The sequence below is a fragment of the Dactylosporangium sp. CA-233914 genome (assembly GCF_050942935.1).
Classification (GTDB): Bacteria; Actinomycetota; Actinomycetes; order Mycobacteriales; family Micromonosporaceae; genus Dactylosporangium.
Genome location: NZ_CP192030.1, coordinates 11,753,700 through 11,810,626, shown reverse-complemented (window position 1 = coordinate 11,810,626; position 56,927 = coordinate 11,753,700). Strand labels below are relative to the sequence as shown.

Sequence of the window (56,927 nt, the reverse complement as noted above, 5' to 3'; positions counted from 1 at the left end):
CGAGGTTGGACGTGAACGCGAAGCCCGCCAGGTAGGCGGCGCGGGCCGCGGCGACCGCGGACTCCTCGTGCGTGCGGCGCGAGCCCATCTCGATCACGGCGCGCCCGCGGGCGGCGGTGACCATCCGGGCCGCGGCGGCGGCGATCGCGCTGTCGTGGTTGAGGACGGAGAGGATCAGCGTCTCCAGCACCACGCACTCGGCGAACGTCCCGCTCACGGTCAGGATCGGCGAGCCGGGGAAGAACAGTTCGCCCTCGGCGTAACCGTCGATGTCGCCACTGAACTTGTACCGCGAGAGCCACTCGGCCGTCGCCGAGTCCACGATCCCGCGGCCGCTGAGGAACTCGATCTCCTGCGGGCCGAACCGGAACGCCGCGACGAGGTCGAGCAGCCGGCCGGTGCCCGCGACCACCCCGTATCGGCGGCCCGTCGGCAGCCGGCGCGCGAACACCTCGAACACGCAGCGCCGGTCGGCCGTGCCGTCGCGGAGGGCCGCGGACAGCATCGTCAGCTCGTAGTGGTCCGTCAGCAGGGCGCTACTCGTCACCTGAACAACATATTCCAAGCCGCATAGGACGACGATCACTCCACGGCGGGCGGGCCCGATGCACCGTGCGCGGCCGGCGGCCCCGCACGGTGCATCGGGCCGGCGATCACTCCTCGGGCGGCAGCGAGCGCAGGGCGGCGGCGAGCTCCGCGCGGCCCGTGACGCCCAGCTTGGCGTACACGCGCATGAGGTGGTTGTCGACCGTGCGCGAGGAGAGGTACAGCTGGTCGGCGATCTCCTTCGACGGCACCCCGGCCGCCGCCAGCCGGGCGATCTGCCGCTCCCGCCCGGTCAGCATCGGCTGCGGGACGACCAGCGCGGGCGTGACCGCGTGCGGGCACTCGGTGCGCAGCTCGGCCAGGCGCTGGGCCGCCCGCGGGGTCTGCGGGGAGCGGATGCCGCGCAGGAGCGTCACCGCGCCGGCGGCTGCCTCGGCGGCGAAGAGGTACAGCTGCATCTCCGCGAGCTCCTCGGCGACGGCCAGCAGGGCGCCGCCGTCCTCCTCGGCCATCGCGCGCACGTGCCAGGCCATCGCCGGGGCGAGCCGGCCCTCGACGGTCTGCGCCAGCGCCCCGATGCGCTCGTTGACCTCGGCGGCGAAGCCCAGCCGACCCAGGTCGTAGAGCGCGAACATCTCGTGCGCGGCGAAGCCGTCGCTGCGGTTGCGTGCGGCGAGGCGGCGCAGCACCTCGGCGGCGGTGGCCACGTCCCCGGAGGCGACGGCGACCCAGGCGCGGGCCTCCTCCAGCCAGGGGTACAGGACCTCCATCGAGCGGTAGTGCGTCTCCTCGGCGAGCGCGAACGCGGCCGCGGCCCCGGTGGGGTCGCCGAGCAGCGCCGCGACGTGGGCACGCTCGGCGTGGGCGAGGGCGACGAAGATCCGTCCGGTGGCGAGCATGGCGCTGGCCTGGCTGGCGGCGCGGCCGGCCTCCTGCAGGTGCCCGCGCAGCCGGGCTGCCTGGGCCCGGACGATCTGCAGGTATCCGGAGCCGAGCAGGAAGTTGCCGGCGTCGGCCATGCCGGCGAACTCGGTGGCCACGATCGCGTCGACGGCCTCCAGGTCGGCGGCGAGGATCATGGCGGTGCCGCGGGCGAGCTCGATACCGAGCTGGATGTAGGGGACCTCGGCCCGCCACTGCGCGGCGTCGCTGTCGAGCATCGCCATGGCCTTGACGGTCTGCACCGGGGTGCCGCGCATCGCCTGCAGGTGGCCCATGATGCTGCGGGCCAGGGCGCGCGGCCCGGGCGCGCTGGCCGGGCTGTCCAGGACGGTGCGGGCCAGGGTGAGCGCCTGGCCGTAGTCGCCGCGGTGCAGCCGCATGGTCGACTCGACCGACAGCGTGAGCGAGCGCTCGCGCAGGTCGCTGATCTTGTGTGCCTCGCGGTTCATCTCGTCCGCGGTGGAGGAGTCGCCCAGGCCCCACTGCGAGGTGATGTGCCGGATGGACAGCCACCGGCTGCGCTGGCTCTCGTCGGCGATCTGGCCCTCGTTCTGGTCGAGGATCAGGGCGCCCTCGTCGGGGCAGGCGGCGAACATCAGGATCGTGGCGAGCGTCTCGGCGGCGTCGAACCCGCCGCCCGCCGCGACGGCGGCCTTGCCCAGCCGCATCGCCAGGGCCATGTCGTAGGTGGCGAAGGCCAGCCGGCAGGCGTTGAGCAGCAGGACCGGGTCGCGGGCGGTGTCGCTGTCCAACCGCCACACCGCGACCCGCAGCAGGTCGTCGCGGCGGCGGGCGCCGCAGTTCTCCACCAGCGTGGCCAGGTCCGCCAGCAGGCGGCGGAACCTGGTGACGGGGCAGCGGCGGCGCACGACCTCGCCGTAGAGCGGATGGGCCAGGTGCACCGTGGTCCGCCGGTCCTCGACCACCACCCGGACCAGCTGGCGCTCCTCGGCCGTCTCGACCGTGGCCAGGTCGGTCGCCTTGACCAGCAGCGGCAGGCCGATCGGCTCGCCGAACGCGACCAGCTCCAGCACCGCCCGTTCCTGCGGGGTCAGCTTGCCGATGCGCGCGTCGACCACCTCGGTCAGCGTCGGGGCCAGGTCGACCTTGCCGGTCCAGCGCTGCATGCCGTAGCTCTCGATGACCTCGCCGGCCGCGTGGGCGGCGATCACCAGCTCGCGCAGCAGCAGCGCGTTGCCCTGTGACAACTGCCACAGCCGGTCCACCGAGGCCGAGTCGACCGGGCCGCCGAGCACCTGTTGCAGGAGGTCGGAGGTCTCCTGCAAGGTGAGCGGGCCGAGCTCGATCCGCTCGACGAGGTCGTCCTTCCACAGCGCGCTGATCGGGTCGTGAACCGACTCGCCGGTGCGCACGGTGCCGAGGACGGTGGCGTTCTCGGAGCGTGCCACGTAGTACACGAGCGCGGCCGAGAGCGGGTCGAGCAGGTGGGCGTCGTCGATCGCGACCACGATCGGCCGGCCGGCGGCCTGCCGGTGCAGGGCATCGACGGCCCAGCGCAGCAGCCCGGCGGGTGAGCCCCCGGCGGGCTGGTCGGGCGGGAGGACCTGGGCCAGCCCGCCGAGCGGGAGACCCGCCGTGGCGGCGTTGGCCGTCGCGGTCCATACCGCTAGTCTGTCCTGGTCAAGAGTGTTGACCGCCTCGCGCAGCAATCGGCTCTTGCCGATGCCGGGCGGGCCGCCGAGAATCAGACCGCGACCGGTGGAACCGGAGGCCGCCTCGGCGACACGGACGAGTTCTGCGCTTCTGCCGACAAAGCTCCAGGGAGGCACTGTCGCAGCATATCGATACGTTGATTACGGGGCGTACCCGCGGAAGCACGAACTTGAGTAGTGCGTTCGGTTCCAGTTGAGTAGCTGCGACCCTGCTGCTGTAAGTGTCCGTTCACGTAGCGTTCCGATGCCCCGCCCCGCAGCGCCGACGAGCTGCGCGGACGGGCTTCTCCCGGGCATTCTCGACCCGGCGTGCACAAGGAGGTCGCACATGGGCTTCGGGGTCATGCAGGCGCCGCTGATCGATCTGACGCTCACGTCAGCGCCGGTCTTCGGCGCCCCGACGAGCGGGAGTTCAGTGTCCGCCATGCCGATCCGCGGCAGCCGCAACCAACGGCAGTCCACGGCCCCGTCGCAGTCTCCGCGCCGCACGAGCGCGGTCGTCGCCGGCACCGCCGGGTCCGGCAAGACGGCCCTGGTCGACGCCCTGATCCGCCGTGACGGCGAGCCGATCGAGGCGGGCGACGCCTGGGTGGTCTTCCGCCACGGCGAGCGCCCCGACGCGTGGGCCTTCGTGCCCGGCCACCGCGACCCCCGGCCGTTCCCCGAGCGCAGCACGGTCAAGGGTCCGGCCCGCCCGGCCCGCCGGATCGAGATCGCCCACCCGTCCGCGCTGCTCAAGCGGGTTACCTTGATCGACACGCCCGGCCGCGGGGGCAACGATCCGGCCACCGCCGAGATCGCCCTCGACGCCGCCGCCGGCGGGCTCGGCCTGCTCTTCGTCGTCGACGCCGCGGCCCCGCTCGGCCGCGCCGACCTCGACCTGCTCGGCGCCGCGGCCGGCCGGGTCGAGCGGATCGCGTTCGTCCTCACCCGCATCGACCAGCACGACGAGTGGCCCGAGATGCTCACCGCCAACCGGGCGCTGCTCGCCTCGCGCGGACCGCGCCTGGCCACCGCGCCCTGGTTCCCGGTCTCGCTGGACCCGGCGAGCGTCTTCGGCGTCGCCGAACTGCGCCACCAGCTGGAGAGCTGGGCCGACGAGCAGGCCGCGGCCGGCCCCCGCGCGGCCGATGTCACCGCCGCCACCGTCTCGGCGACCGGCGACGGCTGGCAGGAGCAGCTGGACCGCGAGATCCGCACCCGCCGCCTGGCCGCCGTCGAGCGCGTCTCGATCGACCTGGCCACCATCCACGTGCGCTGTGTGCAGGAGCTCGGATCCGGCAAGGGCTGCCCCGAGCTGCCCCGCGTGCTCGACCGGGAGCTGCACGCGCTGTCGGTGCGCAGCACCCGGCTGCTGCACGCCGACACCCGTGAGCTGATCGGGCTGGTCTTCGGCGCGCTGCTGGACGCCCCGCCCGGCGAGGCGGTGCTCGGCCGCATCGCGGCAGCCGCCCGGCAGGCCGTGGACAGCGCCCGCGACGACGGCCGCGAGCGCGACCGGGCGCTGCTGGTGACCACCACCTCGGGCGTCGCCGCGCTCACCGGGACCGGCGCGCTGGACAGCCTCTCCGCGGCCGGCGCGGCGGGGGAGGATGAGGGGCAGGTGCTCTCGCCGCTCGGCATCGGGCTCAACGCCGGGTCATACGCGATGTGGCAGCCGCGGCACGCGCCGGGCGGACCGCCGAAGCTGCCGGACAAGAAGGACTGCCGGCGGTGGCTGCAGCACGCCCTGCGCGAGGTCGAGGTCGAGCTGGGTCACGAGCTGGGCGAGCGCTACGCGGAGCTGCGCCAGGCGCTGTCCGCCATCGCCGGGGACGCGGTCGACCATGGCGTGCTGCTCGCTTGATGGCACCATGTTGGTATGGCGGCGCCGCAGGTCCTACCGATCGAAGAGACCCACGTCGAGGTTGACGAGGTGCCCCAGACCGACCGTCCGTGGGTGACCGTCGTCTGGAACGATCCCGTCAACCTCATGAGCTACGTGACCTGGGTCCTGCAGAAGCTGTTCGGATACAGCAAGGAGAAGGCCGAGCGGCTGATGCTCGACGTGCATCAGAAGGGCAAGGCGATCGTGACCAGCGGGGCGCGGGAGCGGATGGAGTACGACGCCTCCCGGCTGCAGGCGCACGGGCTCTGGGCCACGGTGGAGCAGTCGTGAACATGTTCGTGCGTGCCGGCACGGCGTGCGTCGCCCGGTTCGGCCCGGCCGAGGCGGCCGTGCTCAACGAGGTCATGCTCGAGGTGATCACCTTGCTGTCCGAGGGGTTCGACCGCACCGATCCGGTGATCGAGCGGCTTTTCCCGGATGTGTACCGCGACGACGCCGCCCTCTCCGCCGAGCTGCGCCGCTACACGGAGGACGACCTGCGCTCGGCGAAGCTGGAGCAGGCCGCGATGCTGCTCGACGCGCTGCCGGTCGAGGGCGGCGAGGTGGCCCTCGACGAGGAGCAGGCAGAGGCCTGGCTGCGGGCGCTCACCGACGTCCGGCTCACCCTCGGCATGCGCCTGGGCATCGCCGACGACGACGTGGACATCGAGGCGGAGCTCGACGAGGCGATCCTCAAGGACCCGATGTCGGCCCGGGTGGCGCAGCTTTCCGTCTACCAGTACCTGACCTATCTGCAGGAGTCCCTGGTCGGCGCCCTCATGGGCTGAGCGTGAGACCCCCGTCACGGGCGAGTGCCGCTCAGCTTTCGGTAGGCTGTTCCCCGTGCTGACCATCGACGCCGTGATCCTCGACGCGATCGTCGCGCACGCCCGCCGCGACCACCCCGACGAGGCGTGCGGGATCGTCGCGGGTCCGGTCGGCTCCGATCGGCCGGAGCGGCACGTGCCGATGGAGAACGCGGCCCGGTCCATGACCTTCTACGAGTTCGACTCGCAGGAGCAGCTGCGGCTGTGGCGGGAGATGGACGACGCCGACGAGGAGCCGGTCATCGTCTACCACTCGCACACCGCGACCGAGGCCTACCCGTCCCGCACGGACGTCGCCTTCGCCGGCGAGCCCGGCGCGCATTACTTGCTCGTCTCCACCCGCCACCCGGAGCAGACGGAGATCCGCTCGTTCCGCATCGTGGACGGGGCCGTCACCGAGGAGCCGGTTCAGGTAGTTAATGCAGTCGTGGATCCGAACGCCGTCCAGACGTATCTCTTCGGGCAGAGCCCGGCGACCGTCGACTACGAGTGTCAGACCGGCAGCTGAACAGCCGCCAGGTCAGCATCGTCCGTCCCGTCGTCGTCCACGCTCATGCCGTACAAGAGGAGAAAAGAACATGGCTATCGAGGTCCGCATCCCGACCATCCTGCGCAGCTACACCGGCGGTGCCAAGACCGTCGAGGGCACCGGGGACACCATCGCCGACCTGCTCACCGACCTCGACTCGCGCCACGCGGGTCTCAAGGACCGGCTGATCACCGGTGAGGGTGGCCTGCACCGGTTCGTCAACGTCTACATCAACGACGAGGACGTGCGCTTCCTCGGCGCGCTCGACGCGAAGCTCAACGACGGCGACTCCGTGACGATCCTGCCCGCCGTCGCGGGTGGTGCGTTCGCGTTCGCCGCCGCTCACGCCCTGCGCGGCTGATCCCCGTGCCGCGCTACGAGTCCCTGCTCGACGCGTGCGGTAACACGCCGCTCGTCGGCCTGCCCCGGCTCTCGCCGAGCGCCGAGGTGCGGTTGTGGGCCAAGCTCGAGGACCGCAACCCGACGGGGAGCGTCAAGGACCGCGTGGCGCTGTGGATGGTGAAGGCGGCCGAGGAGTCCGGCCGCCTCCGCCCCGGCGACACGATCATCGAGCCCACCAGCGGCAACACCGGCATCGCGCTCGCGATGGTGGCGAAGCTGCGCGGCTACCGGCTGGTCTGTGTCATGCCGGAGAACGTCTCGTCGGAGCGCACCGCGCTTCTGCGGATGTATGGCGCGGAGATCATCTTCTCGCCGGCGGCGGGCGGCTCCAACCGGGCCGTCGCCGCGGCGAAGGAGATCGCGGCCGAGCACCCCGACTGGGTGATGCTGTATCAGTACGGCAACGAGGCCAACGCCCGCGCCCACTACGAGTCGACCGGCCCGGAGATCCTGCGCGACCTGCCGACGATCACGCACTTCGTGGCCGGCCTCGGCACCACCGGCACCCTGATGGGCGTCGGGCGCTACCTGCGCGAGAAGGTCGAGGAGATCGAGGTCATCGCCGCCGAGCCGCGCTACGGCGAGCTGGTCTACGGCCTGCGCAACCTCGACGAGGGCTACGTGCCGGAGCTCTACGACGCCACGGTGCTCACCCGCCGCTTCTCGGTCGGCACCCAGGACGCCGTGCTGCGCACCCGGCAGCTGGTCGAGGTCGAGGGCATGTTCGTTGGCTTCTCGACCGGCGCGGTGCTGCACGCGGCCCTGGCCGTGGCGCACCAGGCGCTCAAGGCCGGCAAGCGGGCCGACGTGGTGTTCCTGGTCGCTGACGGCGGCTGGAAGTACCTCTCCACGGGCGCCTACGGCGGCACGCTCGCCGAGGCCGAAACCGCCCTCGAAGGGCAGCTCTGGGCTTAGAGCCCGGTCACGACCCAGCCGACGAGCAGGCTCACGGACGCGGCGGCCAGCAGCGCGAACGGGAGCCTGCGCCGGTGGACGCTCGCGAACGCGGCGATCGTGCACGCCAGGCCCAGCAGGCCGATGGTGATGACCGTGGGGCCGTACCACACGCGGTACTGCGCGATGAGCCCCACGAACGCCCGCAGCGCCACCGCCATGCCCCCGAGCCCCAGCGCGGCCGCCCACGCGCACACCGCGGCGATCCGGCGGTTGCCCGGCCGCGGGTCGGCCTCCGTCGGCAGGCGGAACGCCTCCGGCAGCTGCCGGCGCAGCCGCCTCGCCCGGGACACGTCAACCGACACGGTCGCCTCCTCTTTTGCGCCTCACTGGCTGCAACGAGCGAGGTAGTTGAGCGTGACGTGACCCTGTCACGTTGGCGACATCTGGCGTCCGATCATTCAGCCTCGGCGGCCCGTCCGGCGTAGGCTGCGCAGCGTGAACGGGCCCTACGACGGCCGGGCCGCGAATTGGATCTATCCTCACCTGACCGGTGCGATCCACAGATTCGTTCGAAGACGGGAGACGGCGGGTTGAGGGCAGCATCATGAGGCTCACGGTTCTCGGCTGCGCCGGCAGCTTCCCGGGGCCGGAGGCGCCCTGCTCCGCCTACCTCGTCGAGGCGGAGGGCTTCCGCCTGCTCATCGACTTCGGCCCGGGCTCGATGTCGGCGCTGCAGCGCTACGCGAGCCTGTACTCCGTCGACGCCATCCTGCTGTCACACCTGCACTGCGACCACATGCTCGACGCCTGCTCGTACATCGTGGCCCGTCGTTACGCCCCGGCCGGCCCGTTGCCGCCCCTGCCCGTCTACGCGCCGGTGGCCGCGCCCGAGCGCATCGCGGCGGCCTACGGCGGCGAGAACGAGCCCATGTCGATCAGCGACGTCTACACCTTCTACGCCCTGCAGCCCGGCAGCTTCCCGATCGGCCCCATGCAGGTGACCGTCGATCGGGTGAACCACCCCATCGAGACGTACGGGGTGCGCCTGGAGCACCAGGGGAAGGTTCTCACGTACTCCGCCGACACCGCCCCCTGCGAGGCCCTGATCCGCCTGGCCCAGGGCGCCGACGTGTTCCTGTGCGAGGCGAGCTACCTCGACGACGTGGAGAACCCGCCCGACCTGCACCTCACCGGCCGCGAGGCCGCCGAGCACGCCACCAAGGCGGGCGCCGCCCGGCTGCTGCTCACGCACCTCGTCCCGGCCTGGGGGAGCGAGGCGCTGACGCTGGAGGCGGCATCGAACGCCTTCGCTGGACCGATCGACATCGTCAGGCCCGGCGCCAGGTACGACATTTAGGAACCCGTTCGCCGTCTGGCCAACAAATCGTGGCCACATGCATGGACGCCGCCCTCATGGTCATGGCATGCGGATCGCGATCGTCACCGAATCGTTCCCGCCCGATGTGAACGGTGTGGCCCACTCCGTCGTCCGGGTCGCCGAACACCTTGTCGCGCGTGGCCACGAGCCGCTCGTGATCGCCCCTCAGCCGTCGTCCGGGGCGCGCTCGGTCACCGGCTCGTTCCCGTACCAGATCATCCGGGTCCCCTCCGTGGCCACGCCCGGCTACGGAAGCTTCCGGCTCGGTCTGCCCAGCCCACGCCTGGCCGCCGCCTTACGGGCCCACGGCACCGACCTGGTCCACCTGGCCAGCCCCTTCGTACTCGGGGCGCGGGGCATGACCGTCGCCGCCTCGCTGGACCTGCCCACGGTGGCCGTGTACCAGACGGACGTCCCCGCCTACGCCCGCCTGTACTACCGCTCGAACCTCGGCGAGTCGGCCGCCTGGCGCTGGCTGCGGCGCATCCACAACGCCGCCGACCGGACCCTGGCCCCGTCGACCGCCGCCGCCACCGCCCTGCACAGCCACGGCATCGAGCGCGTCTGGCTCTGGCGCCGGGGCGTCGACGCGGCCCGCTTCGACCCCGGGCACCGCTCCGCGGCCCTGCGCCGCGCGGTGGCCGCCGAGGGGCAGGTGATCGTCGGCTACGTCGGCCGGCTCGCCGTCGAGAAACGCGTCGACCTCCTCGCGCCGGTCAGCCGCATCCCCGGCGTCCGCGTGGTCGTGGTCGGCGACGGCCCGGCCCGCGCGAACCTCGAGCGGGCGATGCCCGACGCGGTGTTCCTCGGCGAGCGGCGCGGGGCACAGCTGGCCCGGATCTTCGCCAGCCTCGACCTCTTCGTCCACACCGGCCCGTTCGAGACCTTCGGCCAGACCATCCAGGAGGCCCTGGCCAGCGGTGTGCCAGTGGTCGCGCCGGCTCAGGGCGGCCCGCTCGACCTGGTCGACGACGCCCGCACCGGCCTGCTGGTGCCGCCCGGCGACGCGCCCGCGCTCGTCGCGGCGGTCGCCTCGCTGGTCAACGACCCGGAGCGGCGCCTGGCGATGGGCGTGGCCGCCCGCGTCGCGGTCGCCTCGCGCACCTGGTCGGCCGTGGGCGACGAGCTCATCAAGCACTACGTCGACGTCCACTCGGGCGGGATCGCCGCCCGGTCCGTCCCCATTCCGGCATGACGTCACGGATCGTCCGGCTGGCGAACTTCGTCATGCCGCGCTCCGGCGGGTTGCGCACGGCGCTGCAGGCCCTCGGCGAGGGGTACCTCGCCGCGGGCCACGAGCCGATCCTCATCGTGCCCGGGGCCGCGTACTGCGACGAGATGACCTCCCAGGGCCGCGTCATCACGATCCCCGGCCCGGTCGTACCCGGTACCGGCGGGTATCGCGTCCTGCTGGCCCGCCGCCGCCTCGTCAAGCTCCTCGAGGACCTTGCGCCCGACCGGCTCGAGGTCTCCGACCGGTTCACCCTGCGCTGGACCGGCCGCTGGGCCCGCGAGCGCGGCATCCCGACGGTCATGGTCTCCCACGAGAGCCTCGCCGGCCTGCTGACCTTCGCCGGCCCCCTCGGCACCCCATGGGCCGACCTGCTCAACGCGCGCAGCTTCCGCTCGTACGACCAGATCGTGTGCACGACCGGCTGGGCCGCCGCCGAGTTCCGCCGCATCGGCGCCCAGAACCTCGCCCAGGTCCCGCTCGGCGTCGACCTGGACCTGTTCAACCCGGCCCGCTACGACGAGGAGCTGCGCGCCCGCTACGCGGCCCGGCACCAGTTCCTGCTCGTGCACTGCGGCCGCCTGTCGTCGGAGAAGCGCCCCGAGCGCTCGGTCGATGCCCTGGTCGCCCTGCGTAAACGCGGCATCGACGCGGTCCTCGTGGTCGCCGGCGACGGCCCGCTGCGCGCCCGCCTCCAGGAGCAGGCGCGCGGCCATGAGGTCCACTTCATGGAGTTCGTGACCGAGCGCACCGCGGTCGCGTCCCTGCTCGCCACCGCCGACGTCGTCATCGCGCCCGGGCCGATCGAGACCTTCGGCCTGGCCGCGCTGGAGGCGCTGGCCTGCGGCACGCCGGTGGTGGTGGACGCGGCGTCCGCGCTGCCCGAGGTGATCGGCCCGGCCGGCGTCGCCGTCATGTCGGACTTCGCAGAAGGTGTACTGCAAGTGCTCGCCCGCCCCGTGGCCGCCCGCCGCGCCGACGCCCGCGCCCGTGCGGAGCGGTTCTCGTGGCCGGCCGCAGTCGCGGGCTTCCTGGCCGTGCACCACTCGTCCGCCACGTCTATGGCCGTGCGATGACGCTCGGCACGGGGTTCTCAGTTCCTTCGGGGGTGGTCTTATGACTGTCTTCGCCACTTCGGGTGTCTATTCTGGGGCTTCTGGGGTCGTTTTTACCGCTCTGGGCGACTCCACGACCGCCGGCTTCGGTGATCGCGTCAACGGCTCATGGCGGGGCTGGGCGCCGATCTTCGCCGAGTCCCTCGGCGTCCGCCTGCACAACTTCGCCACCAGCGGTGCCCGCGCCGCCGACGTCGAACGCGACCAGCTCCCGCAGGCGCTCGCCGCCGCCCCCCACCTGGCCGCGGTCCTCATCGGCACCAACGACACGCTGCGCGACCCGTTCTCGCCGGCCCGCTTCGCCGCGCACCTGGAGCGCACGGTGTCGGCCCTGTGCAAGGCCGGCTCCGAAGTCCTCACGATCCGCCTGCCCGACCCGGGCCGCATGTTCGGCCTTCCCGGCCCGCTGGCCCGCCCGCTGGCCCGCCGCATGGCCGAGATCAACCAGGCGGCCGACCTCATCGCGGCTCGCTACGGCACCGTCCACTTCGACGCGGCCGCCAACCCGGACTCGTACGACCGCCGCATGTGGAGCGTCGACCGCCTTCACCCGAGCGAGCGCGGCCACCGCTTCCTGGCCTGCTCGTACTTCGACCTCCTCGCCGAGCGCGGCATCGTCGGCACCCTCCGCACCGCGGGACTCGCCGCGGCCCGCCCGTCCGCGGAGCCGAGCAGCCCGCCCCCCAGCCGCAGCGCCCAGGCATTGTGGATGGCGACGGCCGGCACCCAGTGGGTGATCCGCCGCTCGACAGACCTGCTACCGGGCCTGATCCGCCTGGCCTGGGCCGAGTGGCGCCACGGCTCGCCGGACCTGGACCTGCTGGACCTGGACCTGAGCTCCAAAGTCCGCCCCGACGGGGTACCCGGCAAGGTCGCCTGACACGTCTCGTCCGGCATCGTCACGTCCCTCGTCGTCACGGCGCTCTTCGTCAAAGCGCTCTCGTTGTGGCGCTCTCGTCATAGCGCTCTCGTCATAGCCCTTTGTCGCGGCGCTCTTTGTCACGGCTCCTTTTTGTCGTGACGCTTTTGTCACAGATCTCTTCGCCGCAGATCTCTTCGTCGCGGCGCTCTTTGTCACGACCCTCGGCCGTGCTCTCCTTTTGTCGGCACCCTCTTTGTCGGCACCCTCTTTGCCGCGGCCCTCGGCTGGGCTCTCCAGCGCGGCCACTAGGGTGGGCGGTATGGCTCGACCCGATGGACGCGTCCCAGACCAACTTCGACCCGTTTCGATCACCCGCCAGTGGAGCATGCACCCCGAGGGTTCCGTACTCATCGAGTTCGGCAACACGAGGGTCCTGTGCACCGCCAGCGTCACCGAGGGCGTTCCCCGCTGGCGCAAGGGCTCCGGCCTGGGCTGGCTGACCGCCGAGTACGCCATGCTCCCGCGCGCCACCACCACTCGCAGCGACCGCGAGAGCGTCAAGGGCAAGATCGGCGGCCGCACCCACGAGATCTCCCGCCTCATCGGCCGCAGCCTCCGGGCCTGCATCGATCTGAAGGCCCTGGGCGAAAACTCGATCGTCCTGGACTGCGACGTCCTGCAGGCCGACGGCGGCACCCGCACCGCCGCCGTCACCGGCGCCTACGTGGCCCTCCACGACGCGGTCGCCTGGCTGGCGACCCACCGCAAACTGGCCGGCAAGCCGGCCGAGGTCCTGCACCGCTCGGTGGCCGCCGTGAGCGTGGGCATCATCGGTGGCGAGCCCCGCCTGGACCTCTGCTACGAGGAGGATGTCGTAGCCGACGTCGACATGAACGTCGTGTGCACCGGCGCCGGCGACTTCGTCGAGGTCCAGGGCACCGGCGAGCAGGGCGTCTTCACCCGCACCGAACTCGACACCCTGGTCGACCTGGGCGTCCAGGGCTGCGCCGACCTGACGGCCCTGCAGCAGAAGGCCATCGCCGGATGACCCCGCTGCCCATCCCGGCGTTGTCCGATCCCGCCACTGCCCACCGGAAGGCGGCGCCCCGATGAAGCTCCTCCTGGCCACCCGCAACAAGAAGAAGCTCGTCGAACTCCGCCGCGTCCTGGAGTCCTCGGCCCCCCACGTCGAGCTCCTGGGCCTCGACGATGTCGAGACCTACCCGGAGGCCCCGGAAACCGGCCTGACCTTCGAGGAGAACGCCCTCCTGAAGGCCCGCGAGGCCGTCCAGTACACCGGCCTGCCCAGCGTCGGCGACGACTCCGGCCTGGCCGTGGACGCCCTGAACAGCATGCCCGGCGTCTTCTCGGCCCGCTGGTCCGGCCTCCCCAGCGGCGCCCCCGACCGCGACGGCGCCAACCTCCGCCTGGTCCTAGCCCAGCTGGCCGACGTCCCCGACGAACACCTGGGCGCCGCCTTCGTCTGCGCCGCCGCCCTGGTCCACCCGGACGGCCGCGAGGAGGTCTTCCGAGGCGAGATGCGAGGCCACCTGATCCGCGCCCCCCGCGGCGACGGCGGCTTCGGCTACGACCCCATCTTCGTCGCCGACGGCTACACCCAGACGACGGCCGAACTCTCCCCGGCCGACAAGGACGCCATCAGCCACCGAGGCAAGGCCTTCCGAGCCCTGGCCGACCACCTCTAAGGTCTGTTTCGTGACTGCCCGCGTTGTGGTGCGTGGCTGGTGCGCAAACAGTCCGGCTCGTGCACCTCGTCGTTCCGGCGCGGTCCCGCACGGCATGCACCGTGCGGATCTCGTCCGGGGTTGTCGAGGGCACCCACCGGCACTTCGCCGAGCACGCCAGCCCCAGCTCGACGCTGGTGCTGCGCTACGGCCGCCGGACACGAACGCCGATGCGGCGACCATGCGGGCGGTGGTCTCCGGTGGACTCGGCAGGGCCCCTTACGGCCCTGATGAACAAAACTTCATCTTAGAGCCACATGGCCGTTAGTCAGGGCCTGCAACACGGTTCTGAAACACGCCCAAGCCACCTCGAGCCGTCCGGAACCGCCTCAACGTCCTCCCAACCGCGCCTACCCTTCTCCCACGCCCGCGTCCAGCCTCCTCCAGCTCGCGAGCGTTCACGTCCCCCGGCCTGTCAGCGTTCGCGGTCCCCGGCTCGCCGGGTTCGCGCCCCGGCCTGTCAGTGTTCGCGTCCCCGCGTTGCTGGCCGTTCGGGCACCCGGCCCGGCGCCCCGCCACTCTGTGGGTAGCTGGGACCCGCCCCTCGCGTCACCTGCGGACAGCTCAGACCCGTGGTTCTCCCTCGCGCGGCGAACTCGCTGAGCTGCCCGCGGCCATTCGCACCCCACATCGGCCAGTCTCCGCGCCCGGCCGGCCTCGGTGGCGACGGTCGCGATTCGCCTGCGCTCTCTTCCCGTTCGCCGCCCGCCGCGGCTCCCGTTCCTGGTTCCTGCCCCGCCCCCTTCCAGCCGCTGCTCCCCTCCGCCGGGCCTCTTTCGCGCCGGGCGCCGCTCCTTCGGCTCGTGCCCTTGCTCCTGCCGCGCGCTCTCTGCACCTTCCACCCACGCCTTTCCCTCCGCCGCCCGGGTTTCGTCAAGCCAAGGGCCCGGTCGCCCGTTCGATCTCGTTGCGGAACTCGCGCGACCAGACCAGCGCCCGAGCTGCCTCCAGCACCGGCGCGAGGAACACGTCCGGCCCTGGCCCGCCCGCGAACCGTTCCACCATCGCCACCGCCAGCCGCCCGGCCGGCGACGGTTGCAGTGGCGCCCGCAGCTGAATTCCGCGCACCGCCGAGATCAACTCGACCGCCAGGATGCTGCACAGGTTGTCCAGCACCGTCCGCAGCTTCCGGGTCGCCGCCCACCCCATCGAGACGTGGTCCTCCTGCATCCCTGACGTTGGCACCGAGTCCACACTCGCCGGTGCCGCCAGCCGCCGGTTCTCCGCGACGATCCCCGCCGCCGTGTATTGCGCGACCATCAGCCCCGAGTTCACACCCGCATCCGGGGTCAGGAACGGCGGCAGGTCGCGCGACCGCGTCACGTCGAGCAGTCGATCCACCCGCCGCTCGGCGATGGCCCCGACCTCGGCCGCCGCGATCGCGAGGTAGTCCGCGGCGAACCCGACCGGCGCACCGTGGAAGTTTCCGGTCGACTCGACCCGCCCGTCCGGAAGCACCACGGGGTTGTCGACGATCGACCGCAGCTCCCGCGCGGCGACCGTCACCGCGAACTCGAGCGTGTCCCGCGCGGCCCCGGCCACCTGCGGCGCGCACCGCATCGAGTACGCGTCCTGCACCGCATGCACCAGGTCGTCCCGGTGCGAGTCCATGATTGGCGAGCCCTGCAGCAGCCGGTAGATGTTCGCCGCCGACGCCGCCTGCCCCGGATGGGGCCGAATCTCATGCAACTCCGGCATGAACGGCCGGCACGAGCCGAGCATCGCCTCGATCGACAGCGCCGCGGTCACGTCCGCCATCGCGAACAGGTGCCCAGCGTCCGTGATCGCCATCAACAGCATGCCGAGCATCCCGTCGGTGCCGTTGATGAGCGCGAGCCCCTCCTTCGCCGACAGCTCGATCGGCGACACCCCGGCGTCCAGGGCGCTGATCCGGGTGCCGTCCTTCGCGAGCACCCAGCCCTCACCGATCAGCACCAACGCACAGTGCGCCAACGGCGCAAGATCCCCGGACGCGCCCAGCGACCCGTGCTCCGGTACCCACGGCGTGATGTCCGAGTTCAGCAGCTCGACGAGCGCCTGCGCGACCTCGGGCCGCACCCCGGAACGCCCCATCGCCAGCGAGCGTATGCGTAGCAGCATCATCGCCCGTACCACCTCGCGCGGCATCGGCGCCCCGACCCCCGCCGCGTGCGACCGGATCAGCGCGTGCTGCAACTCCGCCCGCCGCTCCGGTGCGATGAATGTGTTCGCGAGCGCACCGAACCCGGTCGACACCCCGTACACGGGCCGCCCGTCCCGCTCGATCCCGTCGACGATCGCCCGGCTCGCCCGCATGGCGTCCAGCGCGTCCTGCGCGAGGGTCACTCGCGCGTTGGCCCGGGCGACCGCGATGAGGTCGTCGGGCGTGATGCCAGAGGCGGTGATGGTGATCAAACCAGCTCCCCATTGAGCACGATGTTGTTGGTCAACGGCACCCCGGGCCGGTAGGCCAGGTGCACATACGAGGGCGCGTCCAGCACGACCAGGTCGCCCCGCGCCCCGACGGTCAGCCGCCCGATGTCCTCCCGCCGCAGCGCGGCCGCCCCGCCGCGGGTGGCGGCGAGCACGGCCTCGGCCGGCGTCATCCCCATTTCGCGTACGGCGAGCGCGATGCAGAACGGCATCGACGTGGTGTACGACGACCCGGGGTTGCAGTCGGTGGCCAGCGCGACCGTCGCTCCGGTGTCGATCAGCGCTCGAGCGGGCGGGTATGGCGACCGAGTCGAGAACTCCGCCCCGGGCAGCAGCGTCGCGACCGTGTTCGACCCGGCCAGCGCCGCGATGTCCTCCGCGGACAGGTGCGTGCAATGATCTGCGGACGCCGCGTTCAGCTCGACCGCCAGCTGCACCCCCGGCCCCTCGGCCAGCTGGTTCGCGTGCACCCGCACGCCCATGCCCGCGGCGGCGCCGACCGTCAGGATCGCCCGCGAATGATCGGCGTCGAACGCTCCCCGCTCGCAGAACACGTCGATCCACCGCGCCCCGGCCCCACGCGCCGCGGTGAGCATCGGCCCGCACACGAGGCTCACATAGTCATCGGTACGGCCGCCATACTCCGCCGGCACCACATGCGCCCCGAGAAACGTCGTCTCCGCGCTGAACTCCCGCGCGATCCGCAGCGACCGCGCCTCGTCCGCCACGCTCAGCCCATACCCGGACTTGATCTCCATCGTCGTGGTGCCCTGCCGTAGCGCCTCGTTCCGCAGCCGAGCGACGTTCGCCCGTAGCTGCTCGTCATCGGCCGCGCGGGTCGCCCCGACGGTCGTCCGGATCCCCCCACCCGTATACGGCTGCCCCGCCATCCGCGCCGCGAACTCCGTCGCCCGGTCACTCGCGAACACCAGGTGCGAATGGCTGTCGACGAACCCGGGCAGCACCGCCGCCCCATCCACATCCAGCCGCGCATCGGCCGCGGGCGCATCGACGGCCCGGCCGATCCACTCGACCCGCCGCTCGTCGATGACCAGCGCCGCATTGTGTCGAATCCCGAGCGGCCCCTCGCCCCAGGCCGTGTCCGCGGTGACCAGCTCACCGATGTTGGTGACCAGCAACGACCTCATCGCGCCGCCCCGAATGCCCCTTCGGCGAGCGCCGCCGTTCCTCCAGCGGTGCCGTCGAATCCGCCGCCGCTGCCGAGCCCCTTGCCCCCGCCGCCGCCGGGCGGCTTTATGGCCTCGCGCGGGGTTGCGACCAGCGATTGGTTAGCCCCGTGCGGGTGGCTCGTGGCTTGCGGCTGGCTTGTGGATTTCTGGTCGAAGGGTGGGCTGGCAGTGATCGCCTGCAGCACCCCGGAGAGGGCAGCACCGACGTCCGGGACGGCGGCGTGGACTCCGTCGCGTACGACGACCCGGCCGTCCACCACGACATGCCGCACGTCTGCCGCCGTAGCGGTAAACGCGATCGCCGCCGGGTCGCCGCCGGCCGTGCGTGGCGAGCCGAGCGCGACGGTGACCAGGTCGGCCCGCGCTCCCACCGCGATGACCCCGCTGTGGGGCCAGCCGAGCGCGGCGTGCCCGGCGACGGTGGCCGCGTTGATCAACTCGCTGCCCGTGAAGTGCCCGCGGTGCTCGGTGTGGAGCCGCTCGTGCATCTCGACGGCGCGAGCCTCCTCGAACAGGTCGATAACCGCGTGGCTGTCGCTGCCGAGGCTCAGCGGGCTGCCCGCGTCCACGAGCGCCCTGGCCTGGCCGATCCCGTCGGCCAGGTCTCGCTCGGTGGTGGGGCACAGACACACCCCGGTGCCGCTGTCGCCGAGCTCGGCGCGGTCCGTGTCCGTCAGATGAGTGGCGTGTACGGCCGTCACCCGCCCGCCGAGCAGCCCCCGGTCGGCGAGCAACTCCGTCGGCGTGCGGCCGTGAACCGCCAGACAGGCCTCGTTCTCGGCACGCTGCTCCGAGAGGTGCACGTGCGTCGACATGCCGTCGGTGCGGACCGCGAACGCCGCCAGCTCGTCCGGCGGCACGGCCCGGACGCTGTGCGCCGCAGCGCCGATCCGTGCGTGCGGCCGGGGCCGCATCCGGTCCAGCCGGCCCGACCAGGCGTCGATCGATCCGTCACCGAATCGCAGCTGTACCCCCTCCAGCGGCCGCCCATCCACCCCGGCGGTGAGGTATAGCGTGTCCAGCAGCGTGATCCTGATTCCCGCGTCAGCGGCTGCGGCGATGAGCGCCTCGCCCATCGCGTTCGGGTCGGCGTAGCGCACCCCACCTGGTCCGTGATGCAGGTAATGGAATTCGCCGACACAGGTGATCCCGGCAAGGGCCATCTCCGAATACACCGCGACAGCCAGCGCGTGATACGAGTCCGGGTCGAGCGCCGCAGCCACTGTGTACATCTGCTCGAGCCACGTCCAGAACGTCCCGCGGCCCCGCTGCGTGCGTCCGCGCAGCGCCCGATGGAACGCGTGCGAGTGCACGTCGGCCAGCCCCGGCAGCGTGAGCCCGGCGAGCCGCGTCGCCCCGGCCGCCTCCGGCGCGTCGGGCGGCGTCTGCGGCCGAACCGCGACGAACCGGCCGCCCGCGATCTCGACCAGAACGTCGTCGGCAACGCCGACCGGCAGCCAGGCGTGCTCGCAGTGGTATCGCGTCACTGACATAGCCGGGCCATCAGGTCGGTGAGCTTCTCGACGCCGACGGCGCAGTCGGCGTCCGAAGCCGACTCCTGCGGCGCGTGCGAGATGCCCGTCGGGTTTCGCACGAACAGCATTGCCGTGTCCACGTGGCCGGACAGCACCCCGGCGTCGTGCCCGGCCCCGGTCGGCAACACCGGCGCGTCCAGCTCCAGGGCGGCGAGCCGGCTGACGTCGCCGGTGAACCCGACCTCGCCGGTCAGCGACTCCGCGGCCATGGTGACCTGGGTGCCGTCCCGCCGGGCGCGTTCCTCCGCCCGCTGACGGATCGACTCGACGAGCTTCTGCAGCGTGTCGCTGTCCGCCGCGCGGGCGTCGAGCCAGGCGGAGGCGCGAGCCGCGATCGCGTTGGTGGCGTTCGGCGCGACGGTGACCCGCCCGACCGTCGCGTGTGCGCCGTGGGCCCGGGCCGTCTCATCGGTCGCCAGCACCGTATACGCCAGCGTGAGCATGGGATCGTGCCGGTCGGACATCCTGGTGGTGCCGGCGTGATTGCCCTCGCCGGTGAAGTCGAACCGATAGCGGCCGTGGGGCCAGATCCCGCTGGCCACGCCGACCGGCTCGTCGAGGTGGTCGAGCGCCCGTCCCTGCTCGACGTGGAGCTCGACGAACGCCTTGATGCGTGCCAGCCGCTCGGGGTCAGGTCCGAGCCGGTCGGGGTCGAGCCCGGCCCGTCCGATGGCGTCGGCGAGCCAGGTGCCTTCCCGGTCACGCAACCGCAGCGCCTTCGTCGCGTCATAGGCGCCGGTCATCAGTCGGGAGCCCAGGCACGGCACCCCGAACCGCGCGCCCTCCTCCTCGGTGAACACGACCACCGCGACCGGCTGGGCCGGTGTCACGCCGCGTTCGCGCAGCCGGTCGATGGCCAGCAGCCCCGACACCACGCCCAGCGGCCCGTCATAGGCCCCGCCGTGCGGCACGGAGTCGAGGTGGCTGCCGGTGACAATGGCGCCCTCGCCCTCGGGGTCGCCCCACCAGGCCCATATGTTGCCATTGCGGTCGATCTCCACCTCGAGGTCGCGGTCCAGCGCCTCCTCGACGAACCACTCCCGGCACACCAGGTCGGTGTCGGTCCAGGCATGGCGCACGTACCCGCCGTCGTCGCCGGCCCGGCCGATCGGAGTCAGCGAGCCCCACAGCGCCGCAAACCGTTCCGCATTCATCATGACTGCTCCCGCATCGGCACTCGAAGCCCTGTCGCCTCGGCCACCCGAGCCGCGTCCTCGTATCCCGCGTCGACGTGTCGCAGCACGCCCATCGCTGGATCGTTGGTGAGCACCCGCGCCAGCTTCCGCGCCGCCAGCTCCGTCCCGTCGGCCACCGACACTTGACCGGCGTGGATCGACCGCCCGATCCCGACGCCGCCGCCGTGGTGGATCGACACCCAGGAAGCCCCCGACGCCGTGTTGACCAGCGCGTTCAGCAGCGGCCAGTCGGCGATCGCGTCGGAGCCGTCGCGCATCGCCTCGGTCTCGCGGTATGGCGAGGCGACCGATCCGCTGTCGAGGTGGTCGCGCCCGATGACGATCGGTGCCTCCAGCGTGCCGTCGGCGACCATCTCATTGAACCGTAGCCCGGCCCGGTCGCGTTCGCCTTGACCGAGCCAGCAGATCCTGGCCGGCAGCCCCTGGAACGCGACCCGCTCCCGCGCCATCGTGATCCAGCGGTGCAGCGACGCGTTTTCGGGGAAGAGATCGAGGACCGCCCGGTCGGTGGCGGCGATGTCCGCGGGGTTGCCCGACAGCGCGGCCCACCGGAACGGGCCCTTCCCCTGGCAGAACAGCGGTCGGATGTACGCCGGGACGAACCCCGGAAACGCGAATGCCCGGTCGAATCCGCCCAGCTGAGCCTCACCGCGGATCGAGTTGCCGTAGTCGAACACCTCGGCGCTGCGGTCGAGGAACCCGACCATCGCCTCCACGTGCCGCGCCATCGAGTGGCGGGCCCGTTCCGTGAACTCCTCCGGCTTCTTCGCCGCGTAGTCGGCGGCGTCCTCGAGCGCGACCCCGATCGGCACATAGGACAGCGGGTCGTGCGCCGAGGTCTGGTCGGTCACGATGTCGACCGCTACTCCCATCCGGAGCAGTTCGGGCACCAGCAGCGCGGCGTTGCCGACGACCCCGACCGACAGAGGCCTGCGGTCGCGTCGCGCCTCCTCAGCGAGCCGGACCGCGGCCTCGAGTGAATCGGCGACCATGTCGAGATAGCGGTTGGCGACCCGGCGCTCCAGCCGTGCCCGGTCGACGTCGATGATCAGGCAGACGCCACCGTTCATGGTCACGGCGAGCGGCTGCGCACCGCCCATGCCCCCGCAACCGGCGGTCAGCGTGAGCGTGCCGGTCAGCGTTCCGCCGAATCGCTTTTCGGCGACGGCCGCGAACGTTTCGTAGGTGCCCTGCAGGATGCCCTGCGTGCCGATGTAGATCCACGATCCGGCGGTCATCTGCCCATACATCGTCAGGCCGAGAGCCTCCAGGCGCCGGAACTCCGGCCAGTTGGCCCACTCGCCGACCAGGTTGGAGTTGGCGATCAGCACCCTCGGCGCCCACTCGTGTGTCTGCAGGACACCGACGGGCCGGCCGGACTGCACGAGCATCGTCTCGTCCGGGGCCAGGGTCGTGAGCGTGCGGACCAACGCTTGGAACGACGGCCAGTCTCGTGCAGCCTTGCCGGTGCCCCCGTAGACCACCAGGTCCTGCGGGCGCTCCGCGACGTCAGGATCGAGGTTGTTCATGAGCATGCGCAGGGCGGCTTCCTGTTGCCATCCTCGTGTCGTCAACTGGGTGCCCCGAGGGGCACGCACCGCTTCCATGATTCTCCTCGGCTAGGGCAGGAATACCTGACGAGTGGCGGCGGAGCGCTCGAAGGCCTCGAGCCGTTCCTGGGTTTCGGTGGGCGTGGAGTCGCACATTGCCTGGAGCAGGATCGTCACCATGGCCATCGGCGCGGTGTGTATGTCGAAGACCAGCCGGGAGCCGACCGGGGCAGGCAGCACGATGTCCGACTCCGCGGCGGCCGGGCTGACCGGTGAATCCGTCACGGTGACCACGCGAAGCCCCGCAGCCCGCGCCTCGCGTAGCGTGTCGACCGCCTCGCGTGGATATCGGGGCAGCACAAACGCCAGCATGGCAACTGCTCCGGCCGCGCGTGCCTGTTCCAGGCGATCCGCGAGCACGCTGCCCTGCTGGTCCAGGAGTCTTACGTCCGGATGGACCTTGGCTGCGAAGTAGGCGAAGGCCCCGGCAAGCGCGGTGGCCGCGCGCATGCCGAGCACCGGGAGCGGGCGGCTCTCCATGAGCAGCCGGCCTGCCTCCGAGAGCGGCTTGGGGTCGGTGAGCGAGTCGGAGAGCCGCCGTAGGTTGGCGATCTCGTCGCCGAGTGCCTGCTCGAACTGGCTCACCGGCGCGGCTTCGTTGGACTCGTCCACTGTGGATGAGCTGTGCCGGTATCCGTCGATCGTCACCCGCATCTGGTCGCGTAGCGCTGGATAGCCCTCGAACCCCAGCGCGGTCGCGAACCGTGTCACCGAAGGCTGGCTCACTCCCGCGAGCGTGGCCAGGTCTCCGCTGGACAGATAGCCGGCCTGCCCGGCGTGCTCGACCAGGATGCGCGCGATGCGGCGCTGGACGGGCGTGAGTCGCTGCCCGTCGAAGAGGTCGAGTATCCGCTGGCGCGGGGATGAAGTCATGGGCTGAATGTAAGCCCCCTTTCAGGCTTGCGTCAAGTGTAAGCAGTCATTCATACTGTTGGCGGGAAGGGAGGACAACATGCGACTCTCAGAACGTGCGGCTGAGCTACCTAGCGACCTACCCGATCAAGAGTTGCTACCGCGTCGAGGTGGACGCCGCGGTAGTCGAGCCATGGGGCCTGGCGGGAGACCGCCGGTGGATCCTCGTGGACGAGGACGCCAAGCTCATCACCCAGCGCGACTGGCCGGCGCTGGGGCGGATTCGGCCGCGCTACACACACCAGGGCCTCATGCTCGAGGCGCAGGGCTTCGCGCCACTCGAGGTGCCATATCCGACCGCCGACACGACGGACATCAAGCACTTCGTTCTGTGGATTGCCGCGACGACCGCGGGGGACGTCGCGAACCAGTGGGTGTCGCAGGCGATCGGACGCCCGGCACGCCTGTTCTACCTCGACGATCCGACGCGGCGGCCCGTCGAGCCGGAGTACAGCACCCCGGAGGACCGGGTGAGCTTCGCCGACGGATATCCGCTCCTGCTGGCCAACGAGGCCTCCCTGACCGCGGTGAACGATTGGCTGGCCGAGGCGGACGAGGAACCCGTCTCGATGACCCGGTTCCGGCCCAACGTCGTCGTCGCCGGCGCGCCGGCCTGGGCGGAGGACGACTGGATCGGGCAGAGGATCGTCATCGGCGACGTGGCGTTCCGAGTGCCGAAGCCTTGCTCGCGATGCGTCCTGACCACGATCGATCCGGAGACGGGAAAGAAGGGGCGCGAACCGTTGCGCGTGCTCGGAAAGTATCGACGCTTCCCGGGCGGCCTCATGTTCGGCGTCAACCTCATCCCGGACGTCCGCGGCAAAATTGCGATCGGCGACGAGATCGCGATTCTTTAAGCGGTATGCCGTCCGGACGAGCAGCGGATTCGGACATTAGCGGCGAGAGCACGCCGAGTGGCGAGGCGAAAGTGGCATAACGCGTCGCAGGGGGCGGTCGGCGCGACATGATCACCGCGTGACGTCCGTGCTGGTCAGGCCCCACCTTGCCGAGATCCTTGATCGCACGCACCACGTCGTCGTGACGTTCAGTGTGCTGGGGAACCTCCTGCCCGAGCCAGCGGCCGTGGCGCGGCAGGTCGGCGAGATGCTGCAGGAGACCGGGCACCAGATGTCGATTCTGGAAGGGACGAGCGACAACCCGTTCGACATGTTGGCCGAGGCATACGGGGTATCGGAGGAGGTGGGGCGCAGGGCCGAGCAGTTGATTCACGACGCCGAGGTCGACGCTGCCGACTCCGCGCCGGTGACCGCCGGTGCCGCCGAGTTGTTCGAGGCATGCCGGGCAACGGGGCGTTTGGTCGCTGTGTACGCGTCGCACAGCGAGTCGGCGGTCGGGCGATATCTGCATCGGCTCGGGCTGCGGAGCCTGGTCGGGCCGACGCTGGGGCGAGGCTTCGCGATGCGGAATCCGGCGGTTCGGGCGCTGGCGCCGGTGTTCGAGGCGCTCCGGGTGCCGGCGCGGGAGACGGCGGTGGTTTGTGCGACGTTCTCGGCGATGTCGGCCACACAGCGGGCTGGGGCTCATGCGATCGGCGTGGAGCGGATCCGGGAGCCCCGGAAGATGCTGCACGGTGGGGAGGGGCGGAATGCGGTTGTGCGGTCGTTGACGGCGCTCGCCGAAGCGGTCAGAGAGTGCTGCGGGCCGCCGCCGGAGGCGTAGGAGTCCCTGCGGGCGTAGGAGTCCGTGCGGGGCGTAGGAGTCCGTTGCTGGAGTTTGGGGGCGGCCGCTATCGGAGGGAGAGGACGTCGTTGCCGGGCGTCAAGCACCGAACCGCGGGCTGCCCGCTGCGCCCCTGCTGACTGACCAGGATCGGACAGGTTCGGTGTCAGCGCTTGGGGTGCCGGGGGCGTGGTGGCTGCGTTTGTCGTGTTCAGGAGGTTGTGGTGCTGGGTGGGTGGGGTCGTTTGGGTCCGCAAGAAGTGGGGGCGTTCGTGTGGCGTGTCGGGGTGTTCTGGGTGGGGCTCTGGTAGAACAACGCGGGTGTCGTTTCTGCTTTGGTCTGGGCGGGCTCTCGGGTATCGGCGGGCCGGCGTTGGGGTCGGGGTGGCCCTGGTGTGTTTCGTCGTTGGGTACGTTCAGGTGCCGGACGAGGCGTTTGCGCACCCCAAGCGGCTGGCGTTGACGGTGTTGTTGTTCGTTGCCGGGGTGGCCTGCCTGGGGTGGGCGGCGGCGATGGCGCACGTTGGCGTGCAGATCAGCATGTACAACGTCCGGATTCGGCATGGACTGTTGCCTATGCCGCCGATTTCGGTGCCGTTGCGCATGGTGAATGACATTCGGGTGGTTGATGTTCGGTCCAGTGTGGGGCAGCGGTGGGGGTGGACCTGGGTGCCTGGGCGGGGGAGGGCGGTCATTGTGCGGTCGGGGGCGGCGTTGATGTTCGACTTTGGGGGGCGGCAGTTCACGGTCAGTGTGGATGAGCCTGAGGATGCCGTGGCCGCGCTCAGTCGGGTGCGGATGGCGCCGCGGTAGTTGGCAGGCGTGCGTCGATGGGCGCGGTGTCGGCGGGGAAATCGCGGGCTAACGGGAAACGGGAAACAGGGAACGGGCCGCGCGGGGCAACAGCAGGATGTAGGAAGGCGTGCGGGCAACAGGGGCAGACGAAAACGTGAACGCCGCGCCGGGCGAGGGCGCTGGGGAGCAGCGGAAACAAGGACGCGGGCGCCGGGTGGGGGAGCCGCAGGGGTGTGACCGCGGGTCTGTGCGCGGGAGTCGCGGCAGCGGGAGGCGGGACGCGGACGCTGTGCGAAGGAACGGCGGGACGAGACCGTGTGACGCCGCGCGAGGTTGCGGTGGGGGACGAGAACGCGTGGCACTGCGCGAGGTTGTGGCCCGCGATGAGACCGTGTGACACCGTGCGAGGTCGCGGTTGGGGACGAGAACGCATGGCACTGCGCGAGGCTGCGGCCGGCGATGAGAACGTGTGACGCCGTGCGAGGTTGCGGTGGGGAGCGAGAACGCGTGGGAGTGCGCGAGGTTGTGGTGGGGGACGAGAACGTGTGGCGCTGTGCGAGGTTGCGGTGGGGACGTGGACCTTGGTGTTGGGCGCAACTGGGGAATGGGCGGGGCTTGAGGGGTGCGTGTTCGGTGGGGGTGGTGAAGCCCGGCGGAGTATCCATCCGCCGGGCTTCGGCTTGCCGCCCAATTGCTTACGCCGGCGACGTTTGAAGAACTGGGATCAGCTTGTTGACCTCGCGCTCTTCGGTTGAGCTACCGGCCCGTGGAGAGGACCGGGCGGGAGTTGAACCCGCAACCTCGAGGTTTGTGTCCCGTTCGGTTGATCCGGCGTTCGGCGGCGAATGCTCAGACTGGAGCGAGAAGTTGAGTTTGTGTTTCGGCTCCCGCGGCCGCCTCTGCCATTGGGCTACGCCGCCTTGGGGATGGCGGCGGGAGGAATCGAACCTCCACATTGACACCGCGCGCACCTGTCAAACTGAGCCTCAGGTTCAGTCTGCGCTCCTTGCGCCCCGCCATCCTAGCCCCTACCCGAACAGGTACCGAAACACCTTTTCGCCGGTCTCCTGCTCGACCACCTCGACGCCGTTGGCCTCCTCGCGGGCGAACTTCACCGCGGCCTGCAGCTTCTCGACGCGTTCGACGAGTTCGTTGACGCGCTTGGCCGGCAGGGCGCCGGAGAACTTCACGGTCTTCCAGTATCCGATGACGACGTCCTCGTAGTAGACCTCGACCTGCGCCGGGTGCTTCTCCGTCGCCTCGGCCTTCACGTGGTTGCGCGGGATCTTCTTCGTGCGCGTGGTCTGGGTCGGCTCGGTGGCGTAGGTGTCCGCGGAGGCGTCGTACACCCAGGTCTCGGCGGCGTCGAGGACCGGCAGCTTGCGCACGAACGTGAGCAGGTCGGCGAGCTGCTTCTCCAGGAACAGCAGGTAGGAGACCGGCACGTCGCGCAGGAGGGCCTCGCCGTCGATGGAGACGTCGGCGCGGGCCGCACAGTTCGTCCAGTCCTTCGTGGCGGTGACGTCGAACAGGCGGGTCAGGATGGCGGCGGTCTGGCGCAGTACCTCTTCCGCCTTCACCTGCACGCGGGTGGACTCGGGCGGCAGCTGCTCGCCCTCCTCGTCCTTCGGCCGATACGTGCGGGCGATGCCGGCCAGCAGCGCCGGCTTCTGCAGGACGTGGTGCGCCTCGGTGAGGTCCTGGAACGAGCGCGACTTCACGCCCTTCTCGACCGCGATGATCTGATTCAGCTTCGTCATAATGCGGAGCAGTGTACGAGCGAGATAGCCAGAGAGAGAACCGAAAAACCCCACAGGCCAGCCCAAAAGCCCACGACCGCCCAACGGGCGCGAGCAGGGTCATCCCAACGGGGTGGGGCCGGTGAGAGTCGAACTCACACTGGCACGGACCTAAACCGTGTGCCTCTGCCATTGGGCTACGGCCCCGCAACCGAGAGACACAATACTCAGGCGAGTCGTGTGATCTCCACCGTGATGCCCAGGTGCTTGCTCGGCGCGCCGTGGTACACCCCGCGCAGCGGTGGCACGTCGTCGTAGTCGCGGCCGCGGGCGACCACGACGTGGCGCGGCCCGACGGGCACGCCGTTCGTGGGATCGAAGCCGGTCCACTCGCCGCACCACCATTCGACCCAGGCGTGGCTCTGGCCGGCGACCGTCTCGCCGACCTCGGCCTCGACCTTCGGGTGGAGGTAGCCGGAGACGTATCGGGCGGGGATTCCCCGGGCGCGCAGGAGGCCGACGGTCAGGTGCGCGATGTCCTGGCAGACGCCTTTGCGCAGGTCCCACGCCTCTTGAGCGCTGGTTTGGACGCCGGTCGAGCCCGGGACGTACGACACCTCGTTCTTGACCCAGAACGAGACGGCCTCGGCGGACTCCGCGGGGGAGTGCGCCCCGACGGCGGCCCAGACGTCCTCGACGAGCTCCGGGCTGACGGCGGTGAGGCGGCTGTCGGCCAGGAATTCCGCGTGGGTGTCGAGGACGGCTTCGGTGCCGAGGTCGGACCAGCCGAGCGAGAGCCGCGGAGGCGGGGGCGGGGACACCTCGACGAGGCTGCTGGAGACCACACGCAGCTGCTGGTGGGGGCGGTGCAGGTCGAACGCGGTGACCTGGGTGGCCCAGTAGTCGTGGTAGCGGTACGTCGTGGCGCCGGGGGTGACCTCGACCTGGCTGAAGAGGGTCGTCTGCCAGGGCAGGGTGAGCGGGGTGAGGCGGGCCTCGTTGTAGGAGGCCGAGACGGTGCCGGCGTACTTGTAGCCGGTGACGTGACGGATCTTCAGGCGCCAGTTCATGATCCACCCCAAGCGACGGTGCCCCACGTGACGGGCGTGGACTGCGGGAAGTACCGGGCGGTGATCGCCGCGCTCGCCGTCGCGCAGGTCTGCTGCAGGGCGCGCAGGTGCTGCGGGAGTTCGGTGAGCAGCGTGGTCGTGTCGGCGTACTCCAGGCGCGTGCGGATCTGCCCGATCGGCCGGCGGGCGGCGTCGGTCACGCCGGCCCGCTCGGTCGTGGGCGCGAGGTCGACGAGGCACTGCTCGGCGGCGCCGAGGGCGTGCAGGGCGGAGCGGGGAAAGAGGCGGTCCAGGAGCAGGAACTCGGTGACCCGCTGCGGGTCGAACGTGCCGCCGTGGGTGCGCAGGAACGCCTCGTCGGCGCCGCAGGAGCGCAGCACCGTGCGCCAGCCGGTGACCTCGTCGGGCGTGTTGGTCTGGATGGACAGCAGCCGGGCGGTCATGTCGACGCGCTCCAGGCTGCGGCCCAGGACCAGGAACCGCCAGCCGTCGTCGCGGCTCATCGTCGATTCGGCGAGGCCGGCGAGGACGGCGGCGCGCTCGCGCACGTAGCTGAGGAACACCGTCGGGCCGAGGCGTTCGGCGGCGACGCGGCGGGACGCGAGCGTGTGCCAGGTGACGTTGAGGCATTCCCACATCTCGCTGGAGATCGTCTCGCGCACGCCGCGGGCGTTGTCGCGGGCGGCGACGATCGCGCCGGAGATCGCGCTGGGGTCCTCGGCGTCGAACGCGAGCAGTTCCAGCACGTCGCCGGTGCTCAGGCGCCGGTCCTGCGGGGCGGACGCGCCGAGGATCGACATGAGGCTGCGGCAGGCCGCGTCCTCGTCGGCCCACGGGTCCTCCAGCAGCCGGCCCAGGAACGCGTCGAGGATGCGGGCGGTGTCGTCGGCGCGCTCGATGTAGCGGCCGATCCAGAACAGCGACTCCGCGATACGGCTGAGCATCGACCCTCCTCTACTGCTGCTGTCCGGCCATCTGCGCGGCCGCCGGTCCGCTGTCGCGGGGGCTGCCGCCGCAGTTGCGCGGCTCGGCCACGACGCGGGGCCGCGGGGCGGGCGCCGGGTCGCCCGGGTGGGCCAGCACCCAGGTGTCCTTCGAGCCGCCGCCCTGGCTGGAGTTGACGACCAGGGCGCCCTCCGGCAGCGCGACCCGGGTCAGGCCGCCGGGCAGGAGCCAGATCTCGTTGCCGTCGTTGACGGCGAACGGGCGCAGGTCGATGTGGCGCGGCGCGACCCGGTCGCCGAGCAGCGTCGGCGACGTCGACAGCGCCACTGGCCGCTGCGCGATCCAGCCGCGTGGGTCCTTCTCGACCGCCTCGCGCAGCGTGGTCAGTGTCTCCTCGGAGGCTTGCGGCCCGATGACGATGCCCTTGCCGCCGGCGCCGTCGACCGGCTTGAGCACCAGCTGGTCCAGCCGGCCCAGGACGTCGTGGAGCACCTCCGGGTCGCGGTCGTCCAGCCGGTACGTCTCGACGTTGTCGATCAGCGGCTCCTCCGACAGGTAGTACCGGATCAGGTCCGGTACGTACGTGTAGACGAGCTTGTCGTCGGCGACCCCGTTGCCCACGGCGTTGGCCAGCGTGACCTGCCCGGCCCGGGCGGCGTTCACGATGCCGGGGCAGCCGATGACCGAGTCTGGGCGGAAGTGCAGCGGGTCCATGAACTCGTCGTCGACCCGCCGGTACACCACGTGCACCGGTCGTTCGCCCTGCGTGGTGCGCATCCGGACCCGGTTGCCGCCGCACACGAGGTCGCGCCCCTCGACGAGCTCGACGCCCATCAGGCGCGCGAGCAGCGCGTGCTCGAAGTAGGCGGCGTTGTAGACGCCCGGGGTCAGCACGACGACCGTCGGATCGTCCACGCCCTCGGGCGCCGCGGCCCGCAGCGCGGCGAGCAGGCGCGCCGGGTAGTCGTCGACCGGCCGGACCCGTGCGTCGGCGAACAGCGCCGGCATGGTGTGGGTGAGGGCGCGGCGGTTCTCGATGACGTACGACACGCCGGACGGGATGCGCAGGTTGTCTTCGAGCACGCGGAAGCGCCCCTCCTCGTCGCGCACGAGGTCGACGCCGCTGATGTGCACGCGCACGCCGTTGGGGGGTTCGATGCCGTAGGCCTGTCGGTGGAAGTGGGCGCTGGTGGTGATCAGCTTGCGGGGCACGACGCCGTCGGCGAACACGCGTCCGGCGCCGTAGATGTCGGCCAGGAACGCCTCAAGGGCCTTGACCCGCTGCTGGACGGCGGCCGTCAGCAGGTCCCACTCGGTGGCGTCGAGGATGCGGGGGATGAGGTCGAGCGGGAACGGGCGCTCCTCGCCGGCGTAGGCGAAGGTGACGCCGCGATCGGTGAAGACGCGGGCCAGCTGGTCGGCCCGGAACCGAAGATCGGCGGGGGCCAGCGGCTGGAGCGCGGCGAACAGCGAACGATAGGGCGATCGTGGCTGGCCGGGGCGTTCGAACATCTCGTCCCAAGCTTCGAACATGGCCCCGGACATCGAGTATTCATCGAAGATGTCCGCCATGACGAGAGCCTAGGCACGAACCGTTTCGGCCGGATTACCGGTGTGTTTTGACCCGTGATCTTGCCCTGACCTGGACGAAGGCGCCACCAGTAATACGATGATCATCCATGGTTCGGGTGCTCGCAGTCAGTCGAGCCCGAGATCCTTGCGCAGCTTGGCGACGTGGCCGGTGGCCCGCACGTTGTACATCGCCCGCTCGATCTGCCCCTTCTCGTCGATGACGAAGGTCGAGCGGATCACGCCCAGCACGGTGCGGCCGTAGTTCTGCTTCTCGCCATAGGCGCCGTAGGTGCGCAGGACCTCGCGATCCGGGTCGGACACCAGCGGGAACGTGATGGCGTCGCGCTCGCGGAACTTGGCCAGCTTCGCGGGGGAGTCGGGCGAGATGCCGACGACCTCGTAGCCGGCCGCCTGCAGTGACGCCAGGCTGTCGCGGAAGTCGCACGCCTGCTTGGTGCAGCCGGGGGTCATGGCGGCGGGGTACGCATACAGCACGACCTTGCGGCCGCGCAGGTCGGCGAGCGACAGGGGCTCGTCACGGTCCGTTTGCAGCGTGAACTCGGGGGCCGTGTCACCCGGCTCGAGGCGCGTCGTCGTCATGGCCCAGACTCTATCGCGCACCTGTGACACATCCGGGGCGCCATCGCGCAGCGTACGTTCCGTCTAACACGGAGTCATCGGGAAAGTCGTCGGGAACTTTCCCGGACCCACCCGCGACCACCTCCCAATGACCGGCGCGAAATCATGACGTCATGACCCGACGCAGATGGTCCGTACCCCTGGCGATGCTCCTCGGCGCCCTGGCCATCCTCGTGCTGCCTGCCGCGCCCGCCAGCGCGCACGCCGAACTCGAACAGACCGCCCCCACCGCCAACATCGTGCTCAACGAACTGCCCGGTGAGGTCACGCTGACCTTCAGCGAGCACGTCCGCCTGGTCGCCGACAAGATCAAGGTGATCGCGCCGGACGGGAGCCGGGCCGACACCGGCAAGCCCGCCGTGCGCGACTCGGAACTGGTCATCCCGCTCAAGTCCGGCGGGCCGAAGGGCACCTATCTGGTCAGCTACCGGGTCATCTCCGCCGACAGTCACCCGGTCTCCGGCGGGTACAGCTTCTCCTACGGCCAGCCCAGCGCCACCCCGCCCGCCGACGACGCCGGCTCCTCGGCCCAGACCGACGGCGTGGTCAAGAACGCGATGTCCGTCGCGCGCTTCCTTGGCTTCGCCGGGCTCGTGCTGCTGGTCGGCCCGGCGCTGATCCTGTTCGCGCTCTGGCCCCGCCGGCTCTCCGCGCGTGACCCCGGCCGGGTCGCGCTGACCGGCGCCGGACTGCTCGCGCTGAGCACGCTGCTGGAGTTGTACGTCCAGGTCCCCTACACCGCCGGCACGACACTGTTCGACGTCAGTGGCGCCGCCATCCGCGAGGTCCTGGGCACCACGTTCGGCGCGGCGCACCTGGTCCGGCTCGGCGTCGTCATCGCCGCCGCCGTCCTGCTGCGCCCGGTCATCGCCGGCCGTGCCGGCAAGGCGGACCAGACCCTGCTGGTCATCCTGGGCGTCGTCGGGCTGGCGACCTGGCCGATCTCCGGGCATCCGAGCGCCTCGCCGGTGCCGACCCTCACGGTCGTCGCCGACGCCGCCCACCTCGCGGCCATGTCGATCTGGCTGGGCGGCCTGGTCATGCTGTTCGGCTTCCTGCTGCGCCGCGCCAACACCCGCGAGCTCACGGCGATCGTTCCCGTGTGGTCGGGCTGGGCGCTCTTCGCGATCACGGTCCTGGTCCTGGCCGGCACCGCGCAGGCGCTCGTGGAGATCGGGACCATCGACGCGCTCACCGGCACGCTGTACGGCCAGATCGTCATCGCCAAGGTCGCCTTGCTCGCCGTCGTGGTGGCCGTCGCCGCGTACTCCCGCAGCCTCACCAGCCGTCGCTTCACCCCGGCTCCGGCCACCCTTACCGATATTTCGGAAATGTCGGAATCATCGGAAGCTCGCGGCGCAACGGTGACGGCCTTGCGGGTCGCCGGCCGCGGCAACGGGGCGACCACGCGGATGGCGAGCGAAGAGGCCCTCGAAGACGATGCGGACGAATACGAGGAGGACGAGGAGCCGGAGACGGTGGCAGTCGTGGCGGCCGAGATCGACGTGCGGGACCGGAGGCGGCTGCGCACGGCGGTCATCCTCGAGGTCGCCGTCGCGGTCGTGGTGCTCGCGCTCACCTCGGTGCTCGTGCAGACCAGCCCCGCGCGGGGCGGGCAGAGCGACGTGCCGCCCGGGCCCTTCGACACCGTCGTGTCCACCAGCCTGCTCAAGCTGCAGGTCGACATCTCGCCGGCGACCGTGGGGCAGAACTCGATTCACCTGTACGCCGTGAAGCCCGACGGTTCCGGCCCGCAGACCGTCGTGGAGTGGAAGGCGACCGCCGCGCTGCCCGCCAAGGGCATCGAGCCGCTCACTGTCCCCATGCTCGCGATCAGTGACGACCATGCGATCGGGCAGATCTCGCTGACCGCGCCCGGCACGTGGGAGTTCAAGTTCACGGCGCGCGTCGACGAACTGAACCAGGCCACGGTGACGGTGCAGGTGCCCGTCAAGTCGTAAATGACCCCATTTCCGCGTTTTCCGGCAGATTCCGGCATTTCTGGAGTTATTTGCCGGTAATGTCGGGCCCGTAACGCCGGGGGAAGAGGGGCCGCTGCCATGGTCGTGCGTCTGGTTCGGGCGGGTGTCGGCGCGCTGCTGCTGCTCATCGCGGTGCCGTTGGCGCTCGCCGGTGGCGGGCTGCTGATGGCCATGGAGCATCGCGCGGCCGACGACACGTTCACGGCACGGCTGGAGCCGGTCCGTGCCAGCGGCACGGCCGTGGTCGTGCCCGACGTCGACGCGCTGCTGCGGGCCGACGCGCCGTTCGCGCGGGGTGGGCAGACCACGCTCAGCCTGTCGGCGGTCGGCTCCGGCGGCCCACTCTTCATCGGCCTGGCGCCCGCCGCCGACGTCGACCGGTACCTCGTCGGCCACGACCGCATCCGCCTCAACCGCGTCCGCCTCGCCCGCGGCCCGCTGCCGGTCGAGCTGATCGCCGAGCCCGCGGCCAGGGCCATCACCGCGACCGACCCGAACGCTCAGGCCGGCGGCGTCCCGCAGGAGCAGAACCAGGCGCAGGACCAGGGTCAGGCGCAGAACCAGACACAGGGTCAGGACCAGGGTCAGGGCCAGGCCGACAAGGCGCCGGGCAAGCAGCAGTTCTGGATCGCCCGCAGCGAGCAGAAGGCGGGCGCCGCCGAGCTGACCTGGTCCCCGTCGGCCCTGCGCGGCAAGCACCTGGCGCTGGTGGTGATGCGCGCCGACGGTACCGCCGGAATCGACGCCGCCATCACCGCCCGCCTGGCCCCGGCCTGGCTCGGCCCCACCACCGGCGGCCTGCTCATGCTCGGCGCGGCCCTGTTCTTCCTGGCCCTGCTCACGCTCGCCTGGCCCCAGCCGCGCCAGGAGGCCCTCGTCCGGTCGGAGCCGGACCTCGAGCCGACCCCCGAGCCGCTCCCGGTCGTCCCGTCGCAGCCTACCTCCGAGACCCGCGACGAGCCGGAGCCCAAGGCCGAGGACGCCGACGAGCCGGTCATCGTTGCCGAGGCCGCGGCGGAGTCCGCCGAGGAGCCCGAGGTGAACGAGCGCATCATGGCGACCCTGGCGCACGTCCTGGCCGCGGCGGACGCCGAGGTGGCCGCCGAGGGCGGCGCCGACCCGGCCGGCAAGGATCCGGTGCTGCTCACCGAGAGCGAGCTGGACCGCCCCGCGCCCGAGGACGTCGAGCTCGACGGCCGGGGCCCCATCGACCTGCCGCCGCTGCCCGCCATGCCGGCGATCGAGCTGCAGTTCACCTGGGCCCCGCTGACCCTGGGCGACGAGACGGCGCCGGCCGGCGCGGTTTCGCTCGGCGACGAGGGTAAGGTCCGCGACACCGCCGGTACCGGCAGCGCCGCGCGCTGAGTAAGAAATGAGCGAAAAGTCCGGATGTGGCGGTGAGCTAGGCCACATTGAGGGCCCGCGTTGGTAACGACATCGCGCACTATGGGCGGTTGCCCGCACCGAGGAGTGAGAAGTCGGCCAGATGAACACTAGGCTGTCCGGTGTGGGTGATCTTTTGGTCTGGATCGACTGTGAGATGACGGGTCTCGATCTGGGGAAGGATGCGCTGATCGAAGTCGCGGCGCTGGTGACCGACCCGGATCTCAACGTGCTCGGCGAGGGCATCGACGTGGTGATCCACGCCGATGACGCGGCGCTGGACGGGATGCTCGAGGTCGTGCGCGAGATGCACGGCAAGTCGGGCCTCACCGAGGCGGTCCGCGCGTCCACGGTCACGGTCGCCGAGGCCGAAGACATGATCATGACCTACATCACCGAGCACGTCCGCGACCCGCGCACCGCCCCGCTGTGCGGCAACTCGATCGCGACGGACCGCGGCTTCCTCGCCCGGGACATGCCGCGCCTCGACCACCACCTGCACTACCGGATGATCGACGTCTCCTCGATCAAGGAGCTGTGCCGGCGCTGGTACCCGCGGGTGTACTTCGGCCAGCCCGCCAAGGGCCTCGCCCACCGTGCCCTCGCCGACATCCGGGAGAGCATCCGTGAGCTGGAGTACTACCGCCGCACCCTCTTCGTGCCGCTGCCCGGCCCCGACGTCGACACCGCCAAGGCGATCGCGGCGGAGTTGAGCCGGGAAGGCGACACGAACGCGTCATAACCCTGTCGACGAATCCCGTCGTCCATGCCCTACTATTAGCGGGCGAGTTCATGGTGGCCGTAGCTCAGTTGGCAGAGCACCGGGTTGTGGTCCCGGGTGTCGTGGGTTCAAATCCCATCGGTCACCCCATGAGAAAGGCCCCCGTCGACGACGGGGGCCTTTCGCGTTGCCGCGAAGCTCAGGACATCGGCAGCAGGGCCAGGCGGGCGTGGTACTCCCCGCCGATCCGCTCCGTGTCCGAGCCCACCAGCAGCCCCTGCGGGGTCGCCAGCAGCGCCCGGGCGCCGACGCCGCGCGGCTGCCGCTTCGGGTTCCACGCCGTCGCCTTGCCCGTCCGCGGGTCGATCGCGGCGATGCCCGGCCGGGACACCGCGCCAGGCCCGGCCGTCTCCCGGCCCTGCGGGTTGTCCATCCAGCGCTGGTGCCCGCCGACGTAGACGGCCGCGCCGGTGTCCGCCACCGAGTACAGCGAGTCCCCGCCGGTCCAGTTGACCCACAGCGGGCGGTGCATGCCGGTGCCGCGCAGGTCGAAGCGGGCCGCCGTGTCGCACATCAGGTCGTCGCCCCACTTGCGGCCGGTGGCGACGATCGTGGCGTACGTCCCCGTCGGGTCGAAGTCGATCCCGCGCAGGTACGTCTCGAAGCCCGATCGGCACTGGTGGGCGTACGCGTCGGTGTACCAGTCCGCGAGCCGCACCGCCCCGCCGGCCGGCATGTCGACCATGACGACCTGGGCCCGCCACTGGCCGGCCGCCTGCTCCACCGCCCCGACCGCGGCGAGCCTGGTGCCGTCCGGGGTCAGGGCCAGGTCCTCGAGCTTGACCCGGGTCAGGTGCGGTGCGGCCAGCTTGAGGTCGAAGGCGGGGTCCACGGCGCCCGTGGTCGCGTCGAGGCGGGCCAGGCCGACGCGGTTCGTGGAGCCGATCCGGCTGAACGAGCCGGCGGCGTAGAGGTACGGCCCCTGCGCGATGATGCTGCGCGTGTCGCCCCAGTTGATGGCGGCGGTGAACGCCGACACCCGGGCGCCGTCGGCGAGGCTGAGCTGAGCCAGGCCGCGCTGCGACCCGCCGGCGATCTTCTGGAACGCCCCGCCCGCGTAGACGGTGTTGTTCGGGCCGGTGGCCAGCGTGAGCACGGGCGCGTCGGGCTGCGGCGCGAACGGCAGGATCTCGCCGGTCGCCGCGCGGTACGCGAAGAGATTGCGGCGGTTGTACCGCACCTTGCGCTTGGCGTCGGCGACCGTCGTGAAGTCCCCGCCGACCACCACGGCGTCACCGACCACCGCGAACGCGCGGACCTCGCCGTCGAGGACGTTCGGCGTGAAGTCGGCCGGGTCGGTGGACACCTGGGCGGGCTGGTTCAGCGCGGCGGAGGCGGGGATGGCGACCGCGATCGCGGCTAGTGTGGCCGCGGCCGCGGCGATCATGCTTCGGCGCATGCAGGCGTCTCCTTGGTCGTCTTCCTGAAGCGGCAGGACGTGCCGGAGCGTGTCGTCGGACACGGCGGCACACAGACACCCAACGGGAAAACGTGACGAAAGGAAACGCTACGCCCGTTAAAGCACCGGAATGGTCGGAGAGTCCGATTCTTCCGGGTCGTCGGCGTTGACCATAAAGTGGGCGGCTCGCTCCAGATAGTCCCAGAGCACCGCCTCGTGCTCCGGGGCCAGCTCGATCGCGTCGACCGCCCGGCGCATCTGCCGCAGCCAGGCGTCACGCTCGGCCGAGGCGATCCGGAAGGGCGCGTGGCGCATCCGCAGGCGCGGGTGGCCGCGGTTCTGCGAGTAGGTGGTCGGGCCGCCCCAGTACTGCATCAGGAAGAGCCGGAACCGTTCGTTGGCCGGGCCGAGATCCTCCTCCGGGTAGAGCGGGCGCAGGATCGGGTCCTCGGCCACGCCGGCGTAGAACTCGTCGACGAGCTTGCGAAACGTCGGCTCGCCGCCGACGAGCTCGTAGAAGTTGGGGGACGTCACGCCATCAACTATGCCGCGCCGGCTGTGACGGGGGAGCGGGCGGGAGGCCACCGAGCTCCGCGGTGCGCTCGCTGAGGTCGACGGTGCGCTCGGCCGGGTCCGGCATCGGCGGCTCGCGCCGGGCCGACGGACCCGGCGACGGGCGCCGGCGCGGGGGTAGCGGTGCGCGGCCCAGGTCGATGGTGACCTCGCCGATGTCGTCGACGCGGCCGCCGCGCTCGGCGGCGTGCTGCTCGGCCGCGACCTGGACCTTGTTGGCCGCCACGGCGTCGGCGATCGTCGCCTTCGACGGCCACGAGGCGATGATCAGTACCGTCGCGCCGAGGCCGGCGATGCCGAAATACCCCACGACGTCCGGCAGCGGGAAGTTGGTCGCCAGCCAGCCGGTGAACAGGATCGCGCCGCCCTGCAGCAGGTGCACGCCGCTCTGCATCACACCGAAGGCGCGGGCCCGGTACGCCGGCGGGAGCACCTGCACGAAGAGCCCGTTGCCGGCCGGGAGCGTGATCGCCAGGGACGCGCCGGCGAACACCGTCATCACCACGACGACCGGCAGGCCCGGGTCGAGCAGCGCCGGGACCAGCGACAGCGGTGTGATCACCGCCATCGGCCGGATCAGCGCCACCCGCCGCTGCGGGCGCAGCCACCAGGTGACCAGCGCGCTGCCGAGCACGAAGCCGGCCGCGGCGGCGGTCATGATGACACCGAAGGCGAAGGCGTCCGGGCCGCCCGACAGGTGGGCGGCCCAGGCCGCGGCCAGGCCCTCGGGGACCACGCCGAAGCAGACGCCGGTGAAGACGACGAGCGCGATCGCGCGCATCACGGCCGAGCTGAACACGACGCGGTAGCCGTCGGCGGCCTCGCGCAGCAGGTTGGTGCGCTCCTCGACCTTCAGGCTCGGCTCGCGCTCCTTGACCACCAGGGCGATCAGCAGCGCGGAGATCGCGAACGTCACGCCGTTGAGCAGCAGCGCGACCGAGCCGTCGAAGGCGACCAGGACGGCGCCGAGAGCGTAGCCGCCGATCAGCGCGATCTGGCCGGTGGTGCGGCTCAGGGTGATGGCGGTGACGTACTTCTCGCCCTGCAGCAGCCGCGGCAGCAGCGCCGAGCGGGAGGCGTCGAACGGCGGGCTCAGCAGCGCGTTGCCGAACAGCAGCAGGATGAGCAGGCCGGTGGGCAGCCCCGGGAACGCGGCCAGCACGAACATGAGGCCGGCGCGGAGCAGGTCGCAGCCGATCATGGTGCGGCGATACGGGTGCCGCTCCGCCCACGCCGACAGCAGCGCGCCGGCGCCGAGCCAGGGCAGGTAGCTGATCGCGAAGGCGGCCGCCGACAGGACCGGGGAGTTGGTCTGGTTGTACACCAGCGCGATCACGGCCGCCCGGGCCACGTTGTCGCCGAGGTTGGACTGCGCCTGGGCGGCGAACAGCGCCGCGAACTCACGGTTGGCGAGCGTCTCGCGGACGGTGGCAGGGCGCGTGGCGGACTCGTCGGTATCCGACACCGGCGGAGCCCCCTTCCCTCGGTCACGACAGCGGCGTCAAACGTTCGCGGGCGCGGCCGAACCGGTCATTCCGCCATGTAAAGGGGTAAACGGCGGTTTTCCGGGACACTGTGCAGCGATGCACCTGAACGAACGGACGATAACTGACTGACCACCCGACGCGCGACCCTACCCTTCGGGTTGATCACACATGCCCGCGAGATCAGACAAACGTCACCGTTTGGTGTAGTGGCGGCCATATGGCCGCACACTCCGACGGAAGTCGATCGGAATCGATCAGGCCGCGCCGCCGGGCGCCGTCGGGGCGCCGGTGGTATCGCCGTCGGCATTGCCCGGCCGGATGTACATGCGCGCCGCGGTGAGCTGCGCCGCGATCCCGGCCCGCTCCAGCCCCTCGGACAGCCGGCGGCGCAGCTCGCGCCCGACCCGCCACTGCGCTTCGTTCGAGGTCTTCACGGTCGTGCGCAGCACCGCGCCGTCGGCGGTGAGCTGCTCGACGCCGAGCACCTTCGGCGGGTCCATGAAGTCGTCGGCGAAGTCCGGGTCCTCGGCGAACGCCTGGGCGGCCTCCTGCAGCACCGCGGTGGCCTGGTCGATGGCGACGAACCCGACCGGGACGTCGATGTTGACCACGGCCCAGCCCTGGCTCTTGTTGCCGACCCGGACGATCTCGCCGTTGCGCACGTACCACACCACACCGGCGCCGTCGCGGATCGTGGTGATCCGCAGCCCGACCGCCTCGACCGTGCCGCTGGTCTCGCCGACGTCGACCATGTCGCCCACGCCGTACTGGTCCTCCAGCAGCATGAACAGGCCGGCGATGAAGTCCTTGACCAGGTTCTGCGCGCCGAAGCCGATCGCCAGGCCCGCGATGCCGGCGCTGGCCAGCAGCGGCCCGAGGTTGATCCCGATCTCGCCCAGCACCAGCATCGTGGCGATCGAGAACACCACCGCGGAGGTGATGCTGCGCAGCACCGAGCCGAGTGCCCGGGCGCGCTGGCCGCGCCGCTCCGAGGGCGCCGTGAACGTGGGCAGCCGCTTGCGCAACGGCCGCAGGATCGAGCCGCCGGCCTCGTTGTCGGTGACCGTATGCTTGATGAGCCGGTCGACGGCCCGGTGGATGATCGCCCGGATGATCAGCGCCACGATGATGATCACGAGGATCGTCAGCGGCTTGACCAGCACCCAATAGCTGCTCTCGGCCAGCCACTTGTTCTTGGTCTGGTCGAAGATGAGTTCGCAGAGGCCGGATTTGTCGGCGCAGCTCGGCTCGGCGCCGGGCGTCTCCTTCAACGGCAACGCGATGGGGCTGATCACAGGGCTCCTAGCGGCAAACCGGGGCGAACGGGGGGAAGTCCGCACAAACAGTAGGGGGCGCGGGTGAAGGTTCACCCGCCGGCCGCAAATAGTACGTGCAATCCGAGGATCTATCAGGGACGATTAGCCCACGGGCCACCGCCGGTGGGCCCGCAAGCAGACGTCACGTGGCCATTTCCAGGGAGACTTCCTTAACGCACTTAGGGGGACGGCGATGCCTGACATACGACCCGCACGAGTATCGGGTGCGCTGGTGCTGAATGCCACCTATGAGCCGCTGTGTGTCGTGTCTGTCAGACGTGCCACCATCCTGGTCCTGACGTCGAAGGCCGTGTGCGTCGCCGACGGTGACGGGATCCTCCACAGTGCGATGAACGAGCTGCCGGTGCCGTCCGTGGTCCGGCTCACCCGCTACGTGCGGGTGCCGTACCGAACGCACATAGGCCTCTCCCGACGCGGCATATTCGCCCGCGACGGATGGCGTTGCGCCTACTGCCGCGGCCCGGCCGAGACCATCGACCACGTGATGCCACGCAGCCGGGGCGGGCGGCACGCCTGGGAGAACGTCGTCGCCGCGTGCGCCAAATGCAACCACACCAAGGGTGACAAAACGCCAGCCGAACTCGGCTGGCGTTTGCATGCCGCCCCTATTGCGCCCAAGGGTGTGGCCTGGCGGGTGCTCGGCCACCGCACGCCGGACCCGCGCTGGGCCGACTGGCTGGACCTGCCGACCGACAGCCTGCCCCGCGCGGCCTGACGGCTCAGGTCAGGCGCCTGAGTGGCTGTGTGAGGGCGCCCACCCCGCTGCGTGGCAGTGGTGATCGCCACTACGCCGGCGCGGCACGCGGCGCCGGTCCGCACTGTCTCGTGACCCCATTCGCGGTCGATCGCGTCGGGCAGCCGCCCGGGCGAGTTGCCGTCGAAGTACACTGGGTGTCCGTCCGGAATATGGAAGTACGCGGGGAAATGTCCGATCGGCTCGTGCTCGTCGAGGGCTTCGGCATACTGGCGCGTGAGGTCCATGTCCGTGGGCGGTAGGTCTTCACGGCAGCGGGATTCGGTCGGACACCCCCGGCAACCGGCTGGTCATACCCGCCCGCTAACGTGAAGCCGGTCTTTTAGTCCCTTTGACGCCTGGGGGCGTTGAGCTTGTCCATCATCGAGACGACGCTGATCTTCGCCGGGATTCCGCTCGCGGTCATCCTGCTCATCTCGGGCGCCGTCTACGCGGGAGGTTCCCGCCGTAGCCGGCGCTACCGGCCCGGACGGCCGTTCGAGTTCACGCCCGTCTGGTTTCTCTCCGCGCCCGAGCAGCTGACGAAGGCGGCCCACGCCCGCGAGCTCACCGGCGCGCGGCGGGCGGAACTGACCGCAGGCGACGATGCCTCCTCCGCGACCGAGTGGTCCGGCGACAAGGCCCAGCCGCACGTGATCGGAGGCGCAAGTGACCGGTGGTAGCCCCGCTGGCCTCGGCGGCCAGCCCGACGTCCTCAACGGCCCGTTCACCACGCGCCAGCTGCTGCGCCTGGACGAGGCGCTGCGCCTGGCCGACTCCTCGACCGGCCTGACGTTCAGCATCTACGTCGGCGAGCTCGAGGAGCCGGTGCGCGCCTACTCGGAGAAGCTGCACGGCCAGCTGGCCGACCCGCCGCACTCCGTGCTCATCGCGCTCTCCCCGAACCAGCGCGTCCTGGAGATCGTCACCGGCGGCGAGGCCCGCCGCCGCCTGCCCGACCGCGCCGCCAAGCTGGCCGCGCTGTCGATGGCGGCCAGCTTCGGCGGCGGCGACCTGGCCGGCGGCCTGGTCTCGGCCCTGGCCCAGCTGGCGGACCACGCCGGTCGCCACTGAACGCAACGCCGAGTCACCCTGCGGAGTCGGGCGAAGATCGGATTTGGCGGCATCGGGTACGGTGGATAAAACGGAGTGCCCGCCGCCGGAGTCCGAGTCCACATGACCCTCGCGAAAACGGCGCGCGACCCACTCAGGGCCGCGCGCCGTTCCGCTTCCCTCGGTCCTGCCACGCCTGTTCCTCGGTCCTGCCGCCTTCCAGCGGTCGCGCGTCGGGGCTGTTCGCCGGCTCGAGCACGAACGGTCGCGGGCTCGGGTGCGGACGGACGTCGGGTCGGAATCGTCGTCCAGTGCTGCTGGGCGCCGCGATCGAGCCGGATGCCCGCGTCCGCCGGGGTGTCACGATCGCCGGACCGCCGAGGGCACAGCCGGCGCGGCTGACGGCGGCCTCGGCGGGCGGCGCGGTTGGTAGGTGGCGCGGCTGGCAGGGCGCTCGGCGGGTGGGCTGGGGTGGTGCGGAGGAGGCGTGGGCGGCGGGCCGCGCGGCTTGGGGCGGTGGGCGGCGTGGCCGGTGGCGGCCTCAGCGGGTGGTGCGGCTGGCTGGCGGTGGTGCGGCTGGCTGGCGGTGGTGCGGCTGGCTGGCGGCGGTGCGGCTGGCTGGCGGTGGGGCGGGTGGCGGGTGGTGGGCGGCCCAGGGAAATTGTGTTGGCCGGCCGGGAAAAGCGTGCGGGCCGCCCGGGGAAGTCCGGGCGGCCCGATTGGGTTCGTGGGAGGGCGCTCAGGAGGCTGAGGCGTCCTTTGCCCGGGCTTTGAGGGCTCGCACGATGCCGTCGCGGCCCTCGCCGACCAGGCGGCGCAGCGGGGCCGGCTTGTCCGGTGTGGCCAGCCAGGCCTCGGTTCGCGCCACCGTCTCCTCGCTGACCTGGTAGGCCGGGTAGGCCATCTCCACGAACTCGGCCGCCGGCTCGCTGTCGCGGCTCTCCCACACCGGCAGCAGGGCGTCGAAGTAGGCCGGCACGTAGGGCGCCGTGAGCTTTGTCTGCACCGAGTGCTGGAAGCCCTGCAGCATCGCGCGCTGCACCCAGTTTGGCAGCGCGTGGTCCTCGACCAGGCGGCGCCACGTCTCGGCCTTTGTCTGCGGGGTCGGGACCAGGGCGCGGGCCAGCGTTGCCTGGCGTTCGCCGCTGGCCGTGCGGTCGCGGTCGAGCTCGCTCTCGATCTCGGCCGGGTCCGCGGCGCCGTTGGCGATGAGCGCGTGCAGGATGCCCCAGCGCAGGTCGGCCTGGATCGTCAGGCCCGGTGGCACGTCCTCGCCGCGCAGCCAGCCCGCCAGCACCGCCAGGTCGGACTCGGTGCGGGCGGCCGCCGCGAACGAGCGGGCCCAGGCGAGCTGGAAGCCGCTGCCGGGCTCGGCCGAGCGCAGCGCGCCACGGGCGGTCTCGGCCAGCTGGGCCCAGCCCTGCGGCGCCCACGCCGGGTCGGCGTAGAAGACCAGCGCCGACTGGGCCTGGCGCATGGTGGCGGTGACCAGGTTGATGTCGCGCTCGGCGGGCAGGCCGGTCGCGATGAGCCGGACGTAGTCGCGCGTGGCCAGCTCGGCGTCGCGGACCATGTCCCACGAGGCGGACCACACCAGAGCCCGGGCCAGCGAGTTGTCCAGCCCGTCGATGTGGTCGACCACCGTGGCCATGGAGCGCGGGTCGAGGCGCAGCTTGGCGTAGGTCAGGTCGTCGTCGTTGAGCAGCAGCACGTCGGCGGCCCGGACGCCGGCCAGCGCGGCGATCTCCGAGCGCTCGCCGTCCACGTCCGCCTCGACGAGGTCGCGGCGCACGAGCGCGCCGTCGACCAGGTCGTAGAGGCCGATGCCGATGCGGTGGGTGCGCAGAGTCGGGTAGGCCGCCGGCGCCTCCTGGTGGACCACCACACGCTCGTAGGTGCCGTCGCCGGCGATCGTGAGCTCGGGGCGCAGGGTGTTGACCTGGGCCGTCTCCAGCCACTGGGCGGCGAACTTGCGCAGCTCCTTGCCGCTGGCGGTCTCCAGCGCGGTCAGCAGGTCGTCGAAGGTGGCGTTGCCCCACTGGTTCTGCTGGAAGTACGCCCGCAGGCCGCTACGGAACGCGTCGATGCCCACGTATGCGACCAGCTGCTTGATGACGCTGGCACCCTTGGCATACGTGATCCCGTCGAAGTTGACCTCGACCGCCTCGACGTCGGGCATCTCGGTGTAGACCGGGTGGGTCGAGGAGAGCTGGTCCTGCCGGTAGCCCCAGTTCTTGCGCACGGACAGGAACGTCGTCCAGGCGTCGGTGAACCGGGTCGCGTGCGTGTTGCACCAGTGGCTGGCCCACTCCGCGAACGACTCGTTGAGCCACAGGTCGTCCCACCAGCGCATGGTGACCAGGTCGCCGAACCACATGTGGGCGAGCTCGTGCAGGATCGTGTTGGCGCGCTGCTCGTACTCGAAGTCGGTGACCGGCGAGCGGAAGATGTAGTGCTGCTCGGCGTGGACCACGCAACCGAAGTTCTCCATGGCGCCGGCGTTGAACTCCGGGGAGTAGACCTGGTCGTACTTCGGCAGCGGGTAGCGGATGCCGAACTCGGCGTGGAAGAAGTCGAAGCCCTGCTTGGTGACGAGGTTGATGTCGTCGGCGTCGAGATACTGCTTCATCGACTGCCGGCAGAACACCCCCAGGTCGATGCCGTCGTGGGTCTCGCGGACCTCGTGGTACGGCCCGGCGCACACGGCGGTGATGTAGGTGCTCATCCGCGGCGTCTTGACGAAGTGCCGCACGAGGCCCTCCTGCCGCGCGAGCGGCATGTTGGAGATGACCTTCCAGTGCGCCGGCGCTGTGACGCGGAAGGTGAACTCGGCCTTGAGGTCCGGCTGGTCGAAGCAGGCGAAGGCCCGCTGCGCGTCGGCGGTCTCGAACTGGCTGTAGAGGTACACCTCCTTGTCCACCGGGTCGACGCTGCGGTGCAGGCCCTGGCCGGTCGTCGAGTACGCGAAGTCGGCGTCCACGACGAGGACGTTCTCGGCCCGCAGCCCGGACAGGGTCAGGCCGCGCTCGGTGGACCAGCCGGCGGCGTCGACGGGCTCGCCGTTGAGCGTGGCGCCGTGCAGGGTCACCGCGGCGAGCTCGATGAAGGTGCCCGCGCCCGGCTCCCGGCAGGTGAACCGGACCTCGGTGGTCGAGCGGAACGTGCCTTCCCCCGGATTTCCGGCGCCGTCGGTCAGGTCGAGGCTGATGTCATACGCCGTGACGGCGAGCAGGCGGGCCCGCTCGACCGCTTCGACCTGGCGTAGGTTGCGTACACCGGCCACGTGTCGTCTCCTGTCGTTTCGCTGTGGCCGTCCCCGTCGACGGCGTCACCCCGAGTGTTCCATGCTCGCGGAGGACACTGGGGGAGTGGCTCAGGTCACCAAGGCGTGAAGTGGTGCGTCCCGAGGACCCTGCGTAAGGATCGGAGCGGGTTTCCGACTCTTTCACTAGTGAGGTGGTCACCGTCATGGCCGAAGACCGCGTCATCGCCGACATGTGGTTCGACCCGCGCTGCCCGTGGGCCTGGATCACTTCCCGCTGGCTGCTGGAGGTGGAGCAGGTCCGCCCCGTTCACGTGCGGTTCCACGTGATGAGCCTCTCGATTCTCAACGAGGGCCGCGACGACCTTCCGGAGCGATACAAGGAGGGTCTGACAAAGGGTTGGGCGCCGGTCCGGGTCGCGATCGCCGCCGAGCAGAAGTTCGGCAATGATGTACTTCGCCCGCTTTATACCGCGCTCGGCACCCGCATTCACCACGAGAAGCAGGAGCTCGGCGACGAGCTGTACCGCGCCGCGCTCGCCGAGGCGGGCCTGCCCGCCGACCTCGCCGAGTACGCGGAATCGACCGAGCTCGACGACAAGCTGCGCGAGAGCCACTTCGCCGGCATGAACCCGGTCGGCATGGACGTCGGCACGCCCGTCATCCACGTCCCCGGCTCGGACGGCAACCTCATCGCGTTCTTCGGCCCCGTCGTCACCCCCTGCCCGCGCGGCGAGGCGGCCGGCCGGCTGTGGGACGGCACCCTGCTGGTCGCCGGCACACCCGGCTTCTACGAGATCAAGCGCACGCGGGACGTGGGGCCGGTCTTCGACTGAGCCCGGCGAAGAGTAGCCTGCCTACTTGTGCGGCGGTTCTTCACACCCCGGTGGGTGCTTGGCCACGCCCTGGCGCTCGCCGGGGTGGCGGTCTGCCTGTTCGCCGGGCGCTGGCAGTATCAGCGCGCCACCGCCGGAAACATGCTCAGCTGGGCGTACACGGTCCAATGGCCGCTCTTCGCGCTCTTCGTCGTCTTCCTCTGGGTGCGCGCGATCCGCGACGCCCGCGGGGTGAGCGCGCCGAGGCCCGCGCCGGCGTCCCTGCGCCCGCCGTTGCGCCGGATGCCGCCGGCGCCCGCGGCCGTGGACGACGAGGGCGATCCGGAGCTGGCGCAGTACAACCGGATGCTCGCCTGGCTCGCCGCCAACCCTGACCGCCGTCCGAGCGACTTTCCTGGATGAGGCAGATGAACTTGAACCCCGCTCTGACCCGCTACCGGGTCGTGGCCTGGATCGTCGGCGTGCTGCTGATCGTGCTCACGGTCGGCACGGTGCTGAAGTACACCACCGACGACGACACGATCGTCGCGCTGGTCGGCCCGGCGCACGGCTTCCTGTACATGGTCTACCTGGTGCTCGCCGCCGACCTGGCGCGCCGGGCCCGCTGGAAGCTCGGCTTCACGGTGCTCGTGCTGCTCGCCGGCACCGTGCCGTTCCTGTCGTTCGTGGCCGAACGGGTGGTCACCCGGCGGGTGCGGGCCGCGGCCGCGCCGGACCCCGTGCGGACGCCAGCCTAGGCACCCGGCTGCGAGTTTCCTCCCCTCGCACGCGGGGAATCCCTACCGGGTAACCGGGGCGCGCGAAGGGAGCCAACCGTGGGGATGGAAGTTCGGCTTTCGCTCTCCCTGCCGCGCGATCGCACCACGGTGCCGCTGACCCGCCGGGTGCTCGACGCCGCACTCGCGGTCTTCTCGGTGACCACCGACTGCCGCGAGGACATCGGCCTGGCCGTCGGCGAGGCGTGCGCCAACGCCGTGCAGCACGCCGAGAGCGGCGCCGACTACGAGGTCACGGTCACCATCCACGAGGACCGCTGCATCATCGACGTGGTCGACGAGGGAGTGGGCCTGGACAGCGCGGCCCCGAAGGACGTCGCGTTCGACGCCGAGTCCGGCCGCGGGCTGAAGATCATTCATGCGCTGGCCGACATGGTGGAGCTGCGCCGCCGCCAGCCACGGGGGATGGCCCTTCGGATCGTCAAGCTCCTCACTCGTACGACCCCCGCCTTCTCCTGAAGTCCCGTCTTTGTGCCGAGCTGGTGACAAAACCGTCGCCGGCTGCGTTGCGTGCTGTTCTCTGGAATCGCACAGCCGGTGCGTCACCGGCACAAACGGGTGCCGTTGCATCCTGTGACGACACACACACTGCAGAAGGCCGAGATCATGTCTGACACCCGCTGGACCGTCCAGGACAACTCCTGGAAGGACGAGCTGCCCGAGCTGCCCGACGACATCAGTGCGTTGCTGGCGCCGCCCGTTACGGTGCGGTGTGGGCCGGCCAGTGACACGGTGCGGTGTGGGCCGGCCAGTGACACGGTGGGGTGTGGGCCGGCCAGTGACACGGTGGGGTGTGGGCCGGCCAGTGACACTGTCTGCGCCGGCTCGATCGTGCGCGGTGCCCGCCGCCGCACTTCGGGACGGGCAAACCCCCGTGCCGTGGCGCGTTCTGCCTGACCTATAGCGTTTCGGGTATGACGGTTGCGTACCCGATCGCCCACGCCTGGCTCTCCACCGGAGGGACCGGCGCGCAGAACTACGACGAGTTCGCCGACGACGCGGAGATCACCGCGATCATCGCCGCCAACCCCAGCAGCGCCCTGGCCGTGGAGATGCCGCACCGGGCGCCGGAGAGCGTCGGCCGCCCGTTCCTCGACTGCCTGCCCGACGCCGTCGAGCGGCTGCGCGCGGCGAAGGACGACGGCAAGTACGCCTCCGCGTCCGACGTGGTGGTGCTGTACCGCATCACCGCCCCTGACGGCGCCCGCGCCTACGGCCTGTGGTGCATGGTCGCCACCGACCAGATCTCCACGAGCGCCGACGAGCCGGGTGCCGTGATCCGCAACGAGGACGTCTTCATCGAGAAGGTCCGCGAGCGGGTGGCGCTGGCCGAGGCGACCCGGCACCTGCTCTCGCCGGTCCTGCTGCTGCAGACCGCCCACGGCGAAGCCCTGCACGCCGCGCTCGCCCAGGCGATCGCCGACGCCGGGCTGCCGGCCGTCACCGACGTCGACCCGGCCGGCCGCGCCCACGAGATCTGGGCCGTCGGCGCCGGGACGACCCGCGACCGGCTCCTGGCCCTCGCGGGCGGCGGCGAGCTGGTGGTCGCCGACGGCAACCACCGCAGCCTCGCCGCCCAGACCGCCGGCTACGAGCGCTTCCTCGCGGTCGTGACGACCCCGGAGTCGGTGGCGATCCAGCCGTACAACCGACTGGTCGCCGACCTCCCCGAACCGCTCGAGGGCCTCGACCTCGAGCCCCTCTCCGCCCCGGCCGGTGTGCCGGCCGTCAGCGGTCGCGTCCACCTCTACACCCGCGAGGGCGCCTGGTCGGTGCGCCTGCCCCGGGTCGACGAGGGCGACGTCGTGGACAACCTCGACCACGCGCTCGTCGAGCGCCGGCTCTTCGCCGAGGCGTTCGGCCTGGAGCCGGGGGACAAGCGGATCACGTACGTCGGCGGCGACTACCCCGCCGAGTGGCTGCGCGGCGAGGTCGACGCCGGCCGCGCGGAGCTCGCGGTGCTCATCGCCCCGGTGACCGTCGAGGACTTCGTGGCGGTCAACCTGGCCCGCCGGAAGATGCCGCGCAAGAGCACCTGGTTCACGCCGAAGGCCCGCGCCGGGCTCGTCGTGGCGCAGCTCGATTCGTTCTAGTCACCCGATCGTGATACACACTAGGCCGCTGGACTATGGGCCTGGGGTGTGCACATGCAGATGCAGCTATTCATCGCGGCGATGATCGCCGCCTGCGGTATCGGCGCGTTCGCCGCGGCCGCGCTCGTCTGGGACCGCAGGCGCATCCTGCGGCTCAAGACGGGCGCCACGGCCGGGTGGGTGTTCGGGCTCGTGCTGCTCGGCGGCGGCTTGATGGCGGGTTCCTGTCTGGGGCTGATCAGGCTCTGACAGACTGCCGGGTATGCGCGTCTACCTTGGATCGGACCACGCCGGCTACGAGCTGAAAGTGCACCTGGTCAGTGCCCTCGGGCTGCAGGGCTACGAGGTTGTGGATGTCGGCCCGGCGAAGTACGACCCCGACGACGACTACCCGGTCTTCTGTTTCCACACGGCAGCCCGGGTGGTCGCCGACCCCGGCAGCCTCGGCGTGGTGATCGGCGGCTCCGGCAACGGCGAGCAGATCTCCGCCAACAAGGTTCCCGGTGTCCGGGCCGCCCTGGCCTGGAACGTCGAGACCGCCCAGCTCGCCCGCGAGCACAACGACGCCAACATCGTCGCGATCGGCGCGCGCCAGCACACGCTGGACGAGGCCACCGCCCTGGTGACCACGTTCCTGTCCACGAAGTTCTCGGGCAACGAGCGGCACTCGCGGCGCATCGCCCAGGTCCTGGAGTACGACAACTCCCGGGTCCTGCCGCCCCTGCCCTAGTCCTCGCGGTATTCGATCTTCGGCACCTCGCGTTGCCTGGGGACGTCGGCGCTGATCTTCGGAATGATCGCCGTCGCGCCGGCGTCCTGCGGCTCGGCCGGGAACCGGGGCATGATCACCGTGGCGCCGGTCTCCTGAAGCCGGACGGGCTCCCGCTCCCGCCGCTCGCCGGGGATCTTCGGCATGATGATCGTGGCGCCGACGTCCTCGTGCTGGCCGGCGCCGCGGGCCGCGAGGCGCTCCTTGAGCAGCTCCCGCGGGATCTCCATCGTGATGTCCCCGGCGTGGTCGGGCGTGCCGGCCTGGGGCACCGGCAGCCGGCGCTTGTCGGCCGCCTCCTGCTCCAGGCTCAGCGCCCGGGCCTGGCTGCGCGCCAGGCGCGTGTCCAGTCGCCACAGGATCAGCGGCAGCAGGCACACCACCAGCGCGAGGCTCGGCCACAGCAGCGAGGCCGGGGCCGCGTACTCACGCACGAACGACACCACGATCGCCCCGATGATCAGCACCAGCCAGCCCAGATGGTTGCGGAACGTGCGCAGGCCGTCACGGCTGCTGCTCTCGCCCTTCGGCGTGACCACGAACCGGGCGGGGCGGCGGAACAGGGTGCTCAGCAGCTGCACGGCGTAGATCGGGGCGGCGATGATCGACATCAGCATGCCCTTGAAGCCGCGGGAGTCCGGGGGCTCGTAAGGGCTGACGTTGTACTGCCGGTTGTTGATGTACAGCCACAGCGAGAACGCCGTGGCGTCCGTGTACAGCGCGAACCACAGCTGCGGGGAGATGGTCATGCCGCTCACGCCGAGCCCGAGGAACAGGATCGCGTTGACGATGCCGAGCAGCCAGCCGATCGCCATCGACGGGTAGAACGTGGTGATCAGCGTGTAGTGCAGCATCCCGCCGGGGGAGAGCCGCCAGAAGCGCCGCCAGTACGTCTTGAGCAGGATCTCGAACGTGCCCCGCGACCAGCGCCGTTGCTGGCTGAAGTAGTCGTTCCAGCTCGACGGGCCCTCGCCGGCGGAGAGCACGTCCGGGGTGTACACCGACTTCCACCGCCGCCCGGTCTGCGGGTTGCGGGTGGTGTGCAGCATCAGCCCGGTCGCCATGTCCTCGGTGATCGAGTCGCTCAGGCCGCCGATGCTGCGCAGCGCCGAGATCCGGATCGCGTTGTTGGTGCCGACGAGCATCGAGGTGCCGTAGCGGTTCGCCGCCCGCTGGATCACGCTGTGGAACGGGAACTGCTGCGACTCGGCGGCCCGGGTCACGAAGGACTCGCCGTTCTTGTAGCACTGCGGGCCGATCGCGTAGGCCACGTCGGGGTCGCGGAAGTAGCCCACGATCCGTTCGGCGAAGTTGGCCAGCGGTACGTGGTCGGGGTCCACCGCCAGCAGCACGTCGTAGTCGTCGCCGTGCGCGTCCACCCACGCGTTGTAGTTGCCGTGCTTGGTCTTGGCGCGGAACGGTCCCTTCGGGCGGTTGTACCGCTCGATGCCCTTCCGCGTGAAATGCCGGATGCCGAGCTCCTCGCACATCGCCTTCACGTCGGGGTCGTCGCCCTCGTCGAGCAGCCAGATGTCGAATACCCCGCGGTGGCGGATGCGCTTGGCGGCCCGCAGCGTGTCGCGGACCACCGAGATCGGCTCCTTGCTCGGCACGATCGTGGTCAGGAACGCCAGCCGCAGCCGCGCGTCCGGCGTCACCGGGATCGGGTCACGCGCGGTCATCGAGGCCAGTGACAGCGACAGTACGTTGATCAGCCGCAGCAGTTCGACGATCGCGATCGTGACGATGACGAACACGTTCGCGATCCCGGCCGCCTTGGCCGTCGGCCCGGGGTTGGTGTGCGCGAAGTGCGCCGGCTGCAGCAGCCAGACGCAGAAGAACACCTCGAAGCAGATGTTGAGCAGCGCGATCAGGATCGAGCCGGCGACGCGGGGGCGGCCCTCGACTTTGCGCTGCGGGTGGTAACGGACCCGATACTCCTGGCCGACGGGCGGCGGGTTCAGCGGCCCGGCGAGCCGGCTGAAGACCTCCAGCCGAGCCCAGGACCGTCCGAAGACCGGGATCTCGAATTCTTCCGTCACGGGATCCTCTCGCTGCGTGTCTTCGCGGTCCCAGGGTCCCCCTCCGCGACCGCCACAGAGCATAAGTCACATAGGGGTTGCCGACACCCGCCGTGATGTCGATAACCCGGCGAAGGTGATGCGCTGGGATACCCTCCCGTGGTGGCGAACGCGGAGGCGAGTGGCAGAGCGTGGGCGGGCTCGGTGGTGCTCGCCCTCATCCTGACGGTGTTGGCCGGGTGCGACCAGGCCGACCCGCCCGAGCCGGAGAGCACCGCCGCGGCGGCCTATCGCACCTGCGCGCCCGCGTCGGCCGCCGCCAAGGGCGCGGGCAACCCGCTGGCCGGCCGCCCGTTCTTCGTCGACCCCGACGGCCCCGCGGCCCTGCAGGTGGCCCGCTGGGAGGGCCAGCAGCGCTCCGCCGACGCCGGAACGCTGCGCAAGATCTCTGAGCGTCCGGTCGCGCTGTGGGTCGGCGACGGCGCCGGCACCGTCGGCGCGCGCGTCGACGCCGTCCTGAACTGCGCCGCCGGCCAGCTGCCGATCCTGGTCGCGTACAACATCCCGAACCGCGACTGCGGCAACTATTCCTCCGGCGGGGCCGCGTCGCCGGAGGAGTACAAATCCTGGATCCGCGCCTTCGCCTCCGGCATCCGCAACCGCCCGGCGGCCGTGATCCTGGAGCCCGACGCGGTCGCCCACGCGGTGGAGGGGTGCGACAGTCAGCAGCGGTACTCGCTGCTGGCCGACGCGGTCGCCGTCCTCAAGGCCGCCGGCGCGTTCGTCTATCTCGACGCCGGCAACCCGCGCTGGATCACCGACGTCCGCAAGCTGGCCGGGGCCATGCAGAGCGCCGGCATCGACAAGGCGGACGGCTTCTCCCTGAACGTCGCGAACTTCGTCACGACGGCCGACAACATCGCGTACGGCCGCCAGATCTCCGACAACATCGCCAGGAAGCCACACTTCGTCATCGACACCAGCCGCAACGGTGCGGGCCCGGTGGCGGGCGACGGCGACGTGGACGGCGGGCCGCGCTGGTGCAACCCGCCGGGCCGCCTGCTGGGCACACCCCCGACGACACAGACGGGCGACCCGCGCGTGGACGCCCTGCTGTGGATCAAACGCCCCGGCGAGTCCGACGGCGCCTGCCGCCCCGGCGAGCCCCCGGCGGGCCAGTGGTGGGCCGACTACGCCCTGGACCTGGCCCAGCGCTCCTCCTGACCCCCCCCACCGGTGCAGACCCCGACGCGACCAGCTCGGCGCGGTGTTCGACGCACGTCAGCAGTGGTACGACGAGCCCGTCTTCCGCGGCTGTGTGATGCCGAACGCGATGAGATCGCCGTCGCGGTCCACATCGGCCGTGCCGGCGACTCGCTCGAGGCGCCGGCGCGGCCGTCAGGGCGTCAGGAGACGGAGACCCACTTCGCCTCGGAGGGGACGCCGTCCTTGTTGACGAGGAAGAGCATGTACGGGCCCGGGGGCATCAGCGACGGCGACGTCGGCAGGGTCACCGTGACCGCGCCGCTGCCCTGCTTCAGCTCCAGCGCCAGCGAGCGTTGCTCGGTGTTGAGCATGTGGGTGGCGGCGCTCGGGCGGATCAGGCGGGCGCTCGCGATGTCGGTGGAGGCCGTGGTGTAGGTGGCCTCCTGGCCGGCCTTGAGCTCCGTCGGGCCGTTGCCGATCGACGGGCGGGCGCCGTGGAAGAGATAGGGCGGCGTGTAGATCTCCAGGCGCTGCTCGAACTCGCCCGTGATGGTGTTCTTCTTGTCGCGGAACAGCGGGTCGGAGCCGACCGTGAGCACGCGTCCGTCGGGCAGGAGCACGGCGGCGCTGTGGTAGTTGCGGCCGACGTGCGGGTCGGCGGCGTACGACAGCGTGTTGGTGTCCGGGTGGTAGATACGGGCCGTGTGGTTGTCGCTGTCGTAGCGGCCGCGGTAGTCCGACGAGCCGTTGGTGATCAGGACCGTGTCGTCGGGCAACTGGACCAGGTTCGGGTAACGGGTGCCCTCGGGCAGGCTCGGGCCCGGCTCGTAGTGCGGGTTGGCGCCGTTGAGCTTGATGATGTCGATCCGGCCGGTCGAACGTGAGGACTCGCCGACCCCGCCGCCGCCCACGACCATGACGGTCTGGTTCTGCACCGGGCCGGCCCACGCCGACATGCTCGTCTCCATCGCGTCCGGGTCGCGCAGACCCGGGACCTTGGTGAAGCTGTTGTCGGCGAGGTTCCACAGGCCCGGGTCGCGGCCGCGGTCGGCGGGGCCGTAACCGGCGTTGGAGCCGGAGTAGAACAGCACCCCGTCGCGGGCGGTCTGGAACAGGGCCGGGTAGGTCGGGAAGTACTGGTTGAGGTCCTTGCGGACCGTCCACTGCTTGGTCTTCGGGTCGTAGATCTCGTTCTGCGAGCCGTCGACGACCTGGCCGCCGCCGTCGAGACCGGAGACCGCGAGCACCGAGCCGTCGGACAGGCCGGTCAGGGTCGGATACCAGCGCTTCTCGTGCATGTCCGCGACGCGCTCGTATTGCTCGGTGACCGGGTTGAACTCGTAGGTCTCCTTGCGCCCCTGGTAGTCCTGCTTGTCCATCGTGATCTTGTCGGCCAGGGCGTAGAAGTTGTGCTGGTCGGTGCCGCTCAGGCCCTCGAACACGTACTGCGCGTGGTGGTCGACCACGTAGTCCTTGCCCTCTGCCGCCGCGTCGACCCAGACCCGGACCTCGCCCGCGGTGACGACGGTCTTGCCCTGTTCGCCGGTGTGATGGGGCGGATAGGTCACCTTCGTCGCGGCGGGGACGGTGACGTCGTCGCCGAGGGTGTACTTGTGCCCGTCCGCGCCGACCAGCACGGTGCCCTTCTTGAAGGTCCGCGTCTCGTCCGGCGACTCGTTCTTCACGGTCACCGTGCCGCCGGCCCGCTTGACGTCCTGCTCGAGCACCTCGTATCGCAGGGTGCCGCCGGCGACCAGCAGATTGCCGTCGGGCAGGAACGCGTGCCCGGCGCAGAACAGGTCGGTCGGGGTCGGCACGAGCGTCGTGTGGCCGCTGACCGGGTCGAAGACGAGGGTCTTGAACGTGCCCGCCTCGAACTGCTCGCGGTTGTTGCCGGAGCCGGCGATGAGCAGGATCCGCCCGGAGGGCAGCAGCGCCGCGTGGATCGCGTTGACCCGCTGGCTCTTGGGTAACTCGACGACCTGCCAGTAGCCGTTGGCGGACTTGTACTCAGGGCTGTTGATCTTCCGGTCGTGCAGCCAGTCGACGGTCGCGGAATACAGCGGCGGGACGTTCGCCACGCCGAGCACTCCGGCGGCGACGAGGGGCAGGACGATCTTGCGGCGGATCCAGTGCGGCACGAACAACGAGGGGCCTCTTCCGTCTGCAAACGAGCAAGGCGTTAGCCACCGTAGAGCCCGGTCGCAGGGGCATCAAATCGGGCGTACGGCCCCCTCGCACACGGTAGTCACATAGACACTGGCCGTTCAGCTCGTCGGGGAGCGTCGGCCCGGTCGGGTAAGCTCGTCGCGAGGGACCCAGCCCCTCCGGATGATCTGAAGGTCGCGCTCGGCCGCGGCGAGATCGTCGTCGGTGGGACGGGCCGCATCCCGGGCGCGCATCGCCGCCGAGACACTGACCTGCGAGGCTCCGCCTCCGACGAGTCCCCGCAGGCCGCGCTCCGAGACGACCTCATCGTGATGGTGATGGTGCGCGTCATGGTGGTGGTGATCGTCCTGGTGCTCGTGATGGTTCTGGTGCCGGCTCGACTGATGTCCCGGCTGATGTCCCTGTTGGGGATGCTCGTCCTCGTGGTTGCCGTCGGCCGGCTCGGGATCGTGCACGGCGGCGGTCATCGCGAAGGTGCCTGACAGCTCGGCCAGGTGGTGCGGGGACGGCCGCGGCACGGGCCGGGGTATGGGCGCCTCATCGGACGGGTCGACCGGCTCGGCCTCGGGCGCGGGTCCGGCGGTGGCCGCTTCCCGGGCTTCGGCGAGCGGCTCGTCCGGGGATGCCGGAGCTTCGCCCGCCGATGCCGAAGCATGGACCCGAAGTGCCGAAGCTCCGCCCCGAGGTGTCGAAGCTGTGTCCCGAGCGGCCAAAGCTCCGTCCGGAGGGGTCGAAGCTGTATCCGCCGCAGTTCCGGCCCGAGATGTCGGAGCTGTGTCCCGAGTCGCCACAGCTCCGTCCACAGGTGTCGAAGCTGTGTCCTCGGGCGTGGATGCCTCGCCAGCCCGCGTGCGGGCTTTGTCCACGGGCATGGAGGTCCCGTCCGTGGGCGCAGAGGCCCCCTCCGTGGGCGCGGAGGTCCCGTTCGCGGGCGCGGAGGGCTCGTCCGCGGGCGTAGACGTCCCCTCCGCGGGCGCGGAGGTCCCGTCGGAGGGTGGGGAGGCGGGCACCGGTTGATGTTGCCGCATGCGGCGCCGGCGGCGCTGTATCCCACCCATGGGCCGACACTACCGCCTCCGGCGCCGCTGTCCGAGAGATCAGAAGATTTCGATCGAGTAGGGCGCGGTGGGCCAGCCGAAGGCGGTGCTCGTGGCGGCCACGGCGCCGGGGCGGTGCTGCTGAATCCGGCCCGCGAGGTGCAGTGCGCCGAGGCGGGAGCCGCCCAGGTAGGCCGCGCCGAGGTCGGCGATGCCGAGGGTGAGGTCCGGGTCGCCGTCGGCTGGGGTGCAGTTGACGAGCGCGCCGCCGGCGCCGGCGCGCAGGCGCCACCGGCCGGCGTTGGACTCCATGATCTCGTCGGTGACCTCGAGGACGACGTCGAGCGGGGCCGCGTAGCGGCGGGCGGTCAGCGCGCGGGGCAGGTCGGTGATGCGCAGCCACAGGCCGTCGCCGATCTTGCCGCCGAGCGCGCGGGGCTCGTCGACCATGTGGAACAGGGGCTCGTCGATGCTGGAGTGGCTCTGCACGAGGGAGCGGGCGAGGTCGACGCGCAGCAGGAAGCGGTAGAGCTCGGCGTAGGCCTCGGTGGTCGCGGCGACCACCTCGACGACGTCGACCTCCTGCTTCGGCCCGTTGTCGTCCCAGCCGGGGCGGATGCGGTAGCGCGCGTAGCCGTCGACGACGCCTTCGGGATTCTCGTAGAGTACCGCGCGGGTCGTGGTCGCGCCCTCCCGCCGGTCCGCCGGGTCGCTCGTCAGG

Annotated in this window: 51 protein-coding genes, 2 tRNA genes and 2 pseudogenes (2 of these 55 cut by a window edge); 31 read left to right on the top strand and 24 right to left on the bottom strand. The window is 71.1% G+C overall.

Annotation, left to right across the window (positions count from 1 at the left end):
* Positions 1-505: the 5' portion of a nicotinate phosphoribosyltransferase gene (locus tag ACQPY0_RS52625; RefSeq protein ID WP_432995787.1), read on the bottom strand. 740 nt of this gene lie to the left of the window's left edge; only the first 505 of its 1,245 coding nucleotides appear in the window; it begins with the start codon at positions 503-505; the stop codon falls past the left edge of the window.
* 148 nt (positions 506-653) lie between these two features.
* Entirely contained in the window at positions 654-3,278 is a 2,625-nt protein-coding gene (locus ACQPY0_RS52620; protein WP_432979362.1) for a LuxR C-terminal-related transcriptional regulator, read from the bottom strand.
* Positions 3,279-3,489: 211 nt separating this feature from the next.
* Here ACQPY0_RS52620 and ACQPY0_RS52615 point away from each other — a divergent pair, with 211 nt between their 5' ends.
* The 6 genes from ACQPY0_RS52615 (at position 3,490) to ACQPY0_RS52590 (ending at position 7,701) form a co-directional block, all read left to right on the top strand.
* Positions 3,490-5,007: a hypothetical protein gene (locus ACQPY0_RS52615; RefSeq protein ID WP_432979359.1), complete on the top strand. Its 1,518-nt coding sequence runs from the start codon at positions 3,490-3,492 to the stop codon at positions 5,005-5,007.
* Positions 5,008-5,022: 15 nt separating this feature from the next.
* Positions 5,023-5,319: an ATP-dependent Clp protease adapter ClpS gene (clpS, locus tag ACQPY0_RS52610; RefSeq protein WP_432979356.1), complete on the top strand. Its 297-nt coding sequence runs from the start codon at positions 5,023-5,025 to the stop codon at positions 5,317-5,319.
* Positions 5,320-5,321: 2 nt separating this feature from the next.
* On the top strand, positions 5,322-5,816 hold the full coding sequence (locus ACQPY0_RS52605) for a DUF2017 domain-containing protein (protein ID WP_432995785.1): 495 nt from the start codon (positions 5,322-5,324) through the stop codon (positions 5,814-5,816).
* A 55-nt stretch (positions 5,817-5,871) separates the two neighbouring features.
* Positions 5,872-6,363 carry a Mov34/MPN/PAD-1 family protein gene (locus ACQPY0_RS52600; RefSeq protein ID WP_432979353.1) on the top strand — a complete coding sequence of 164 codons (492 nt, stop codon included), beginning with the start codon at positions 5,872-5,874 and terminating at the stop codon, positions 6,361-6,363.
* 70 nt (positions 6,364-6,433) lie between these two features.
* Positions 6,434-6,745: a MoaD family protein gene (locus ACQPY0_RS52595; protein ID WP_432979350.1), complete on the top strand. Its 312-nt coding sequence runs from the start codon at positions 6,434-6,436 to the stop codon at positions 6,743-6,745.
* Positions 6,746-6,750: 5 nt separating this feature from the next.
* Positions 6,751-7,701, top strand: coding sequence for a PLP-dependent cysteine synthase family protein (locus ACQPY0_RS52590; RefSeq protein ID WP_432979347.1), 951 nt, complete (start codon positions 6,751-6,753; stop codon positions 7,699-7,701).
* On the opposite strand, the gene ACQPY0_RS52585 is transcribed toward ACQPY0_RS52590, so the two are convergent.
* Positions 7,698-8,045 (bottom strand): hypothetical protein, encoded by a 348-nt coding sequence (locus ACQPY0_RS52585; protein WP_432979344.1) that lies wholly within the window; start codon positions 8,043-8,045, stop codon positions 7,698-7,700. The two genes, ACQPY0_RS52590 and ACQPY0_RS52585, sit on opposite strands and share 4 nt — an antisense overlap.
* A gap of 242 nt (positions 8,046-8,287) precedes the next feature.
* On the opposite strand from ACQPY0_RS52585, the gene ACQPY0_RS52580 reads away from it, so the two are divergent.
* The 6 genes from ACQPY0_RS52580 to rdgB all read left to right on the top strand — a co-directional run bounded on the left by ACQPY0_RS52580 (position 8,288) and on the right by rdgB (position 13,975).
* Positions 8,288-9,040, top strand: coding sequence for an MBL fold metallo-hydrolase (locus tag ACQPY0_RS52580; protein WP_432979341.1), 753 nt, complete (start codon positions 8,288-8,290; stop codon positions 9,038-9,040).
* 67 nt (positions 9,041-9,107) lie between these two features.
* Positions 9,108-10,256, top strand: coding sequence for a glycosyltransferase family 4 protein (locus tag ACQPY0_RS52575; RefSeq protein ID WP_432979338.1), 1,149 nt, complete (start codon positions 9,108-9,110; stop codon positions 10,254-10,256).
* A complete protein-coding gene (locus ACQPY0_RS52570) occupies positions 10,253-11,368 on the top strand; it encodes a glycosyltransferase (RefSeq protein ID WP_432979335.1) in 1,116 nt (371 codons plus the stop codon). The genes ACQPY0_RS52575 and ACQPY0_RS52570 overlap by 4 nt, the downstream gene beginning before the upstream one ends.
* 40 nt (positions 11,369-11,408) lie before the next feature.
* Positions 11,409-12,287 (top strand): SGNH/GDSL hydrolase family protein, encoded by an 879-nt coding sequence (locus ACQPY0_RS52565; RefSeq protein ID WP_432979332.1) that lies wholly within the window; start codon positions 11,409-11,411, stop codon positions 12,285-12,287.
* Positions 12,288-12,588: 301 nt separating this feature from the next.
* On the top strand, positions 12,589-13,317 hold the full coding sequence (gene rph / locus ACQPY0_RS52560; RefSeq protein ID WP_432979329.1) for a ribonuclease PH: 729 nt from the start codon (positions 12,589-12,591) through the stop codon (positions 13,315-13,317).
* A 61-nt stretch (positions 13,318-13,378) separates the two neighbouring features.
* Complete coding sequence (gene rdgB, locus ACQPY0_RS52555) at positions 13,379-13,975, top strand: RdgB/HAM1 family non-canonical purine NTP pyrophosphatase (protein ID WP_432979326.1); 597 nt, start codon at positions 13,379-13,381, stop codon at positions 13,973-13,975.
* Positions 13,976-14,887: 912 nt separating this feature from the next.
* Here the strand turns inward: rdgB and hutH are convergent.
* The 6 genes and pseudogenes from hutH to ACQPY0_RS52525 all read right to left on the bottom strand — a co-directional run bounded on the left by hutH (position 14,888) and on the right by ACQPY0_RS52525 (position 22,830).
* A complete protein-coding gene (hutH, locus tag ACQPY0_RS52550) occupies positions 14,888-16,408 on the bottom strand; it encodes a histidine ammonia-lyase (RefSeq protein ID WP_432979323.1) in 1,521 nt (506 codons plus the stop codon).
* The gene (gene hutI, locus ACQPY0_RS52545) at positions 16,405-17,574 is read right to left on the bottom strand and encodes an imidazolonepropionase (protein WP_432979320.1); all 1,170 of its coding nucleotides are present in this window, start codon (positions 17,572-17,574) and stop codon (positions 16,405-16,407) included. Before hutI ends, hutH begins: the two co-directional genes overlap by 4 nt.
* A 203-nt stretch (positions 17,575-17,777) precedes the next feature.
* Positions 17,778-19,103 (bottom strand): annotated as a pseudogene (locus ACQPY0_RS52540) (formimidoylglutamate deiminase); the annotation flags it as partial.
* Complete coding sequence (locus ACQPY0_RS52535; RefSeq protein ID WP_432995783.1) at positions 19,100-20,305, bottom strand: allantoate amidohydrolase; 1,206 nt, start codon at positions 20,303-20,305, stop codon at positions 19,100-19,102. The gene ACQPY0_RS52535 and the pseudogene ACQPY0_RS52540, both read right to left, overlap by 4 nt.
* Positions 20,305-21,954, bottom strand: a complete 1,650-nt coding sequence (hutU, locus tag ACQPY0_RS52530; protein ID WP_432979317.1) for a urocanate hydratase — start codon at positions 21,952-21,954, stop codon at positions 20,305-20,307. Before hutU ends, ACQPY0_RS52535 begins: the two co-directional genes overlap by 1 nt.
* A 12-nt stretch (positions 21,955-21,966) precedes the next feature.
* Entirely contained in the window at positions 21,967-22,830 is an 864-nt protein-coding gene (locus ACQPY0_RS52525; protein ID WP_432979314.1) for a MurR/RpiR family transcriptional regulator, read from the bottom strand.
* A gap of 95 nt (positions 22,831-22,925) precedes the next feature.
* Here ACQPY0_RS52525 and ACQPY0_RS52520 point away from each other — a divergent pair, with 95 nt between their 5' ends.
* The 3 genes from ACQPY0_RS52520 (at position 22,926) to ACQPY0_RS52510 (ending at position 25,362) form a co-directional block, all read left to right on the top strand.
* Positions 22,926-23,726 carry an MOSC domain-containing protein gene (locus ACQPY0_RS52520; RefSeq protein ID WP_432979311.1) on the top strand — a complete coding sequence of 267 codons (801 nt, stop codon included), beginning with the start codon at positions 22,926-22,928 and terminating at the stop codon, positions 23,724-23,726.
* Between the two features lie 118 nt (positions 23,727-23,844).
* Positions 23,845-24,549: a hypothetical protein gene (locus tag ACQPY0_RS52515; RefSeq protein WP_432979308.1), complete on the top strand. Its 705-nt coding sequence runs from the start codon at positions 23,845-23,847 to the stop codon at positions 24,547-24,549.
* Between the two features lie 393 nt (positions 24,550-24,942).
* Positions 24,943-25,362, top strand: a complete 420-nt coding sequence (locus ACQPY0_RS52510) for a hypothetical protein (protein ID WP_432979305.1) — start codon at positions 24,943-24,945, stop codon at positions 25,360-25,362.
* 1,010 nt (positions 25,363-26,372) lie between these two features.
* On the opposite strand, the gene ACQPY0_RS52505 is transcribed toward ACQPY0_RS52510, so the two are convergent.
* From ACQPY0_RS52505 to bcp, 6 genes are all read right to left on the bottom strand, one after another.
* Positions 26,373-27,104: a hypothetical protein gene (locus ACQPY0_RS52505; protein ID WP_432979302.1), complete on the bottom strand. Its 732-nt coding sequence runs from the start codon at positions 27,102-27,104 to the stop codon at positions 26,373-26,375.
* 113 nt (positions 27,105-27,217) lie between these two features.
* Positions 27,218-27,290, bottom strand: a tRNA-Leu gene (locus tag ACQPY0_RS52500).
* A 20-nt stretch (positions 27,291-27,310) separates the two neighbouring features.
* Positions 27,311-28,153, bottom strand: coding sequence for a transglutaminase family protein (locus ACQPY0_RS52495; protein WP_432979299.1), 843 nt, complete (start codon positions 28,151-28,153; stop codon positions 27,311-27,313).
* Positions 28,150-29,097: an alpha-E domain-containing protein gene (locus tag ACQPY0_RS52490; RefSeq protein ID WP_432979296.1), complete on the bottom strand. Its 948-nt coding sequence runs from the start codon at positions 29,095-29,097 to the stop codon at positions 28,150-28,152. The genes ACQPY0_RS52495 and ACQPY0_RS52490 overlap by 4 nt, the downstream gene beginning before the upstream one ends.
* A gap of 10 nt (positions 29,098-29,107) precedes the next feature.
* Positions 29,108-30,670 carry a circularly permuted type 2 ATP-grasp protein gene (locus tag ACQPY0_RS52485; protein ID WP_432979293.1) on the bottom strand — a complete coding sequence of 521 codons (1,563 nt, stop codon included), beginning with the start codon at positions 30,668-30,670 and terminating at the stop codon, positions 29,108-29,110.
* A gap of 126 nt (positions 30,671-30,796) precedes the next feature.
* Positions 30,797-31,270 carry a thioredoxin-dependent thiol peroxidase gene (gene bcp, locus ACQPY0_RS52480; RefSeq protein ID WP_432979290.1) on the bottom strand — a complete coding sequence of 158 codons (474 nt, stop codon included), beginning with the start codon at positions 31,268-31,270 and terminating at the stop codon, positions 30,797-30,799.
* 152 nt (positions 31,271-31,422) lie between these two features.
* Between bcp and ACQPY0_RS52475 the strand changes: the two genes are divergently transcribed.
* From ACQPY0_RS52475 to ACQPY0_RS52460, 4 genes are all read left to right on the top strand, one after another.
* A complete protein-coding gene (locus tag ACQPY0_RS52475; protein WP_432979287.1) occupies positions 31,423-33,270 on the top strand; it encodes a copper resistance CopC/CopD family protein in 1,848 nt (615 codons plus the stop codon).
* Positions 33,271-33,369: 99 nt separating this feature from the next.
* Positions 33,370-34,656, top strand: a complete 1,287-nt coding sequence (locus ACQPY0_RS52470; RefSeq protein WP_432979284.1) for a hypothetical protein — start codon at positions 33,370-33,372, stop codon at positions 34,654-34,656.
* Positions 34,657-34,777: 121 nt separating this feature from the next.
* Positions 34,778-35,416: an oligoribonuclease gene (orn, locus tag ACQPY0_RS52465; RefSeq protein WP_432979281.1), complete on the top strand. Its 639-nt coding sequence runs from the start codon at positions 34,778-34,780 to the stop codon at positions 35,414-35,416.
* A 53-nt stretch (positions 35,417-35,469) separates the two neighbouring features.
* A tRNA-His gene (locus ACQPY0_RS52460) sits at positions 35,470-35,545 on the top strand.
* Between the two features lie 49 nt (positions 35,546-35,594).
* Here ACQPY0_RS52460 and ACQPY0_RS52455 read toward each other — a convergent pair.
* The 4 genes from ACQPY0_RS52455 to ACQPY0_RS52440 form a co-directional block, all read right to left on the bottom strand.
* Complete coding sequence (locus ACQPY0_RS52455) at positions 35,595-36,854, bottom strand: PKD domain containing protein (RefSeq protein WP_432979278.1); 1,260 nt, start codon at positions 36,852-36,854, stop codon at positions 35,595-35,597.
* A gap of 117 nt (positions 36,855-36,971) precedes the next feature.
* A complete protein-coding gene (locus ACQPY0_RS52450; RefSeq protein WP_432979275.1) occupies positions 36,972-37,388 on the bottom strand; it encodes a globin in 417 nt (138 codons plus the stop codon).
* 4 nt (positions 37,389-37,392) lie between these two features.
* A complete protein-coding gene (locus ACQPY0_RS52445; RefSeq protein WP_432979272.1) occupies positions 37,393-38,892 on the bottom strand; it encodes an MFS transporter in 1,500 nt (499 codons plus the stop codon).
* A gap of 276 nt (positions 38,893-39,168) precedes the next feature.
* The gene (locus tag ACQPY0_RS52440; RefSeq protein WP_432979269.1) at positions 39,169-40,209 is read right to left on the bottom strand and encodes a mechanosensitive ion channel family protein; all 1,041 of its coding nucleotides are present in this window, start codon (positions 40,207-40,209) and stop codon (positions 39,169-39,171) included.
* A gap of 214 nt (positions 40,210-40,423) precedes the next feature.
* On the opposite strand from ACQPY0_RS52440, the gene ACQPY0_RS52435 reads away from it, so the two are divergent.
* The 3 genes from ACQPY0_RS52435 (at position 40,424) to ACQPY0_RS52425 (ending at position 42,058) form a co-directional block, all read left to right on the top strand.
* Positions 40,424-40,966, top strand: a complete 543-nt coding sequence (locus ACQPY0_RS52435) for an HNH endonuclease (protein WP_432979266.1) — start codon at positions 40,424-40,426, stop codon at positions 40,964-40,966.
* Positions 40,967-41,358: 392 nt separating this feature from the next.
* Positions 41,359-41,667 carry an aa3-type cytochrome oxidase subunit CtaJ gene (ctaJ, locus tag ACQPY0_RS52430; RefSeq protein ID WP_432979263.1) on the top strand — a complete coding sequence of 103 codons (309 nt, stop codon included), beginning with the start codon at positions 41,359-41,361 and terminating at the stop codon, positions 41,665-41,667.
* Positions 41,654-42,058: a DUF5130 family protein gene (locus ACQPY0_RS52425; RefSeq protein ID WP_432979260.1), complete on the top strand. Its 405-nt coding sequence runs from the start codon at positions 41,654-41,656 to the stop codon at positions 42,056-42,058. Before ctaJ ends, ACQPY0_RS52425 begins: the two co-directional genes overlap by 14 nt.
* Positions 42,059-42,776: 718 nt before the next feature.
* Here ACQPY0_RS52425 and pepN read toward each other — a convergent pair.
* Positions 42,777-45,320, bottom strand: a complete 2,544-nt coding sequence (gene pepN / locus ACQPY0_RS52420) for an aminopeptidase N (protein ID WP_432979257.1) — start codon at positions 45,318-45,320, stop codon at positions 42,777-42,779.
* 185 nt (positions 45,321-45,505) lie between these two features.
* Here pepN and ACQPY0_RS52415 point away from each other — a divergent pair, with 185 nt between their 5' ends.
* The 7 genes from ACQPY0_RS52415 to ACQPY0_RS52385 all read left to right on the top strand — a co-directional run bounded on the left by ACQPY0_RS52415 (position 45,506) and on the right by ACQPY0_RS52385 (position 49,734).
* Positions 45,506-46,135, top strand: coding sequence for a mycothiol-dependent nitroreductase Rv2466c family protein (locus ACQPY0_RS52415; protein WP_432979254.1), 630 nt, complete (start codon positions 45,506-45,508; stop codon positions 46,133-46,135).
* A 27-nt stretch (positions 46,136-46,162) separates the two neighbouring features.
* A complete protein-coding gene (locus ACQPY0_RS52410; RefSeq protein ID WP_432979251.1) occupies positions 46,163-46,537 on the top strand; it encodes a hypothetical protein in 375 nt (124 codons plus the stop codon).
* Between the two features lie 11 nt (positions 46,538-46,548).
* Complete coding sequence (locus tag ACQPY0_RS52405) at positions 46,549-46,872, top strand: DUF3817 domain-containing protein (protein WP_432995781.1); 324 nt, start codon at positions 46,549-46,551, stop codon at positions 46,870-46,872.
* A gap of 84 nt (positions 46,873-46,956) precedes the next feature.
* Positions 46,957-47,370, top strand: a complete 414-nt coding sequence (locus tag ACQPY0_RS52400) for an ATP-binding protein (RefSeq protein ID WP_432995779.1) — start codon at positions 46,957-46,959, stop codon at positions 47,368-47,370.
* A 455-nt stretch (positions 47,371-47,825) separates the two neighbouring features.
* Positions 47,826-49,004, top strand: a complete 1,179-nt coding sequence (locus ACQPY0_RS52395; RefSeq protein ID WP_432979248.1) for a DUF1015 family protein — start codon at positions 47,826-47,828, stop codon at positions 49,002-49,004.
* Positions 49,005-49,058: 54 nt separating this feature from the next.
* Positions 49,059-49,253, top strand: a complete 195-nt coding sequence (locus ACQPY0_RS52390; protein ID WP_432979245.1) for a hypothetical protein — start codon at positions 49,059-49,061, stop codon at positions 49,251-49,253.
* 13 nt (positions 49,254-49,266) lie between these two features.
* Positions 49,267-49,734 carry a ribose-5-phosphate isomerase gene (locus tag ACQPY0_RS52385; RefSeq protein WP_432979242.1) on the top strand — a complete coding sequence of 156 codons (468 nt, stop codon included), beginning with the start codon at positions 49,267-49,269 and terminating at the stop codon, positions 49,732-49,734.
* On the opposite strand, the gene ACQPY0_RS52380 is transcribed toward ACQPY0_RS52385, so the two are convergent.
* Positions 49,731-51,815: a glycosyltransferase family 2 protein gene (locus tag ACQPY0_RS52380; protein ID WP_432979239.1), complete on the bottom strand. Its 2,085-nt coding sequence runs from the start codon at positions 51,813-51,815 to the stop codon at positions 49,731-49,733. The genes ACQPY0_RS52385 and ACQPY0_RS52380 overlap by 4 nt on opposite strands.
* 141 nt (positions 51,816-51,956) lie before the next feature.
* On the opposite strand from ACQPY0_RS52380, the gene ACQPY0_RS52375 reads away from it, so the two are divergent.
* A complete protein-coding gene (locus tag ACQPY0_RS52375; protein WP_432979236.1) occupies positions 51,957-53,018 on the top strand; it encodes a glycoside hydrolase family 6 protein in 1,062 nt (353 codons plus the stop codon).
* Between the two features lie 182 nt (positions 53,019-53,200).
* On the opposite strand, the gene ACQPY0_RS52370 is transcribed toward ACQPY0_RS52375, so the two are convergent.
* Both ACQPY0_RS52370 and ACQPY0_RS52365 read right to left on the bottom strand, forming a co-directional pair.
* Complete coding sequence (locus ACQPY0_RS52370; RefSeq protein WP_432979233.1) at positions 53,201-55,141, bottom strand: galactose oxidase-like domain-containing protein; 1,941 nt, start codon at positions 55,139-55,141, stop codon at positions 53,201-53,203.
* Positions 55,142-55,267: 126 nt separating this feature from the next.
* A pseudogene (locus ACQPY0_RS52365) lies at positions 55,268-55,465 on the bottom strand (hypothetical protein); the annotation flags it as partial.
* Positions 55,466-55,477: 12 nt separating this feature from the next.
* Between ACQPY0_RS52365 and ACQPY0_RS52360 the strand changes: the two are divergent.
* Complete coding sequence (locus ACQPY0_RS52360; RefSeq protein WP_432995927.1) at positions 55,478-55,651, top strand: hypothetical protein; 174 nt, start codon at positions 55,478-55,480, stop codon at positions 55,649-55,651.
* 615 nt (positions 55,652-56,266) lie between these two features.
* Here the strand turns inward: ACQPY0_RS52360 and ACQPY0_RS52355 are convergent.
* Positions 56,267-56,927 carry the 3' portion of a GNAT family N-acetyltransferase gene (locus tag ACQPY0_RS52355; protein WP_432979230.1) on the bottom strand. Its footprint extends 560 nt past the window's final position, so only the last 661 of its 1,221 coding nucleotides appear in the window; the start codon falls outside the window, past its right edge; the stop codon is at positions 56,267-56,269.

Bases quoted from the DNA above. Each gene is read 5' to 3' on its own strand.
- ACQPY0_RS52615 (WP_432979359.1), top strand. From the start codon at position 3,490: ATGGGCTTCGGGGTCATGCAGGCGCCGCTGATCGATCTGACGCTCACG.
- clpS (WP_432979356.1), top strand. From the start codon at position 5,023: ATGGCGGCGCCGCAGGTCCTACCGATCGAAGAGACCCACGTCGAGGTT.
- ACQPY0_RS52605 (WP_432995785.1), top strand. From the start codon at position 5,322: ATGTTCGTGCGTGCCGGCACGGCGTGCGTCGCCCGGTTCGGCCCGGCC.
- ACQPY0_RS52595 (WP_432979350.1), top strand. From the start codon at position 6,434: ATGGCTATCGAGGTCCGCATCCCGACCATCCTGCGCAGCTACACCGGC.
- ACQPY0_RS52580 (WP_432979341.1), top strand. From the start codon at position 8,288: ATGAGGCTCACGGTTCTCGGCTGCGCCGGCAGCTTCCCGGGGCCGGAG.
- ACQPY0_RS52575 (WP_432979338.1), top strand. From the start codon at position 9,108: ATGCGGATCGCGATCGTCACCGAATCGTTCCCGCCCGATGTGAACGGT.
- ACQPY0_RS52570 (WP_432979335.1), top strand. From the start codon at position 10,253: ATGACGTCACGGATCGTCCGGCTGGCGAACTTCGTCATGCCGCGCTCC.
- ACQPY0_RS52565 (WP_432979332.1), top strand. From the start codon at position 11,409: ATGACTGTCTTCGCCACTTCGGGTGTCTATTCTGGGGCTTCTGGGGTC.
- rph (WP_432979329.1), top strand. From the start codon at position 12,589: ATGGCTCGACCCGATGGACGCGTCCCAGACCAACTTCGACCCGTTTCG.
- rdgB (WP_432979326.1), top strand. From the start codon at position 13,379: ATGAAGCTCCTCCTGGCCACCCGCAACAAGAAGAAGCTCGTCGAACTC.
- hutI (WP_432979320.1), bottom strand. From the start codon at position 17,574: ATGAGGTCGTTGCTGGTCACCAACATCGGTGAGCTGGTCACCGCGGAC.
- ACQPY0_RS52535 (WP_432995783.1), bottom strand. From the start codon at position 20,305: ATGAATGCGGAACGGTTTGCGGCGCTGTGGGGCTCGCTGACTCCGATC.
- hutU (WP_432979317.1), bottom strand. From the start codon at position 21,954: ATGGAAGCGGTGCGTGCCCCTCGGGGCACCCAGTTGACGACACGAGGA.
- ACQPY0_RS52525 (WP_432979314.1), bottom strand. From the start codon at position 22,830: ATGACTTCATCCCCGCGCCAGCGGATACTCGACCTCTTCGACGGGCAG.
- ACQPY0_RS52505 (WP_432979302.1), bottom strand. From the start codon at position 27,104: ATGACGAAGCTGAATCAGATCATCGCGGTCGAGAAGGGCGTGAAGTCG.
- ACQPY0_RS52495 (WP_432979299.1), bottom strand. From the start codon at position 28,153: ATGAACTGGCGCCTGAAGATCCGTCACGTCACCGGCTACAAGTACGCC.
- ACQPY0_RS52490 (WP_432979296.1), bottom strand. From the start codon at position 29,097: ATGCTCAGCCGTATCGCGGAGTCGCTGTTCTGGATCGGCCGCTACATC.
- ACQPY0_RS52485 (WP_432979293.1), bottom strand. From the start codon at position 30,670: ATGGCGGACATCTTCGATGAATACTCGATGTCCGGGGCCATGTTCGAA.
- bcp (WP_432979290.1), bottom strand. From the start codon at position 31,270: ATGACGACGACGCGCCTCGAGCCGGGTGACACGGCCCCCGAGTTCACG.
- ACQPY0_RS52475 (WP_432979287.1), top strand. From the start codon at position 31,423: ATGACCCGACGCAGATGGTCCGTACCCCTGGCGATGCTCCTCGGCGCC.
- ACQPY0_RS52470 (WP_432979284.1), top strand. From the start codon at position 33,370: ATGGTCGTGCGTCTGGTTCGGGCGGGTGTCGGCGCGCTGCTGCTGCTC.
- orn (WP_432979281.1), top strand. From the start codon at position 34,778: ATGAACACTAGGCTGTCCGGTGTGGGTGATCTTTTGGTCTGGATCGAC.
- ACQPY0_RS52455 (WP_432979278.1), bottom strand. From the start codon at position 36,854: ATGCGCCGAAGCATGATCGCCGCGGCCGCGGCCACACTAGCCGCGATC.
- ACQPY0_RS52435 (WP_432979266.1), top strand. From the start codon at position 40,424: ATGCCTGACATACGACCCGCACGAGTATCGGGTGCGCTGGTGCTGAAT.
- ACQPY0_RS52415 (WP_432979254.1), top strand. From the start codon at position 45,506: ATGGCCGAAGACCGCGTCATCGCCGACATGTGGTTCGACCCGCGCTGC.
- ACQPY0_RS52400 (WP_432995779.1), top strand. From the start codon at position 46,957: ATGGAAGTTCGGCTTTCGCTCTCCCTGCCGCGCGATCGCACCACGGTG.
- ACQPY0_RS52395 (WP_432979248.1), top strand. From the start codon at position 47,826: ATGACGGTTGCGTACCCGATCGCCCACGCCTGGCTCTCCACCGGAGGG.
- ACQPY0_RS52390 (WP_432979245.1), top strand. From the start codon at position 49,059: ATGCAGATGCAGCTATTCATCGCGGCGATGATCGCCGCCTGCGGTATC.
- ACQPY0_RS52385 (WP_432979242.1), top strand. From the start codon at position 49,267: ATGCGCGTCTACCTTGGATCGGACCACGCCGGCTACGAGCTGAAAGTG.